Here is a 47,989-nt window from a genome sequence, read left to right as displayed (position 1 = left end):
CTAGTACTGCAATCACAGTTGTATGTGGTTGAGTTGGTGTGTGGCTGAGCTCGGGGTGGGGTTGGTTGAGGGGTGGGCCGGGGTGCTGGCGGGGTTGCATGCCCGGTTCGCGTCGCGTTTCGTGAGGTCGGAGCCGCGTGGGCGGGCTCTTGCGTATATGCGGGGGTTGATCGCTCCGTTGGAGCGGAAGAACGGCTGGACGCTGGCGGAGCGGGCCGGTGACCGGCTGCCGATCGGGATGCAGCGCCTGCTGGGCGAGGCGGACTGGGACGCCGATGGTGTTCGTGACGACGTGCGGGACTTCGTCGTCGAGACGATCGGCGACAAGAACGCGGTCTTGATCGGTGACGACACCGGCTTCCTGAAGAAGGGCGTGCGCTCGGCGGGTGTCCAGCGGCAATATTCCGGAACGGCCGGACGGACGGAAAATTGCCAGGTCGGCACGTTCCTCGCGTACGCGTCGGCGAAGGGCCGGGCTCTGATCGACCGGGAGCTGTACCTGCCCGTCTCCTGGACGGATGACCGCGAGCGGTGCCGGGAGGCCGGCGTCCCGGACGAGGTGTTGTTCGCGACGAAGACGGAGCATTTCAAGGCCATGCTCGTGCGTGCGGTCCAGGCGGGCGTGCCGTTCGCGTGGGTCACCGCGGACGAGGCCTACGGGCAGTCGAAATCCCTCAGGTGGTGGATGGAACAGCGGGCCATCAGCCATGTGATGTGTGTGAAGACCAGCGACACCGTCATCACCCGCGGTGCGGGGGAACGCCGTGTCGACGAGCTGGTGGCCGCTCTCGCGCCACAGTCTTGGAAGCGTCTGTCCGCTGGGAAAGGATCCCATGGTGAGCGTATGTACCAGTGGGCCCGGATCCCCATCCGGATCTGGTGGGAGAACGGCCACGGCCACTGGGTCCTGGCCCGCCGCAGCCTGAAGGACCCCACTGACCTCGCCTACTACGTCTGTTACGGGCCCGTCAGCACCCGCCTGAAAGACCTGGTCAGGGTGGCCGGCGCCCGCTGGGCCGTCGAAGAGTGCTTCCAGACTGCGAAGGGCGACTGCGGCCTGGACCACTACCAGGTCCGCCTCTACCACGCCTGGTACCGGCACATCACCCTCGCCATGGCCGCCCTCGCGGCCCTGACCGCCGTCCGCGCCCACGAACTCTCAAAAGGGGCAACCACGGTGGCCTGATACCACTGTCCGTGGCAGAGATACGCCGCCTCATAGGCCACCTCCTCCACCCCGCCCACCTCACCATCCACCACCATCTGCACTGGTCACACTGGCGAAGACTCAGCCAGACACGCGCCCGCGACAGCCACTACAAACAACGCGGACACACCCCTTAACTGTGATTGCAGTACTAGGCCCACCCCGTCGCCGGGGTGGGCCTTCGCGTTCGTCGTACCCGCAACCGTCGCGCCCCGACCCGTGCCCCGCGCTGCCGCCCGGCGCGTCGTGGCCGGTCGCGGCCGTGTTGCACGGCTTGCCCCGCCCGCCGCCACAGTGCGGTCCGCCGGCCCGGGGGAGCGGTGCCCACCCATTCCCCGCTCCCTCGGCCCGCATCAGCCCTCACCGGCCGCGCCGTGCCCGGCGCCGCCGGTGAGCCCCGCCACCATCCCGGAGTCCCGACCATGACCCTTCCTGCCGCCCTGCTCGTCACCCCGCTCCCGTTCGCGCCGACCAAGTCCACGCTCTCCGAGGGAAGTACGCCCCTTCACCTGCCCGCCGACAGGCAACAGGACTGGCTGGAGGGGCAGATCGGCGGTGGGGTCAGGGCAGTCGCCTACCACCTCCACGCGTCCGTGCACGTGAACAGCAACGCCATCGTGCTCGGCCAGCAGCCCAACCCGGTCCTGTGGACCCTGGCCTGCGCCTGGCGCGACCGCATCCTGCCCTACGCACTGCACGGGCCCGCCCTGATCACCGGACGCGCCGACCTCAGCGGCACCTACCTGCCGCTGACCGGGCAGATGGCCACCCAGACGCAGGCGGCACTGAAGGCGGCGACCGGCTGGTGGCTGGAGCACGACTACGACATCCCGCTGTGGCCGGTCAACCCCGCCTCCCGCCGCTTCGCGGAGGCAGTCGCCGTGACCCGAGCCACCCTGTAGCCCGTGGAACAGAGCAGCCCCCGGCACGCGCCTTCGCGAGCCGGGGGCTGCTTCCGTACCCGTCGCTGCCCGGCGGCCCCATGCCGCACCGCGACTCTGCCGCGCGGCCCGCGCCGCCGCACGGCCTCTGCCCGTGCCGCCGCGCCGTCCGTCGCTGCCTGCCGCGGTGCGCGGAACGCCGCCTCGCGCTCCGACCTTCCCGACCAGAAGTTGCCCCTGACCCGGCAGAAAGCGTTGCGCGGCTAACTGCCCACCCTGCCAAGGTCATTCACACCCAGCCCGGACCACAACCCCCACGGGGCAAGGCCCGGCCGCGCGGCAACAGACCCAGCACCCGAGTCCGAGGGGACACACACCATGAACAAGGCACAGCTCGTCGAGGCGATCGCCGACACGATCGGCGGCCGACAGCAGGCCGCCGACGCCGTCGACGCCGTACTCGACGCCATCGTCCGCGCGGTGGTCGCGGGAGACCGGGTCTCCGTCACCGGCTTCGGCTCCTTCGAGAAGGTCGACCGCCCGGCCCGCTACGCCCGAAACCCGCAGACCGGCGAACGGGTCCGCGTCAAGAAGACCTCCGCCCCCCGCTTCCGCGCGGGCCAGGGCTTCAAGGACCTCGTCGCCGGTACCAAGAAGCTCCCCAAAGCGGGCCAGATCTCCGTCCAGAAGGCCCCCAAGGGCAGCCTGCCCGGCGGTGCCGCCACGAAGGACAAGAAGGCCACCACCCGGAAGACCGGGAAGGCGCAGAAAGCCACGGCGGCCACCACCCCGGCCCGATCGGCCGCCGCCTAGAAACCCGGCCCGCCGTCCCCTGCCGCCCCCGTGCCGCGCCCGAATGGAGACCCCTGCTGTGTCCGCCCCGTCAGCCCACCACGTGCACCGGCGATGCCACGCCACACCGTCAGACGGCCGACCCGGGATCTGCGCCAAATCCCCCGGCCACACCACCAGAACCCCCGACCCCGACCCCGACCACTTCGACCCGGACACCGAAGAGACCTGGCGCGACCACGACCCCGGCCAGTGACCCCGACCCGTTCATTGCACCCCTAACTCCCCACCCCGGCATGGTCTCGGTGTCGGGCCGGAACCCCTGCGGACTCCGCTTTCCGCTCAAGTCCGGCCCGACACCACCATCCGACCGCCGCGCCCCGACCCGTGCCCCCGCCGCGCCGCGCCGCGCCGTGCGAGGCCAACGCCCCCGCACCCGGCGCCGGGGTCGCCCCATGCCCCCCACGTACCGGCTCCGCTCGCCTCGTCGCCTGCCCGCCGAGCGGGGGAGCCGGGGTCGTGTCGCTTACCCCGCCGTCCACCACAGTCAGAGCAGCCGGGAACGCCCCGCACGAACCCCCTTCCGTGTGCTGCGAGCGACCGGCAACTGCCGGGCCGCGTGCGACCGCGCATCCCCCCTCTGCCGCACCGCGCGGTCCGGCATCACCTGCCCCAGGCGACGCCCCAAGGCCGCCGCGCCCAGCCCACCGCCCGTGCAACCGCCCCCTGAAAGGACCGACCGTCATGGTTTCCACACCCGCCCAGCTCCGCCACACCCAGGAAGCAATCGAGCGCCTGACCGGGCACCTTGCCGACCTCGGCATACCAGCAGCAGCGATCCAGGCCCTCCTCGACAACACCGACCCCGGCCCGTGCAACGACCTCAGAGGCGGCGCCATCTGCCAACTCGATCTCGGCCACCCGCAGAAGCGCCATCTGGCCGTCTGGCCCCCCGCCCCGGGCACGAAGACCCAGACCGAATGGGCCAGCAGCTGGTCCGAACACGACATCAAGAAGCACGGGGCCTACGACAATCCCTTCACCCTGCCCGACGCCGCGACACCCGCTATGCGCGCGCACACCGAACTCGTCGACGAGCCCCGGGTGCTCATCTGCCAGCCCGTCACCGACACCCTGCTGTACGTACACATCAGGCTCGGCAGGAACGACACCGGCCTGACCTCGTGGCTGCGCCGCATCGGCCTGAAGCACGGGCAGGCCACCCGTACCGAACACGGCGACTACCTCGCCCGCGGTCACCTGAACGGGGCCCGCGTCGCACTGATCGCGCACGCCCACTCCTACCGCTGACCCCCGTACTACCCCGAGCCCGCCCGCCCCGCCCTACTCCGGCCAGGAGGGCCCGGCGTGTTGCGGACCCCCTGACTGGTCTGGCCCCCGGACGCAGCGACCACGCAGCGCCCGGGGGCCGACCCATGTGCCCCGCCGCCCGCGCGAAACCAGCACCGCCGCATCCCCGCCGGCCGGGTTGCTGCCCTAACCCGCCGGACCCCGACAGTGTCACCACCGGCCGCCGCACCGCACGCCCCAACGGGCGCCCCGCGCGGCCCCCAACTTCCCGGAAGGCAGCCCCGGCATGTTCCTGCACCTGACGACCCTCCTCGACCTCGACCAGGAGCCGATAGGCACCGTCAGCGCCCAGTTCGTCGGCGGCGCCCGCACCAACACCTGGCTCGTCGTCGCCAACACCCCCAACGAAACCGGCGACCATGTCGCCCTCCACACCTACGGCCCGTTCGCCACCGACGACGACGCCCGCGCCTGGGCCGCCGCCCACCTCACCCCGTACAGCACGTGGACCATCGCCCCCCTCGCCATCCCCTACACCAACGCCGAGGTCAACGCCGAACGCCGCAAGCCGCTGCGCCACTCCACCACCGCGCGCCGGGCCCGCGCGGACACCATCGCCGCCTACCTCACCCCGTACGACGGCCTGACCCGCCTGCCGCGCAACACCCGCCCGGACACGTCCCGCCACGGGTTCACCGCCCGCGAGAGCGAGCACCCCGGCCTCGGCCCGGTCGTCGAGCTCACCGCCCTGGGCCCCGACGACTACCGGCGCGAGGACGACCACCACCGCATGAAGGCCATCCTGCGCCGGGACTACCCCCACTTCGAGATCACCGACCAGGACACCCGCCTCCTGGTGCGCCGCCTGTCCGATGCCGAACTCCACGACCGCGCCGACCAGGCCGCCGCCCGCGTTGCCCCGCACCTCGCCGCCCTCACCACCAACACCCCGCCCGCCACCGACATCGAGAAGTGAGGAACTGCCGTGGGTCATCAGATCATCGAGCAACCGGACGGGCTCCTCGCCGTCTTCTCCAGCGTCGTCGGCTCCTTCGTCGTCACAGATGCCACCCCGGAGGAACTCATCGACTGGTACGCCGAGGAAGCCGCCCGCGAAGCACGGGAGCGTACGAAGCGGCTGCTGGATAGAGTCGCCGTAGGAGGGCAAGTCGCTTACGGGCAGCATGCGTTGACGTGGGAGGAAGCCTCCCAGCTCCACCAGGAGTGCAGCAGCGACCCAGACGAGAGCTGACACACAACGGTGCCCCGCCGGGGGTGCAGGGCGGCACCCCGGCCCACCGCGTGGCTCTGGCGCGGCCGGCCGGGTTGCGGCGGTTGGCGTCCGCCCGGCCAGCCTCACCCCCAGCGGCCCGAGCGGAGCAGTGACCAACCTGCCTGCACCGCTCGGGGCTCCGCACCCCAAGGGCGTCTCCACGCCCCCACCGAGCCTTGACGACGGGACGTTCCGTGAATTCCGCTGCCCTCCGACCGCACGCCCTACCCCCGCGCACCCTGACCCGCCTGACGCCCGCCGACTGCACGGCCACCCATTGGTCGACAGCCAAGGCGAAGGCCGACGCCGGGAACCGAGTCCTGGCCTTCATCGAGAGCGGCCTCCACCCCGACTCCTTCACCGACGACCTGTACCGCACCTGCTCACAGCACCTGTTCGCCCACATCGCGCACTTCAACCGGCACGGCTTCGCGGACGTCTGGTTCACCACCCCTGACGACAAGGCCGCCTTCATCCGGCACGCCATCAACGCCCGCAGCGGCGGCGATCCCGCCTGGACGTGGTCCGACGTCGAGCAGCACCTTCAGGACACGCTCGCCGACCACCCCCGCCTGCAGGAGCCGTCAGCCTGGACCGGCGCCACCCGCCCGCACGACTGCCCCTCATGCCACTGCACCCCCAGCCCCCGCCTGACCCCCCTCCGCCCACTGCACCTTCACCGGCCCCGGCCCCGCCCCTCGCGGTCCCGGGGCCGCGCCATGCCCGCACAGCTACGCCCCTCACACGGGCTGACCCCGCCCGCACCCCACCGGCCCCCGGCCCATTCAGATTGCGGCTGTTGCCCCGCTGCTGGCCAGGGTCGGCGTACAGCCCACGCCCGAGGCGGGCCCCGCCCGCCCCTCCGAGATGCGGAACATCATCATGGCCACCACCCCGTCCACCACCGATACCGGCGCCCTGTGGCAGAACCTCGCAGATGCCCTGAACGCCCTCATCGACGCCCGGCAATTCCCCGACTTCCACGACCTCTACGGGGCGCGCAACAACTGGCAGCACCAGCCCATCGCCTCCACCGCTGCTCGCAGTGACGCCCCGTGGGTGGTCTTCGACCTGTCCACCCGGCAGTTCACCGTCTCCAGCCGCGAGCGAGTCCTCAACGGCGAACACGGCCGCCGCAACCGCCGCTCCAGGAAACAGCGCCGCTGACCCGCTGCCCCCTCCCTCGGCCCCCGCCCGGCGCCCCGCGCCCCTGCCGCATCTGCCGATCTGCCGGCGGGTGCGGCAGGCGGCAGCTTGCGGGTCTTGGCCGCCGCCGGGCCACGGTACGAAGCACCGGCCCGGCCGGGGCGGCGCCCACCCCTCCCGCCGCCTCGGGCCGAGCGACGACGTACCGCACCGGCCCACCCTTTCCACGAACGAGGAGACGCATCATGCTCGACACCTTCTGGGCAGTGATCGCCGAACAGCTCCAGGAGCTGCGCACCGCTAAGACCGCGGACGACGTCCTGCGCACCCTGGCCACCGACCACGGCCCGGACCGCGGGTTCTTCGCAGGCTCCGGCGGAGACGAGACCGTCAGTGACGCCCTGCACACCGCAGGCTGGCAACTGGTCTGGGCGGAGTCCTCGCTCTACTACACGATGCGCGCCCCCGACGGATCGATGATCACCTACATCGAGGGCGACATCCTCCGAGGCGACCGCCACGGCAACAACCCCGCCCCGACCGCCGACTGACCTCCCGCCCACCACGCTTACGCGCACAAGGCCCACCCTGTCGACGGGGTGGGCCTTCGCGCTGCCCTGCCCCCGCCCCCTTCGGACGGGCCGCCGCCCCCGCACACCTCACCCGGCAGCGCAGGGCAGGAGCCGCGAGATCTTGCCCGGCTTGCTCCCTCCCGCTCCAACCTCCACGGCACCCGAACAGCACCAGCCAAGGAGACCCGCTGTGGGATACGAGCTGTACTACGAGGGCTGCCTCACCTTCGACCGGCCTGTGAGCCTGGCCCGGCCCGACGAAGACCGCCTCTCCGATCTCGCCCGCTTCTTCACCCCGGTGTTCGAGCAAGCCGAGGGCACGCCGACCGGCCGTCACGTCACCGGTTTCCAGGTGGACGAGGAGACCGCCGACTGGGCCAAGTCGTGGCCCTGGCACGAGGACTTCGCGGCCATCGAAGAGTTCGCTCGATGCCACCAGGTCACTCTCACCGCGCAGTTGCGATGGCAGGGCGACGGCTGCCCCGCCAACCCCGCCGACGACCGCGGCCATGTCGTGTTCGACCTCCACGGTGACCACCATCAGGTCCCCGACAGCAGCAACGACCAGGCCGTCGAAGCCCACCGCCGACGCTCCTGCACCTGCTACCGCGACACCGCCCCGCGTCCCGCGCCTGCCCCGTCACCCGCACCCGCACCCGCACCCGTGCCCGTGCCCGAGCATCCGGCGGTCGGCCCGCTCACGCCCATCCGCAGCGGCCAGCTGACCGACTACGCCGCCCACTGCACCGAGCACGGCCAGATTGTCTTCATCCCGGACGAGAACCTGGCCCGCTCACTGCGCGACGAGCACGTCGCCCGCCACCACAGCTGACCACCCCGCCCCGGCTTCCGGCCCCGTCCTGCACCCCCGCAGGCGGGGCTGCTTGCCGTTCGCTCCGCGTCCCGGCCCGTGCCCCGGTGCCGTCACGCTTGCCGGCCTTACCCCCGCTCCTGCGCATGGTCCCGCCGCACCCCTCCACACGACGGAAGGACCCCACGACCATGCCCACCTCCTCAGTGAGCACGGCCAGATCAGCGGTCACTGTGAGGCCGCGCGGGCAGAGACCCGCGTTTTTGGCAGCGGTGACCTGGACAAGGACGTGACCGCGTTCGCCGCCTGGGTCGTTGACCTCGCTGACCGGCACGGCAAGGCTCCCCAGTAACGTCCGCTCGCCTCTACGGCCCCGTCTGCCCCGCCTGGGCAGACGGGGCCGCCTGCCGTTCCAGGGCTGCGCACCGCACTGCACCGCCGTGTCCTGCGTGCGACACCTTCCGCCGCGTGGCCGACCAAGCGGGCGGGCCGTCTCCAGGACACGTCACCGCCTCCGGCCCGCGCGCCTGTGGTGTGTTGCTGGGCTAACGCTGTCCGGCCGCAGGGTGCTCCCCGTCAGCCAGCCACGGGCCGTCGCATCCCGACGCCCCTGCCGCACGAGGAGCCCTTTGCCATGCTGCACACCGAACCCCTTGAACCCGCCGACAAGCCCGCCCCCGCCCTGTCGGCAGCCGAGGTGACCGCGACCCTGTTCGTCGACAACTTCGAGTCCCGGTGCGGGAACTGCCAGAAGCCGACCCTCCTGCACGGCATGCACCGCCACACCGACATCTCCGGATTTCAGCCGGAGCCCGGCGGCGGCTGCGGAGCCCGCTTTGTGAACATCGCCAGCCGCTCCCGCGCCGTGTCCGACGCCCGCCTGCGCGAGCTGCGCCCCGACCTCCCGATGCTCGGCCACAACGAGGACGACGCCTGACGCCTTCCACTCCCGGGCCCGGCGGCCCGGGAGCAGCCGCATTCGCGTCGCCGTGCTCCCGCCGCCCCGGCCGTAACTCCCTTCGCGCCGACCGGCGCTATCCCTGCCACCGAAGGAACCTGCCCCCGTGGCCGATCACGACGACGACATCGAGCTGGACGCTTCCGACCGCGCCGCAGAACGACGCCTCGCTGAACGGGCTGGACTCATCCCAACCCGTCGGCACAAGACGCGACCGACCGTCCGCGAAGCTGCCGAGGCCCACCCCTGTCCCGGCGAGCAGAATCCCAAGACCCTGTAGCCCCCGCCCCCTGGCACGCGCCCACCGCGCGCCAGGGGGGTTCGCGCCCGCCCGCCCGCTGACGGGCGCCGGGAAGCCGCCTCCTGCGGGGGTTGCGCTGCTTGCCCGCCGCCCGGTCATGGTCGGCACACCGGCCCGGGGGAGCCCTCTCGGGCCGTCCCTCGCCCCGCTCACCCCGTGGAGAATCATGCACTTTCCTGACGCACGTGCCCCCTACACGCCCTTCCTCGGACTACCGGTCGAGGGCATTGCCGAGTACGGCACCCGGCAACGCTCCGTCGAGGAGCTGCGCCCACTGTTCGAGGGGGTGCTGAACGATCCAACCGTCGTCGAGTTCGGGTGGCAGCAGTACACGCCGTACGACCCGGGTTCCTTCGGCGTCCGCTACATCTGGGTGCGCCCCGTCGAGGAGCCACCCGCCGCGACGGAGCGCGATCTGTGGCTGATGGATGGCTGTCCGAGTCTGGGCGACACCTACGGCCCGAATCGTGAGCACTATCGGGGCCCGGACCGCGACCGCTTCGAGCGCGTCATGGCGCTCCATCATGCCTTGGAGGAAGGCGGTTTCGACGACGTGCTGCGGCAGGCTTTCGGTGACCCGACCGCCGTGACGGTGCGCCGCGACGGTATCCGTGTGGCCCCCTGCAACCACGATTGACCCCGTTCTTAGGCCCCGGCTCCCGGTGCCCCTCCGTGTGGGCGCCGGGCCCTGCCCCGCCCCCCGCCCTGCCGGCCCCGCGCCGCCCCGTGCGCCCCCCGGCCGGTCGTGGTTGTGGTGGTTGGTTCGCTCCCGGTCATGGTCAGCGCACCGGCCCCGGGGGGTGCGCTGACCCCGCCCCGCCCCCTCGGGCCTCCCGCCCCCTCGGGCTTCGCGCCCCTCGGGCTTCGCGCCTGGCATACCCCGGCATGCCGTGACCGACAGGAGAGTGAACTGACCATGAATACAACCGAGTTCCGCATGGTGGCTGAAGAAGGCAGCATCGAAACGTACGCCACGTACGAAAGCGCCTACGCCACCATGACCCAGGCCGCAGTACGGGACATCGCCGAGCACGGCGAGGAGAACGCCCGCGACTCCGGGGCCCTGCACCCCTACGGCTACTCCATCGAGATCCTCCGCGACGGCGAAGACATCACCCACGCATGGGAAAGCAACTCCCCGGACAAGCCCCTCGCTCTCGCCTGACGGACACGCCCCCGACGGCCCGCCCCTCCCCGGAACCCCCGGAGAGGGGCGGGCCGTCCCGCGTCCCCGCTCCCACTGCCTGCCGCGTCACCGGGAAGCCACCGGCACGCCACCCCCGCCCCACCCTCATCGGAGCGGTCACGCTCTCCGGTCGCCCCTTGCCGGCCTAACCCCCCCGAGCCCCCGAGCCCCCGACCATGTGGCCCGCCGCGCCCCGCGCCCGGCACCACTCGACACCCGACGGCGAACCCACCACCCACGTATGGGCTGTTCGTCGCCTACAGGAAGGACCCGCAGTCTCATGCCCTTGCCGTCCTGGCTCCAGTCCCACTTGCCAGCCGCCATGCCCTCGCCGTACACCTTCGAGTCGTTCGCTGACGAGGTCGCCCGACTGATGGGCCTGCCCCCGGCACTGCGCACAGGGAGTTCGAGCTCAGCTCCGAGACTGATCATGTCTGGATGCTGTGGAAGTCCGACATGGGCGGGGCGATCCTCGTGCTGGACCGGCCGCAGAAGGAGCGGCGCGAGGCCCTGGTCATCAAGATGACGTGGTGCCTCTCGCCGGACCCGGCAGACATCGCCGCGATGGTGCGGGTGTACCAGCGGCGCGGCCGTGTCCGCTCGCTCCGGTCCCTACTGGGCCGCGTACTGCGCCGCGACTGACCTCGCCGAGGCACCCCCCAGCCGCCGGCCGCCGGGCATCCCAGCCGCCCCGCCCGCGTACGCCCCCGCGCCTCGCCGCCTCACGCGGCCGTGCGCCGCACCGCCCCCGAAGCGTGACGCCGCGCCCTGCGCCGGCGGGAGCACCAACGGCCCGCCTCCCTCCCCGGAACCCCCGGGAGGGGCGGGCCGTCCCACGTCCCCCCGCTCCCACAGCACTGCCGCGTCACCGGGAAGCCACCGGCCCCACCCCCGCGCCGCCCACGCCGAAACCCCCGCCGACAACTGACTGACAGACCCCAACCCCCAACCCTGGCCCCGGCGCCCGCGCCCCACCGCGCGGGCGCCGGGGCCGCCCCGTTCACCGGCCGCGCCCCGCCGGGCAGGGAGAGCCCCGGGCACCGTTGCCGTCCTTGCCCCGCACCCGGCCATGGTCACCACATCGGCCCCGGGGCGGTGACCACCCCCGCCCCTTCGGGCCGACCCACCGCATCCGTCCACCTGTGGAGCCTCCCCGTGACCGTGACCAAGCTCGATGCCCTGCGCGCGACCGCCCTTAAGAGCCTCACCACCGCCGGGTTCACCGACGCCACCGCCACCCGGCACAACACCACCACCGTCATCGCGACCGTCCCCGTCGCCCGCGCCGCGTGGGCCGACTTCGCACTCGCCTCCCACACGGTGCTGCGCCTGGCCGACTGGGCAGGCCGCGCCCGCTACGCGCTCTTCCCCGCCCGCGACAGCAGCGCCCCGTACACCCACACCGTGTACTTCCGTGCCACCGGCCCCGGCCTCGCCCAGCAGGACGTCGGAAAGGTGCTCTGCCACACCGTCCAGATCGTCCCCGGCTTCAACACCGAGGCGGACATCCCCAAGGCGCTCGCCACCGCCCTGTTCACCGACCCCACCCGCACGGGCGACATCACCATCAGCCGCCTCGCCTGACCCCCAGCAACCCCCGCCGCGCCCGGCCCCGTGCTCCGGAACACCACCGTTCCCGGACGCGGGCCGGTGGCGCGCCGCCATCCTCCGCCCCCGGCTGCGCCACCTCCCAGGGACTGGCCGGCACGGGGCCGAAGGGTTGCGCGGGTTGGCCCTTCCGTAAAGAGCCTCACATCCCACCACCGGCACGCCGCGCCACCCGCGATGCCGCCCCGAGCCAAGGACCATGTGATGACCGAGACCACCAGCACCCCCACCTACACCGCCGACGCAGTCGCCGCCGGAACGAGCCTCTACCCGCACCCGAAGCCACTCCTGGACACGGGCGCTCTTGCCGAGGCGATCCGGGTGCAGCTTCGCACCTGGGTCCCCGGCGCGTACGGGATCACCATCCCCACCCCCGAGACATTCGCCGCAGCGCCCACCGAGCGCACCGCGGGACTTCTCGGCGAGATCACCGGGCACATCCGATTTCGGGGTGCGGAGCAGGATGACGCATCGCCGTGGGCGCTCGCTCACCTGTTCAAGGCCCACCGCGACAGCCTGCACGCCGACCATGGCCGTGGTGACGCCCACCTCTTGGGTGCGCTGTACTCCCTCATCGTCGCCCGCGCCCACGTGCGGGACGGGTCCGACGGCCGGTTCGACCTAGACCCGTTCGGCGCTGACCGCTCCGCCATCGACGAGAGATCGCTGATCGAGACGATCCGTGTCCAGCTCGCCACATGGGTGTCCGACACCTTCGGGACGATCGTCCCGATCCCGAACCGGTGGGAGATGCGCACTGCTGCCGACCTGTCCGACCTCATCGGCGCCGTGATGGGCGCGGCGGAAACGAAGTACGGCGACATGGACGACGACGACAGCATTCAGGGCATGGCGCACCTGGCCAATGTCCGCGTCCACGGCCTCAAGGCCGGATACGGGCACGGTGACGCGCACCTCTTCGCCGCCCTCAACTCGCTGATCCTGGCCGCCGCCGCCCTCACCTGACAGACACCCCGCCGACACGGCGTCCGACGAGGATCGTCCAACCCGAAAGGAATCCCGTCCCGCCTCGGGCCCCGGAGTCGCGTCCCGCGATGCCGGGGCCGTCGCACGCCCGCCGCCGCGCCCGAGGTGCGCCGCACGCCCACCGCGCCGACTGCCGACGAAGCTGGCGGGGCTAACTGCTCGGCTCCACAAGGTCTTCGCACCGGGTCACCGACCTGGCTACGACCGAACGGAGCCACACCATGCCCACCCCCCTCGCATCCGTGTGCCGCAACCCACACTGCGGTGGCCGACTCATGCCGCGCTCTGAAGACACTCCTGACACCTACTGCATCGCCTGTGCGGACCTCGCCGACGATCACGATCAGGGCGAGCACGACCACGACAGCCATGAGTTCTGCCCTGCCTGCCTGCCAGCTCTGACCGGCGCCACCCGCGCCCTGCTCACCGACCCCGCCCGTACGGGCGACATCACCGTCACCCGCCTCGCCTGACAGCACCCCCCGCCCCGGCCCCGGCCCGCGTACCACCGCGCGCGGGCCGGGGCCGCCGCGTGGCCGCGGCCGGCCGGGGCGGCCGCCCCTTGACCGGCTTGCCGACCGCCACCGCACAGTGCGCTCACCCGGCACGAGCCACACCGGCTCGCACCCGCCGACCACACCGCCTCACCAAGGGAGTTACTCGTCATGCCGTGGAACAACGTGGTTGATGTCCTGCTGTTCGCGGCCCTCGCTCTGGGCGCGCTGTGCTGGGCGCTCGACCTGGGGACCCACAGGAGCCGTCTGGTGTTCCTGACGTGCGTGGTCGGCGCGATCACCCTCTCCGCCGTCTTGCAGAGCAAGGACTGGTGCGTCGTCGCCATCTACGGCGTCCTGCTCGGCATCAACCTCTCGGCACTGCGCCGCGAGAGCGTCCGCCGGAAGTCCGCCACGACTACCACGTCCCGGACCTGACCCCCGCACCCCCTTCTTCAGCCCCCGGCCCCCGCTACCCGTTGCAGGGGCCGGGGGCTGCCGCCAATCCCGGGACTCCTCCTGCCACGCCGAGCCAGGAGAGGCGACATCCGTCACCCGCCTCGCCTGACCTCCACCCCAACCACACCCCGCCCCGGCCCGGCCCCGGCTCCCGCGCCCACCGCGCGGGCGCCGGGCCGCCCCGCTCACCGGCCCCCGGCCTGCCGGGTACGGAGGACCCCGCCCGGCCCACGACGACCAAGGAAGGCACCGCCCGTGACCGCCGTTCAACACCACCCGGACCGCCTGCTCCCCAGCAGCGCGGACAACCTCATCCACAGGCAGACGGGCCTCGACCTGCCCGCACTCCTGGACAGCACACATCCTCTGGCCCGGCCGCTGCGCCTGATCCGCATAAACCTGGTCCTCGTCGAGCGAGACCTGAGGGAAATCAGCGACACGACGGCCCGAAGCATCGCGGTACGCCGCGAAGCCCTCGACGCGGGGAACCTGAGCATCAACCCTGTCTGGGCACCCCCGGCAACCGCCCTCGACCAGTGCCTCGGACAACGCGCCGGGATCATCAACGCTCTGAACACCCTCCTCGACTGCTGGCACGCGGACTGACCATGGTCGGCTCGCGCCCGCCCCGCGGGGGGACTGAACACCGGGCACCGTTGCCGCCCTTGCCCCTCACCCGGTCATGGTCAGCGCACCGGCCCTGGGAAGCGGTCGCCACCCCTCCAGCCCCCTCGGGCCACCTCACCCATCGCCTTACGCATCCGATCACCCTTCGCAGCTCGACCACGAAGCAGCCGACAAGGAGGACCACCGTGTCCGCTCCAGCCATCCAGCTGTTCCTCTACGGGAAGTGGCTGTTCAACATCGACCAGGCCCAGGCCCTCCTGAAGGAACACCCCCGCGACGCCAAGCCGACCCCGGTAGCAGACTGGGCCGCCCACTACCAGCTGGACCGACTCACCCCGAGCTACGACGGCGCGCCCTGGTGCCCCGTCTTCGGCCCGGACCAGTCCGCCTTCAACGCCGAACACGCCCTGCACACCGACCTGAACAACCCGGTCATCATCGCCACCATGGAGTTCGACAGCGGTCCCGCCATCCTGCTGATCGACGGCGTCCACCGTATGTACCGGGCGATGACAGAGGGCCGGGCGACCTTGCCCGCATACACCCTGACCACCGCCGAAACCACCAGGATCCGCGAGCGCTGAGCCCTCGCCCATGACGCAACGGGGCCCACCCCACCCGGGGTGGGCCCCGTTGCGTTCACCCGCCCCCTGGCGGAGCGCCGGCCCCGCCATGCGGGGGAGCGCGCATCGGGCATGGTTGCCGTCCTTGCCCGGCACCCGGTCATGGTCAGGACACCGGCCCGGGGGAGCGGTGACCACCCCTGCCCCCTCGGGCCGCCTCACCACACCCGCCCGCAAGGAGCCCGTGGCCATGTACGACCCCTACACGTCCGGCCCCCCTCAGACCTACGCCCAGAAGCGGCAGAGCCTGCTGGCCCGCCTCGCCGAGACGCCGTACTCCGGAATACGCCAGCGCATCGAGCGCACCCTCGCCGAGCTGAAGCCGCCCGCCCCCCGCCGGGTCGTCACCGAATGGTCCGAATCCTGCGCGTGCGGCGGCAACTTCCTCGGCCACGAAGAAGAACCCTGCCGCCCGGACTGCACCGGCTACTACCCCGTGCGCGAGTACATCGTCCTCGGCCACTCCGGAGGCGGCCCCCAGGCAGCCGGCCAGCCCGGCGACAGCTACGGCCCCACCCTCGCGGGCCCCTGCTACGACTGACCCTCACCCCGGCCCCGGCCCCCGCGCCCCACCACGCGGGCGCCGGGGCCGCCCTGCTCACCCAATCCGCCCCGCGGGGGAGTGAACACCGGTCACGGTTGCGGCCCTTGCCCCACACCCGGTCATGGTCAGCACACCGGCCCGGGGGAGCGGTGACCACCCACCCGCCCCCCGGGCCGCCTCACCCCGCCCCCGGCTACGCCCAACCGGCCCCGCGCCCAGCCACGCCCAATTGACACAGCACCCTGCCCGCCTGCACACGAGCCCGGAGACCCCTCGTGCCTCATGCACCCAAGCCCCTGCCGGACCAGTGGACGATCCACCTCCACACGGCCCACAACCTGACGATCCTCACCCTCATCGACGGTGACGGCGTCCACCGTCAGATCACGTTCTCCCCCCTCACCCCGCCCGGCACCAAGGACCGCACCGTAGAAGCGTTGGAGGAGATCACCGAGCCCGAACTACGAGCTCACGCACAGCAGCTCATCGACACCTTCTACAAGCGGACCGCGACGGCTCAGGCGAACGCCGACGCCTTCAGCGCCGCTGTGCCAGACCTGCGTCAGCTCCTCAACCGGCTGAGCAGCACCACCCCCAGCGGTCAGACCAGCCTCACCCGGGCCAGTCTGACCGTCGACGACGACACCCTGACCGTCGTCCTCATCCTGACCGCCACCGGCCCCGCCGCAGCAACCCTGCTCGCCCTCACCGACCGATGGCCCCGCCCCACCGACCCGCCCGCTGACGGCGCCGACGGCGTCACCCAGGACCTGGACACCCACGGCAACCTGACACTGCGCCTCGACCAGACACACGCCGAACAGTTCCTCACCTGGTACCGGACCCAGCCGTAACCCTCCCCGCGCTGCGCCCCCAGCAGCCCCCCACGGCCCCGCCCCCGGACACCCCCCGGGCGCGGGGCCGCCGCCATCCACCAGCCACAGGAGCCGACCATGGTGCAGCAGTCCCGCCGTGAAACCCGCACCCCCGAACCCGACTTCACCAACCCCAGTAGCCCGCCCGCCCACGAACGCGAACGGGCCCGCACCCGCACCCTGGCCCGCGCCCTGACCCAGGCCCACCTGACCGTCACCGACGTCGCCACCGTCATCGAGCACGCCCGCCCCGACGACAACAACCCCTACCCCGACCGGTGCGCGGCCTGGCGCATGGAATGCACCGCCGACGGCCACCCCCTCACCATCCGCTACGACTGGCTCACCCCCACCCCGCACCTGCCCTGGACCGGCACCGTCCACGGCACCACCCACCGCCTCCCCGACAGCAAGGGCCGCTACTTCACCGGCACGGCGCAGCGCCTGGCACCGGTCATCCGCGCCCTCGTCCGTACCACCACCAACTGACCCCACCCGGTTACGCCTTGCCGCTCTAGCCGGCCGCCACCCCACGGTGAACCCACCACCAGCCGCGCCCCGATGGGAGCCCCACCGTGACGACCACCCTGCACCGCCCCCGCACCGTCACCGCCCGCATCGACACCGCCCCGCCCCCGCCCCGCACCGTCACCGCCCATCCGGAGGGCCGCGTCGTGACGGTCGAGCGCCGCCGACTCGCCCGCATCCCCAGCAACCGACCCACGACATCGACGTGGTGGCTCGTCGTGACCGAGACCGGTGAACGCCTCCTCACCCACTGCCCCGACACCTCCTACGCCTCCGTCAGCGTCTACCTGCGCGGCCTCATGGTCTCCATCACCGCCCGCAGCATCGTCGACCCGGCCGACCACCCCGACGTCCGGCGCGAGGTCCTCCCCGAGTACAGCCCCGGAGCCCAGTACTGCCCCCTCCCCTTCACCCACCCCGCCGTACAGCTCCGCTGACCGTGCCGTCCGCGCACCCATCCCCGGCCACCTCGCACCAGGAGGCCGGGGCCGCGCCTTGCCCACCTAACCGCCCGCCGCCCCACCCTCCATCCCATCAACCACCACCGCCCGATGGGAGTTCCACCGTGACGACCGCCGCGCCCCGCCCCCACACCGTCACCGCCCGCATCGACACCGCCGATACCGCCACCGCCCCGGCCGCGTACACCGCCACCGTCTACATGAACACCGTGTCCCACGGCCGCTCCAGCTACCAGCACCACCACCCGCTCGCCGAAGCCACCCGCCCCGACAACAGCCCCCTGCACCTGGTCTTCCACGCCAGCGAGCGCATCCGCACCCACGAGGACGCCGCCGACGCCGCCTACACCGTCGGCAACGACCAGGGCCCCGACGACAACGGCCAGACCTGGCCCCGCGATGTCCGCTCCGTCTCCACCGGCGACGTCATCAAGGTCACCGGCCCCGACCACTGGATCCTCCACCTCAGCGTCGACCCCACCGGCTTCTCCGCCGTCCCCGAGCCCACCACCCTGGTCGACCTCGCCGGAACCCGCGCCGCCCACCGCGACTGACCAGCCTGCCCCCCCACGGCCCCGGGCCGGGATACCCCGTCCCGACCCGGGGCCGCCCGCGTACCCGCACCCCACGCGGCGCGCCTTGCCCGGCTAACCCCCCGGCATCCGACCGTCAGTCCCGCCGCGCCCGTCCCCGGCATACGCCGCAGGCGGCCCCGCGCACCCATCCATCCCCACACATGCCAGGGACCGACATGACCAAGCACGCCCCCACCGCCGACAACACCCCCGCTGTCTCCGCCATCCCCGACAGCGTCGAGGCCCCCATGGACCACCCCGAGCAGGTCCGGCAGCTGCTCGCCCTGCCCGCCGAGCAGCGCCCCGACTGGCTCAGCAAGTACCTCGGCGACATGACCATCCCGCCGATCTCCGACACCAGCACCAACCCGCTGCTGGACGTCGTCATCGCCAACACCGCCTATGGGCAGAAGAACTGCACCCTCGTCTTCCCCCTCGCCAAGGTCCTCGCCACCGCCGAGCACGCGGCCGCCGCCGACGAGCACAAGCGCGGTTACGAAGAAACCGAAGCCGCGCCCCGCCTGTGGTGGGTCAAGGACGACGGCACCTACCTCATGAGCAACGGCCAGGACCCCACCGACACCCGCGACGACGACGGCCGCCTGCCCACCGTCGTCCACGCCGAAGGCTGGGGACCGGGCACCGACGCCCGCTCCGTCCTCGGCGGTGACGACTTCCGCGAATCCATCGACCTGACCACCCCCCTCGCCGACGACAACAGCACCTTGCTCGACATGCTCCGCAAAGCCGCCGCCGACGGCGCCACCCGCTTCAAGCTGAAGGCCGCTTTCGACGACCACTACATGAACCTGACCTACATCACCGAGTAACAGCACCCCGCCCCCACGGCCCCGTGCCCGGACACCCGTCCCGGCACGGGGCCGCTCCGCGTTTCCCGCCTGAGGCACCCGCCACCCCAACCCGTATCCCGCCTCCCGGCACCCGCGCACCCCACCCGCCCCACGCCCCTGCCAGGCCGCCTAGCGTCCGAACGAACCAACAGGCCAGGCCACAACCAGAAGGGGGGAGCGCCGTGAAGCACGAGACCACCATCAACGAACTCGCCCAGTACGAAGGTCTCTTCAGCGTCGTCGACCACATCACGGTCCCCGAGACCAACCCGGACACCGACATCACCGAGGAGGTCACCCTCCCCCCGCCGTCGCTCATCCGCCGCTCCCAGCGCCGCGACGACACCATCGTGTGGATACTCACCCCGCCCGGCATCCACGAACGCATCTTCGTCGCCGACCAGGCCCCCGTCATCGTCTACCTCAAGGACGTCGACTCCGGCCGCTTCACCGGCCACGTCCCCCAGCAGCAGGCCCCCGCCCAGCAGACCGCCGCGCCCGCCACCTGGCAACAGCAGCCCGCCGCCTATCCCGCCCAGCAGCAGGCCCCCACTCAGCCGACCGTGCCCCAGCGCCCCGCCGCCCCCTGGTCGAACCAGCAGAGCTGAACCCCGACACCGGACCCGGCCCCGGCCACCGCCCCCGCGGAAGCCGGGGCCGCTCCATGCCCGCACCCCACCTCACCGTGACGACTCCGGCCGCGCCCCGCCCACACCTCCCGGCGCCCCCGAAGGCCCGGCCGGCGGAGCGACCGGGGGAACGACCCGGGGAGGAGTCGCCAGAACGGCCGGAGCATTCACCGGGGGAGCGGCGACCGGCGCCGCACCCCCGCCGCGCGACACCGCGCCCGCCTGCCCCGGCGCGCGCACACCATCCCGCTGCTGCTCCCCGCCCGGCCCGCCCGCCGTCGCCTTCTCCGGGGCGTCCGCCTTCACCCTCTCCCGCATCGTCTCCGAGCCCTCCCCGCCCAGATCCTCACGCCCCAGCCGACGCAGCTCCTTGATCCGCTCCGCCCCCACACCCAACCGGCGCCCGCACCCGGCCACCGTCTCCCCGGCCTCACCCATCGCCAGCACCACCCGCGCCGCCACCACCCGCGCCGCGTCGATCCGCACCTGGCCGCGCTCACGCACCCGACGCAACTCCTCCTCCACCTCGGCGGCCACCGACGTCTCGTCCTCCACCGCCAGCTCGAAGTCGGCCACCAGCTCGTCGAACGCCGCCTCCTTACGCAGCCGCTCCGCCTCCGCCTCCTCCGCCGCCCGCCGCTGCTCCGCCATCCGCTCCGCGGCACGCTCCAGCGCCGCCCGCCGCCGCGCCAGCATCTCGCTGTTCTTCCCCTTGCCCTTGGTCCGGATTCCCGCCACCGCAGCCACCTCCCGGCCGTCCGGGCCCACCCCGTGGCGGGCCACCTCGCGCCAGTCTCAGCCGCCCACACGCCCGCCAACCCGCTGGAGCCGTCCGCGTCCCAGGCCGTAGCACGCCCGTCGCTGCGCCCGGTCCCGCTCACGGGACGACGTCCGAATCCGGCGGGGGAGAGGGGCCCCGGGGCGGGGCCGGTCCTGGTGAGGGGTGATGCCTGGGCCGGGGTGCCGGTGGGTGCCGGTGGTGTGTGGGTGTGTGGTCGCGGTCGGTGGCAGGTCGGTCGCCGTACACCTCTGGCACTTTTGACGCGCCGCCGTGCTCGAGGGCCGATTTCCCTTGCTGCGGGACGTGTTCGGAGGTTGCTTTTCGGGCCCTGGGAGGTTCGGGGCCCCGCGCCGGTGATGGCCCGCACCGACCTGTTACGCGGTGGTCTTCTGGCGTCGTGGGGATGACAGCGAACGCGTTCACCGCGGGGCGGGAGCGCTACTACCGGCGCAACATCGCCCTCGGCGACGGCGCCCAGGGCACCGAGCTGACGGTGTCCTCCAGCGTGCCGGGGGTGCCGCCCGGCGTGTGGCACGGGCAGGCCGCCCGCGCTCTGGGGCTGTCCGGCATCGTGAGCGACGCGCAGATGCGGGCCCTGTTCGGGCTCGGTATGCACCCCGACGCCGAGGTGATCGCGGCCCGCGAACTGAGCGAAGGGGCCTCGCGCAAGCGGGCCATGAAGGCGGCCAAGCTCGGGCCGGCCGTACCGCGCCTCGCTGAGTCATCCCCCCTCGACAAGGAGATCGAGGAGGTCCTCGCACATGTCAGTGAGCAGCTGTGCCGCCCGCTGACGAAGGCCGAGACGAAGAACCTGCGGATGCGGTGTGCGGCGCGCGCCTTCGAGGCCGAGTACCACCGGGCCCCGTCCGACGGCGCCGAGCTCGGCCGGTTCCTGGCCGCGCGGACCGGCCCGCAACGCCGCGCCCTGACCGGCTACGACCTCACCTTCTCCTCCGAGGAGCTGTCGCTGCTGTTCGCGCTCGGCGGCCCCGAGGTGCGGCGGATCGTCCTCGAGGTCCTGGCCCAGGCCCGCTCGGAGGCCCTGACCTGGCTGGAGAACCATGCGCTCGCGGTCCGCACCGGCCCGGGCGGCGTGGCCCAACAGCGGGCCGAGCCCGGCCTGCTCGCCACCGTCTACCTCCACTACGAATCCCGTGCGGGCGATCCGATGGTGCACGAGCACGCGGTCATATCCCCGCGCGTGAAAGGGCCGGACGGCCGCTGGCGCAACCTGGACTCCCGCCTCCTGCTGCGCGATGTCGTGGTCGCCAGCGAGCTGTTCAACCAGCGCTCCCTCGAGCTCGTCTGCTCCCGCCTGGGCCTTGCCACCGAAGAGGTCGAGGTCACCCCAGGCCAGCGGCCGGTGATGCAAATCGTCGGCATCGACCGGCGTCTGCGCGCCGCGTTCGCGCAACGCTCCCACGCGGTACGCACCATGGCGGACACCCTGTTCGACGACTACCGGCGCCGCCACGGCCGCCAGCCGGGCCGGCCGGCCCGCACCCGGCTGCAGTGGCAGGCGACCGTCAAGACCCGCCCGCCCAAGCGCCAGGCCCGCTCCCTGAACGACCTGCTCGCCGACTGGCGGCGCCGGGCGATCGCGGCCACCGACCGCGAAGTCGTCGACAACCTGCTCGCCACCGCGCAGGCCGCCGCCCACGCCAGGCCCGCCCCGGCCGCGCTCGACCTCGCCGCCGCGGCCGAAGACGTCCTGGCGGCGGTCTGCGAGCGCCGTACGACCTTTCGCCGCCGACACGTCCTGGCCGAGGCGCGCCGCTACCTGATGCGGACCCTGGCCGGGGCCACCGCCGAGCCCCAGGCGGCCGAGCAGATCACCGACCTGGTGCTCGCCCACGTCGACTGCCTGGACATCACCCCGCCCGAGATCAACCCCCCGCACCCCGAGCTGCAGCGCGCGGACGGCACATCCCTCTACCGGCCGATCGGGTCGCAGACCTACACCACCCACTCCCTGCTGGCGGCCGAGAACCGGCTCCTGGCCGCCGCGCGCCGAAGCGTGATCCCGCCGGTGGGGCGGGGCACCTTCGCCCGCATCGCCGCCCTGAACCGCGGCCCGATGGACGCCGGACAGCGCGCACTGGCCTCCTCCTTCGTCCTGTCCGAGAAGCTGCTGCTGGCAGGCCTTGGACCGGCGGGCGCCGGAAAGACCACGGCGATGCGTCTGGTGGCGAGGGCCGTGGACGCGGCCGGCGGCCGGCTGATCCCGCTCGCCCCGTCCTCCCGCGCGGCAAAAGTCCTCGGCGGCGACCTCAAAGCGCGCGCCCACACCCTGCACTCCTGGCTGCACCAGCGCGGCCGGGCGACCGAAGGAAAAACGGTCGGCAAGGACTTCCACCTACGGCCTGGCGACGTCGTCCTCATCGACGAGGCGGGCATGGCCGGCACCCTCATGCTCGATCGGATCCTCGCCGATGCGGCCGCCGCCGGCGCGGTAGTGCGCCTGCTCGGCGACCCCCACCAGCTCGCCGCCGTCGAGGCCGGGGGAGCCCTGCGGCTCATCTCCCGGGCGGGCGCCGCCGTCGAACTCGACCAGCTGCACCGCTTCCGGGCGGACGGGGAGGCCAACGCCTCCCTCGTCCTGCGCGACGGCGAGGACCACCGGGCCGCCTTCGACTGGTACCGGGACAAGGGCCGGATCGTCGCCGGAAACTACGACGCGATGTGCGACATGGTCTTCGCCGCCTGGGCCAAGGACCTGGCCAAGGGGCTCACCTCGCTGATGACGGCCGCCGACACGGCGACCGTGACCGCGCTCAACCTGCGCGCCCAGGCCTGGCACATCGAGGCCGGGACCGTTGACACCAGCCGGGCCGCCGCCCTGCGCGCCGGGCAGCACGCGCACGTCGGCGACGTCATCGTCACCCGCCTCAACCGCCGCCGCATGACCGTGCGCGGCGGCAGGGACTTCGTGAAGAACGGCGACACCTGGCGCATCCAGCAGATCCTGCCCGGCGGCGACGTGGTGGTCCGCCACACCCAGCACCGCGGCCGCATCCGCCTGCCCGCCGACTACATGGCCGCCCAGTGCGAGCTCGGCTACGCCTCCACCATCCACCGCTCCCAGGGCATGACAGTCGACACCTCGCACGCGCTGGCCTCAGCCCGCTCCAACCGCGAAGGCGTCTACGTCCAGCTGACCCGCGGGGCGCGCACCAACCGCCTCTACGTTGCGATCGAGGACGGCGACCGCATGGACGACGTGCTCGCCTCGATCGCCGCGAGGCGCCGCGCCCAGCTGTCGGCGACCGAGTCGATCACCGCCCTGCAACAGGAAATCGCCGCGCCCGGGCAGCTGTCCGCCGAGTTCGCCGACGTCGCCGAACGCGCCACCACCGCCCGGCTGACCGGCCTGCTCGAGCACGCCCTCGGCCCCGACCGGGCCGCGATGTTCATGGCCGCCGACGCCTACCCGGCCCTGATCCGCGCGCTCCACGACGCCGAGCGAGCCGGGTTCGACCTGCCCCGCCTGCTGGGAAGCACCGTGCCCAAGCGCGGCTTCGCCGACGCGGACGACCCCTCCGCGGTGCTCACCTGGCGGCTGCGCGAGCGCCTGCAGGACGCCGCCGAAGCCCAGCAGGACGACCGGCCCCGTCCCCTGGCCGCGCTCACGCTGACCCAACTGCACACCCTCACCCGGCTCGCCGCCTCCCACCGCGCCACCGCCCGCGAGGCACTCAAGGCCGCCGACGCCGCCTTCACCCACCTGCCCACCGAAGTCACCACCCGCGCCGGCCACACCCATCCCGCCTGGGACCAGCGGCCCCTCGGCGAGTTGACCCGCCGCGAGCTCGCCGCCCAACTGGCCCTCGTACGCACCCAGATCCGCCGCGCCCAGACGAACAAAACCCCGCTCTCCACCACGGCCCGGCACGTCATCGCCGACCTCACCCGCGAGTCCCAGCTGCGCCGCGCCCTCAACTGGCGCGACACCGCCCGCGAGGACTTCCAGCGCGAGCGGGCCACCAGCAGCGCCACCTCACTGGCCGCGATCCGCCGAACCCTGTCGACCCGGCGCGCCACCACGGCCCAGCGCCAGCACTCCGCGCGCGCCGCGCTGGCCCGCGCCGACGCCGTCTCCGACAAGATCTACGCCGAGCTGCGGTGGCGCGAGCGCCTGCCCGACCACGCCCCTCACCGCCCCAACCACCGCGGTGAAATACCCGACTGGGTCGCCGACTCCCGCGCCCTGGTCCACCGCGACACCCCCGAGCACTGGGTCACACACCTCGCCGAGCGCCACCGCATCCTGGCCCGCTCACTCGCCGACCGCGGCCACACCCTGGCCGCCGCCCCGCCCCCCTGGGCCCACCCGCTCGGCCCGCCGCCACCCACCAGCGCCCCCAGGCGCCGCCACGCGTGGGCCACCACCGCCGCACTGGTGGAACTGTGGCGCACCCGCCACGCCATCACCGGCGCCCCCGGACTGGGCCCGCGCCCCGCCGACCCCACCGATGCCGCGGCCTGGGACGACCTGGACGCCCGGGTACGCGCCCTGACCGGACGCCGCCGCCCGGTGCACCTCCCCCCATCCGACGCCCCCGCCTCGGTCATGATCGAAGCGGCCCTCAGCCACCTCGACACGCCGCCGCCCACCGGCCCCCTGCCCGACCACCCGGCCCTGCGCGACCCCTTCGGCGTCGCCCCCCTCTCCTACGGCGCACTGGACGCGCGCCTCGCGCGGCGTGCCCTGGCCGCCGTGCTCGCCGGCGAACCCCTGCCCGAATCCTGGATGGAGGAGATCACCGCACCCGGAGAGGACGACGAGGACGAACAGCGCACCTACACCAAGCTCCTGACCGCCATCGGCGACTACCGGCGCCGCCACCACCGCGCAGGCCCCGACGTCATGGGCCCGCGCCCCGCGGGCCTCGACGGCGAGGAATGGGACCACCTCACCGACGCCATCGACCTGTACACCCACGCCCGCGTCGAGCGCCGCCTGGAGCAGATACGCGAACGCACCGCCGCCGAACGCGCCGCCCTTCTGCCGCCGACCTCGCCGCTGCGCCAGCAGCCCCCGCCCGAGGCGCACCGGCCCGGCCACCGACCTCCGACCCGCTGAGAATGGACCGAGATGACCGCCACCCGCCTGGACATACCCGCCCCCCTGCGCCCCCGCTGGCGCCAACTGCCCCGCCTGGCCGCCCTCGCCCAGCGCCGCCTCGGCCCGCCGCCCATCCACCCCTGCACCCGGCCCGCCGCCTGCTGGCTGTGGCTGCTCGCCCTCGCCGTCATGCACGCCGGCGGCCGCGTCCTCGCCCACGGCACCGCCACCGTCTCGGTCACCGGCCCCCGCATGCCCTGGCCCCGCCGGGCCGCATACGCAGGTGTCCTCCTGCTGGGCATCGCAGTGCTCGTCGCCTGGCTCTGGCTGCCACTGCAGGCCGCCGCCTGGGCCGTCGCCCTCGGAGCGTGGCCGCTCGCGGCCTACGGGATCGCCATCGCCGTGATGTTCTCCGTGCCGGCCGAGACCGGCAACATGCTGCTACGCGCCCGCACGATCGTCCCGGTCACCACCACCGTCCACTATCTGCGCAACAGCACCGGCGGCACCTGGTGGGAAGCGGGCAGCCTCGTCGCCCGCGAAGACGACCCCGTCTCGGCAGGCCGACTGGTCCACCACGCGCTGCATCTGGCCGACACCCACGAGGCCGGACTCGTCGTCGTGCCCAACAGCCCCGCCGCCCACCGCGCCTACCTGCGCCGCGGGTTCACCCCCGGTCCGCTCAACCCGCGCATCCTCATCCGCCCGCCGCACGCACGCACCAGGGGCGACCGCAACAGCGCCCTGCCGCTCGCCTGAAGCCGCGCCCGGCACGGCGCAGACGGCCATGCCACGGGGCCGACATCGTGCGCTGATCAGGACGGCCCGGCTGAGGGCGGGGTCAGGAACCTGCATGGCCTGCGCTCTGCGGCGGTGTGCTGCCGACCGGGGGCTGCGGTGCCCCCGGGTGCGGCCAGGCTGATCCGTTCTTCCAGCGGCCGTTGCCGTTCGGGCCGCCGCTGTCGGTCCGTAAGCGCATCCCCAACCCCTTTGAGCTCACCGGTCCGTTGAGCGGTGCGACCTGTCGGGCCCGCATCCGGGACCGATTGCCACCACGGTAGGGCCGTGCCGGCCTCGCACGCGAAAAGACCCGAAAAGGTCAAGAGGTTGCTGCGTGGCTTCGCTCCACCGCGAAACGGGGACTCTGCCGTCTGGTGGGACACGGCCGCATCCTGCGGACTCACCGCTCGGGAAGACACCGCCCAGGCAGAAAACCTGCTGCCCAAGCGGCACGCGGGTAGCACATAGTGGATCGACAGCACCCCCCACACGAACGGACGGCCCGCGTGACGACCGCGTACAGCGAATCCTCCACCGAGCGCATCCCCGGGCGGGTCTGGACTGTCCGGCTCACCGGTTTCGCCGACCGCTCGGCCACCGTCACCTGCAGTACCTCGGCGTGCCGGATGCCGGCCCGCTCCAAGGATCTTCCGGCGCTGCGCGCCTTCGCCGCCCGGCATGCGGCCGCCCACGCCAAGGCGGCCACCCTGCGGCCCAACGCCGCCTGCCACTGCCGCGCCGACCGCTGCGCCGCCCACGAGGACACCAGGGTGCACTGCACCGGCGCCGCGGTGCTGATCCTGCGCCACGACCCGACCATCGGCCGGGTGTGGAGCGTCGAAGAGGTCTGCGAGACCTGCGCCCCCCTGATCCCTCACGCCAGGACCATCGCCCGCGCCCCGCGCCCACGGCCCGCAGCCACCGCCCTCAAGGCGCCCGCGCCGAAGGTCCCGGCACCCGCACGCGCCGGCGTGCCGGGCGGCTTCTCCTCCCCGTCCGCCCCCGCCGACGGCGACGCCCCGCGCCGCCGGCCCCGCCCGGGGCCGCGCCGCGGCGGGCAGACACGCTGACCACGGCACCGCAGCGCGCCACGATCACAGGTCCGCAGTCTTGGTCAGCCGGATGCTCGGGTGCGGCGCCGCAGAGTCAGCACCGCGAGCAGGACAAGCCCCGGCTCGGCCATGCGGCAGGACAGCTCGGCGTAGGTGCCCGCCGCGGTGAGCGGAATCGGGGACGGCCGCAGCAGTGCCGCGTGCAGGACGACCCGCAGCGACTGTTCGAAGCGCCCGGGCGTCAGCCGGTGCGTCAGAGCCTGGTCCGGCGGGACGGGGCGGGCACTTTGCAGACTCGTGGGGCTGCCGCGCAGCTGCGGGTCGATCGGGCTCTTGGGCAGCCCCCACAGCATCAGGACCACCATGCTGGCCGCGATGCTCGCGGCCAGGCACATCAAGATGCGCCTGACCCGCAGGCCGTAGCCGGACACGAGCCAGTGGAAAAAGAGGAGCAGCCGCTCGGGCAGGGGGTTCGCGGGGTCGTGGCGGCGGAACTCTTTCTGGCCGTAGGCGAAGTCCAGTGCCTCGGGCCGGTGCTGGCTCTCGGCGGCGCTGCGCAGCGACTGGTACAGGTAGTGCAGCTGCTCGGCGGCCAGGATCTCGGTACCTGCTGGCGCGGGTATCCAGCCCTGCCGTCCTCGTGCCGCGTGCCAGTGATGCTCCTCGGCCAGAGCCGCGCGCCGCTTGAAGGTCACCGGAAGTCCGCGGCGCCAGCGGACGCCGAGGGGCGTGGAGGCGAAGCGGCAGCGCCCCGAGAGGTGGATGAGGTCAAGGTGGAAGGCGCCGTTGAAGTGGCAGCGGGACAGATCGAGGTCCCTCAGGGCCAGGTGGGCGGCGTCCGTTCCCCTCAGGGACAGCAGGCGCACGGCTGGGTCGTCGTTCGACGGGTCGGCCACGGCCGACCCGTCCTTCGCCACCAGCGGGGAACCGGATGAGACGATCTCCAGGGGCCAGTTCAGCGCAACGTCCTCCACGATGACCTCGGCGTGGCGCAGCGTGAGCATCGAGGCGGATTCGAACCGGGTACGCCGGCACACCACGCGCGCCGCGGACGCCGCGACCCCGACGGGCCCGGTGAACAGTGCCCCGGTCAGGTCGAGCGTGCCCTCGCAGGTAAGGGGGCCGAGCTCATGCACATTGCCGAAGGCCACGCCGTTGAAGTCCGCGTTGGTGCTGAATACGGTCTGGTCGAAGGCGGCCTCCGCCGAGAACGTGCTGGCCTGGAAGCGCGCGTGACTGGCGAACGCGGTCGCGGTGAAGTCGGCGCGGCCGCCGAAGGTGCAGCCGGGGAACTCGGCACCTTCCGCAAAGGTCGCGCGGTTGAAGTGGACCTCCCCGAAGGAGACGTAAGCGAACCGGCCGAGTCGGAGACTGGCGCTGTCGAAGCTGGTGGTCCCGCTGAAGGTGACCTCGTCGAACAGGCTCTTACCGTTCCAGAGGGCTGCATTGAACCAGGCGTTGTCGGTGAAGGTGCTGCCGGTGAAGTCCGCGTCCGCCTCGAAGGTGGCCCCGGCGAAGTCCGTGTCGCCGACGAAGGTGACGTCGCTGAAGCTGCAGGGGCCTTTGAAGATCACGCGGGCGAAGTCGGCCTCTCCGGCGAAGCGTGCACTGTCCCACTGAGTACGGCCCAGGTGGGGCCGACCGTTGATGCGTGTGCGATTCAAGAGGTCTGTCAGGGCGTCGTGGGTGACCACGGTGCCGCGCAGGTCGATGTCTGAGCCGGGGCCCAGACTGTTGAGGTAGGCCTCGCGTTCACCGGCAGCGAGGTGCGGCAGACAGCCTTGATAGGGCTCAACCCGGCGTCCCAGGCAGTGCGGTGCTCCGCTCTCACACACCGGCCACGGCGGCTGCACGCGGACCGCTGCGGCAGCGGTCGTGATCTGTGCCGGGATCTGCACGGGGTCAGCTGGCTGATCGTGCTGTGGACCTGCCGTCCCATCCGGCTCCGGGCCCGGGACAGCAGGGGTCATCACAGAGACTAAACCCGCAGGCGTCGCGGCGTGGTCGGCTGCCAGGACCTCGTGGGGAAGACGAGGGCGGCCTTGCTGGCGGCGCTCCTCACGCGCCGCCATCCGCAGCGTCTCCCACCACTGCCAGGGCGTGGTGGGACGGCCCGACTTGCGGCGGGCCTGCTCCTGCAGAAAGTCGATCAGCGCCCTGAAACTGACTGGGTCGGAGGGCACCGACTGGCCGGTGAACCAGTCACTGAGGGTCGAGGACTTGAAGTCGACCCGCGGCGAATGGCGCTCTCCGTAGCGGATGATGTGCCCGTTGTCGCCCAGGCGAGCCTTGCCCTTGAGGTCTCGCAAGGCCGTGATCAACGCGGCCTGTGCGCTCGGTTCCTCCCCCGCCACCGCGGTCCTTTCTCCGGCACGCATCGTCCGGTCCGGATCCGGACCGGACGCGTTCTTGTGTCCGCAGCTCCCCTGTGTGAGCAGCGTAAACGGCTGCCGGACCGGATTTCCGGCGAACCGGAACATCGCCGGACGCCCTCCCGGCAGGGCCTCCTGAGAGCGCGGCCGCCCAAGGGGGGTGGGCGCTGACTCGGGAGGAGCGACACATGGAAACACGCAAGCCCAACCCTCTGCGAAAGCTCGCCCGTACGGCCGGCTGGGCCCTGCTGCGGGGCACGGTCACCGGCGCGGGAGCGCTGGCCGTACAGCTGGTATGGCAGTGGCTGTCCGCGTAACCGGGCGCCCGCCTGCCGCGACACCGGCAGGCGGGCGCCGCACCGCCGAAAACGGCGCCAGCGCCAGCATCAACGCGCTGGCGCGTCTTGCTCTGCTCAGGGCTGGAGCCCGGGCGTTGGGAGAGAGGTGAGCTGGTGCGGATGGCTGTGACGTGGGTCGGCCGCAGCCGGCCGGCGCAGCGGCGGGAGCGACACGGCAGGTGCAGCGGGCGTAGTGCGGGTCATAACGGCCCTCACGCGCTGGTGGATGTCCCGCTCGTCGAGGGCGGGACTTTCGCCGGGCAGTTGGTCGAGCCGGTCGCGCACCGTCTGCAGCCGTACGACTTCCAGGTCCCGGGGCAGGCGCCAGGGCGGTGATGCGGGCCGCTGCTTCTGGTAGGCGATCTGGCCGTCCAACGCCTGGCGGGCGCGGGCGGTAGTACCGAAGGCCTCCGTGACGCGCAGGACGCTCAGCCCGGCGGCGGCGTCGGCGAGTTCGGCGGGCAGCAGACCCGGCACCGGAGCGGGGCCGTCGTTGAGCCGACCCAGCGCGTCGTGCACCACCTGCAGCTGCGCCTGCCGCGTATCGAGGTAGCCGCGGGTGGCGTTGAGTAGCTCAGGGTCGGCGAGGTAGGAGGCGCTGGTCTCCTCGAACGCCAGCGCGCGCTGATCGGCCAGCCGGCCGGCGGCCTGCTGCGCCGTGGAGGAGACCTCGCGCCAGGCGGCGGCCGGGCCGGGAACCTCGAGCGCTCTGGCCGGGACGGGGAAGGCGTCCAGCAATTGCTGCGCGGCGCGCGGCTGCCCGCCATGAGCGGCGGCGGTGTAGGCGCGGACGGCCTGCCGGGCCTGCTGCAGCAGCGCGGTGCGCTGCGGATCGAGCGGCGGATAGCCGCGCTGATCGCCGAGCCGGGTGCTGGTCAGCCGGTCGGTCAGGTGGTCGGTTATGTCCGGCTCGAGGATGGCCCGTAGCTGCTGGGCGTGCACGTCACGCAGCGCCATCTCGTCCAGCAGCCACAAGGTGCTCTCCGCCAGCACCGGCACGTTGGCGGCCATGGCATCCAAGGTCCGCCAGTCGGCGACGAGTTCGTCCCTGCTGCGGTAGGGCAGCTGCGCGCGGGCGAGGAGATTGCACACCGACGCGGCACTCTCCTCGATGAGCGCCTCGGTGGCCAGGCCCTGCTCACCGGAGGAGGCAAGAGCCCGGGCAACGATGCCCGGCGGCGGAAAGGGCGTGAAGTCGCGCATGTGCAGGGCCCAGGCCGCCGCCGCTGTCACCCAGCCGAGCTCGAGGCCCTGTGGTGCGCGGGCGTTGCGCAGGTACAGCCACTCGCTCAGCAGCACTGTCAGCTGCGGCTGGCCGGGGGCGGGCTCCTTGTCCTCCAGCACCGCCCGGACCAGCATGCCCGCGCTGAGCTCGCGCACACCGCCCGGAGTCTGAGGGTCGGCTGCGATGACGGCGAGGTGCCGCTGCCCGTCCTCCAGCACCATCCAGCGGCGCAGCGCCTCCGCCGCACCGGCGTGCACGACCTCCTCCAGCACCAGACGCTGGGTGTCGAACTCCGCGCGCTCGACACCTGCCAAGCCCGCCACCGGCGGGCTCAGCGCACCGACCGGATCCGGCTCGGGGCCCACCCACGCCAGAGCGTATGCATCCGGTCCAACACCGCTCATCCAGTCCTCAGGGCCGGTGAGGGAAACGGGCTGCTCGCTCAACGAAGGGGCCTTTCTCCCGGCGGTCACTACCGCACAGCCCTTCAAGGAGGGCCGCCGCAAGCAGCCTTGCCGCGGACACCGGCCACAGGCACCTGGCGGCGGGCGGCGGCCCGCCCGGCGGGAGGGACAGGCCGACCCTCTGCATCGGCGTCCCGCGCGGCGGGACGCGTATCCGCCGTCCAGCGACTGCACCACGTCCTGCAGCCCTGCCCGCCGCATATACCCGGGCCGGGCTGCCGGGCGCAGCCCGCCGACGCTGAGGAGTTGGACGTCGACCGAACCGTGCCGAGGCCGGGTCCGTCAGCCGGCGAGCCCGGCCCGGCGGGCCCGGAAGAGAGCTGCGATGGTGAAGGCGTCGGTGATCGAACCGCGGTCGGCCAGGTCCTCGGCCTCAGTGAAGGCGACGGTGCGGGCCCGGCGGATACCTTCGCTGTGCTCGACCCCTTCGACCCCTTCGACTGCGTCGATCCGCGCCGCATACAGTCCGACCGCGCCAGCCAGGATCCCGGTGTCGGGATGGAGCATCCCGAGTTCGATGAGCTCCCGGGACGGGACGCCGAGCTTCTCCTGAAGTTCCTTGGCCGCGTTCTCCTTGTCGCCCAGACCGGGGGTGCCGCCGCGACGAGGGATCTCCCAGTGCCAGGAGCGCGTGGCATGCCGGAAGTGCTCGATGAGGACCACCTCGTCGCCCATCAGCGGCAGCACGGCCACGCCCGGTTCCTTCTGCGGGGACACCATGCGCAGGCACCGGCCGTGACGACCGTCCGGGAAGACGACCGGGTCCTGCAGCAGCATCCACCACTGGTCACGGTGGACGATCTGGCCTTCGGTCATCGGCCAGCGCATGATGCCGATCGCACCGTCCCCGGGCGGGGTGAGGAACAGGGCGGGGTGGGTGCCGCGCAGATACGCGTAGGCGGATTCCGGGGTGTGGTCCATCAGCTCACCGACGTCGGCAGGCAGAGCCCGCAGCGAACGACGCAGGGGCACGGCGGGGGTCACGCGGCGGCCCCCAGCCGGGTGCCGGCCAGATCTGCGGCGAGCTCGTCCACCGCCGCGTAGGTGACATGTCCGACCGCGACCAAGCGGGCCAACTGCCCGGCGCACGCCAGATGCCACTTGTCCGCCACCCAGGCGGGAGGCCGGGCGAAGGTGACGGTCAGCGTCCCGGGGACATGCCCTGGGCCGGCACCTGCCTTCTCGAGCCGGCCGACGGCATACGCAGCCACCTCCTGGCACCGGCTGATCAGCGCGGCCATCCCGGTGCGCCCCAGGGAGCGCAGGCGCGCCCACAGCAGCAGCGAGGCCAGTGCGCTGCGTGAACAGGCCAGCGTGTGGTCAGCGGCCGCGATGTATTTCCCGGCGGCCGTCTCAGGCAGCAGATCGCGCCGCACCAGCGAGATACCCGCCGGGACCGGGAGCCCCAGGATCTTGTGCCCGGAGATGTTCACCGAGTCGGCACCGTACGCGAACGACCAGTGCGGCTGCGGGCTGGTGTGCGCAGCAACCAGCCCGCCGCCCGCGGCATCCACGTGTATGTACACCGTGCCGGCCGTCTCGGCGGCCGCGCGCAGCGCGACGATGTCGTCTACGGCGCCGCGCATCGTGGTGCCGCAGGTCGCCACGACGATTGAGCCGCCTGCTGGGCGCCGCTGCCGCACCCGCAGGCGCAGGTCCTCGGCGTCCATTGCCCCCTCGGGCAGCGATGCCACGGTCACCAGCTCCATGCGCAGCAGCTCGCATGCCCGCCTGACGCTGTAGTGCGCCTGGTCGGAGGCGTACACGCAGGCAGCGGGTAGTACCCGGCGCGCTGTGGCCAGCCCGTGCAGGAGTGCCTCGCGGGAGGAGGAGGCCACGTACCCGTACACGTCGGACAGCAAGGCCCCGGTGATACCGGCGAAGTACTCCAGCACCGCGATCTCGTAGGGCTTGGCTCCGATGCTGGAAGCGTCGCAGGAGTACGGGGCGCCCACGTTGTCGAAAAACACCCCCAGCAGCGGGGCGAGCTCCTCCAGAGCGAAGTCCATGTTGCCGGGAAAGCCCAGCACCTGGCGCCTCTCGTGGCGCAGCGTGCGGGCCAGCTGGTGCAGCTGGTTGGTGTCGGCCGCCGGATCGGTCGGGAGGTCCCCGATGGCCAGGCCCGTATGGGGCGGGATCGGGACGGGACGGGCGCTCACGGCATCGGCTCCACACAGTCAGATCGGCGGCAGGTGTGCCACCCCATCTACGCGCGGCCGCAGCACTCGTGGACGGCACGGCCGGTGAGGGCGCCGCCGGACGGGAGGATGCGGCACACAACCCGGTGGCGGCTCCCGCCCGGCGGAACGGGCCCGGCCAGCCCGCCGCCTCGCCGCTGCCCGCCCTCTCCGCCGGCGACGGACAGCATCCGTCGTCACCGCCGTAGCCCTGCTGAGCGGCGCGCTCACCGCCCCGGCCCCGGCCGCCTCGGCGGCACCGGCGCCGGGGCAGAGCCCTTCCACGGTTCAGCGACCCGCAGTACAAGAGCGTGAAGGTCGTCTCCACCTGCGCCGGGCCCGGCACCACCTACACCTCCGCCGGACTGCTCACCAAGAACGACGGCTCTTCGAGAACTGCTACCGCGACACCTCCAATGGCCGCTGGTACTACGTCACCCTCCTGGCCAAGAGCAAGAACGAGCTGCCCAAGGCCAGCAATGGCGGGGTGTTGCGCAACCACGTCCGCGACACCTACTGACCCGCGCCCTGCGGCCGCCCCGCTGGACGGGACGCCCCGGCAAGTCACTGACCCGGCATACGGGACCAGGAGAGCGTGCCCCTCCCGGACCGCGCGTGCGGGCACAGCATCAACTAGGCACGCCGCCGGGCGTCTGCCACATCACGTCCTTCGAAAGGTCTTCGATGATCCGCCGTATCGCGACCCGCTCCGCCCTCCCCGCTGTCCTGGCGATGGCTGCTGCCGCCGCCCTCACCGTGACCACAGCCCCGGCCGCGCACGCCGTCGGCGAGAACAGCCGGTGCACCGTCAACTGGGCCAACTTCGGCGCCACGGTGGGCAAGAACGCCTGGAACTATCGCAGCGGCCCGGCCACCGGCTACAAGAGCAAGGGCTATCTGTACCGGGGCGACAAGCTGAAGGTCTTCTGCAGCAAGGGGAGCTGGAACTACAGCCAGCTCACCCAGCGCTCCAAGTCCGGGATACCCAAGGGCACGAAGGGCTGGGTGCGCAACGACGGTCTGATCAGCCTGGCCGGCTGACTTCCAGCACCACCCAGGGAAGGGCACAGCGGCGGCACCCGCACAGACGGGTGCCGCCGCTTCGTCATGGGCGCCAGTGCCAATCGCACGACGCCGCGGGCACCGCACCGAGGCACGCCATGCCCACGCCTTCATGGACCCGAAGAAGAAGCGTCGGCAGAGCCCTGCCCCCATACCCAGCCCGCGGTGCCGCTTCAAGTGACGGACCGCGAACACGGTTTGCTGCCTCGCACGACGGGAGGAGACGCCGTAGGTGTCCGCCGCCGGGGAAGCGGCGTTGAACGCCTGCACCTGGCCTGTTGGGCTTCTCGCCACAGCGGCCCGTCCCTCCGCGTCGCTGCCGCCGCCCGTACGGCGCGCGCCTCCCCCCGTGGGCCCAAGGCGTACGGGCGGCCATCCCCCGGAATCCTTGAAGGCAGGCAGGCGATGGCCCAAGCGCAGGTCGGCGATATCCCCCGCACACTCCCCGCCACCGCGCCCGGCCCCGCGCCGGACCTGCCCGCGCCACCGACAACCCGGCCGCCGTCCTTCCACGCGGTACTACGGCACCGGTATTGCTCCCGCCTTCTCCTCGCCTCGCTGGCCGGACGCCTTCCGCTGGGCATGGTTCCCATCGCCCTGATCCTGGCCGCCAAGGCGGAGGGCCACTCCCTCGCCACCGCGAGCCTGCTCGCCGCCGTCTACGGCGTCACCCCCGCGCTCGGCCTGCCCGTGCTCGGCCGGATGGCCGACCTGCGCGGCCTGCCGCTGCCCTGCCACCTGGGCGCCGTTCTCACCGCGGCCGCCCTTGCGATCCTCGCCCTCGCAGGCACCTCGAGTCTGCCGATCGCCTTCGCCTGTGCCGCACTGGCCGGCGCAGGATGCCCGCCGGTCGAAGGCGGTCTGCGCTCCCTGTGGCCCACCTTGCTGCCCGATGCCGCCCACGTGCGCACCGCCTACGCCCTGGACTCCTCCACCCAGGAAATCGTCTACGTCACCGGGCCCGCAATCGCCATCGCCGCCGCCACCCTGCTGTCCCCCACCGCCGCCCTCGCTCTGGCGGCCGCCGCCACACTCGCCGGCACGTGGGTGTTCGCCACCGCCCGCCCCGTCCGCATCTGGCGTGCTATTTGCCGCCGCCCGGACCGACTCGGCGCCCTGCGCCCGCCCGCGATGCGGCCCCTGCTGGCCGCCCTCATCTTCCTCGGCGCCACCATCGGCGCCCTCGACGTTGCCGGGATCGTCGCATCCGAGAAGCACGACGCGGCCTGGCTCGCCGGAGCCCTGCCCGCGACGTTCTCCGCAGCCGGGCTGGTCGGCGGGGCACTGTTCGTCCGCGTCCAGCCCACGACCGCCCCACGTCCGCGCCATCTCATCGCCCTGGCCGCCCTGTTCACCGCATGCTGGCTGCCGATGCTTGCCCCCGCCCCACCTGTGGTGATCCTGCTGTTCGCGATGCTGCCCGGCGCCATGTTCGTGCCCCTCCTGACGGTCGCCAGCCTCACCCTCACCTCGCTGGCACCTCCCGGAACGTCCACCGAAGCAGTTGGCTGGCTGTCCAGCGCGATGCGCCTGGGCCTGGCCGCAGGCACCGCACTCGCCGGGCCGCTCGGCGGCCACTTCAGCGTCCCGCTGCTGGCCGCCGCCCTCTGCGCCCTCCTGCTGACCGCCCGCACCGCGCCCGCACCATTCCCAAAGACCGCAACCCTCTGACCCTGCCGGGGCGAGGAGACGGAACTGAAGGTGCAGCACATCCGACGACCCGGACGGAAGAACCTGTCCATGTACACCTCGCGCCGCCCCCACCGCCGGAACCTGCGCGTTCCCTGCTTCTCGTGGCCACTGCGACTGCCGCGGCGCTGAGCGGTTTGCGCCTCCAGCGACAACCGGTCTGTGTCCCGGTCGTCCAGATACCGGCGTTCCACATCCCTGGTGGTGACACGGACGCCCGCGGAGAAGGATCCGGCCGCAGGCGGCGCCGGTCACACCACTCCCACCTCCCGGAACAGGAGCCCGGATTGCCGTGCCAGGCCCTGGCACGGTGACGCCGCACCCCCGTCCGAGTGCTCTGGCCGCCCGCAGGCTCCCGTACAAAGCCGCCGATTCATGGGAGACCGCTGTGCCCTTTCCGTCCACGCTCCGCCGCGCCGTACCCGCCCTGGCGCTCGCCGCGACCGCCGCGCTCACCGTGGGTGCGGCCCCGTCCGCGTTCGCCGCGGCCCCGGCGCAGGCCCGCGCCGCGGAGATGCCGTGCAAGCCGCGCGTCTACTACGCGGTCGACGCCAACGGAGTCAACTTCCGCACGGGTGCGGGCGCGCGATACGCGTCCAAGGGCCTTCTGTACAAGGGCGACTGGGGCAAGAGGGTCGCCACGAAGGGCAGCTGGATCAAGCTGCAGCTCGGCAAGAAGTCGCGGACCGGCCTGGCCAAGAACACCACCGGCTGGATCGCCAAGAAGTACGCCTACGACTGCGTCCCCATGCAGCTCGACTGATCCCGTCCACCACCACACCACCCGCCGTCGTGGTGCCCGGGGCCCGCGCACATGGCGCGGGTTCCGGCCGACTCGTACGCGAGGCCCGCTCCTGCCGGGGAGCGGGCCTCGCCGCTGTCGGGCACCCGCAGATGCAGGTCCGCCGGATGGACCGGCCCCGGCCGTGCAGGCCGTGTTTCTCCCGTACTCCAGACCGCCGGGGCAACCCGTTTCCCACCCTCTGGAATAAGCGAGTTATGCGCCTATTTGCCCCTGGCGGTGATGGGCGGTCCCTGCTGAGATCACTGCTGTCCGACCATCCCTTCTCGAGGAGTCCCTGATGAACCAGCGCCCCTCCCGCCCGTTCATGGCCGCCCGCCCGGGCGAGAACCTCGCCGCGCGCCCGTTCACGGTGGCCGCGCGCCCGTAACGACAACGGCGCACCCTCCCTCCAGCGCCCGCCCGGGCCCCCTTTTTTGTCCATCCGTCCGGGCGGGCGCTGCCGTGTCCGGGCTCTCCTCCCGAAACCCCGCCTTAAGCCAAGAAGTTCGTCCTCCCCAAACCAGTGACCTCGACCGCACCGCTGAACCGACCGGAAGGAAGCAGCCATGAACCGTCTTGAGCCAGGTCTCCTGCACAATCCCAGCGAGGTGCAGGGCGGCGACCTCACCCACCTCCCCAACGGGATGATTACGCTCGACCTCGGCCTGTGCACCAACCGGCTCGGGCCGCCGCCCGGCGCAGTAGCCGCCCTGCGCGACTTCCTCGACCACCACGCCCACCGGCTGATGCCCCCGCCCTACGAGGCTCCCCGCCGGCCGTACCGAGCCGAACGCCGCTACCTGCAGGCCTTCGCCGACCAGCTGGGCGTGGACGAGCAGGACATGCTCGCCGGACGCGGGGTCACCGAGTTTCTTGTGATCCTCGCCCGCCTGCTGCGCCGGGCCCGTGTCGCGGTCATCACGCCGGAGTACACCGAGACGATGCGGCGCTTCTTCTACGCCGACTTCATCGGCCCCACCATCGGTGCGCGGGACACCGTGGAACTCCGCGCGCAGCGCATGCGCGAGGCGATGCGGACCCACGACTACGTCATCCTCTCCAATCCCAGTAACCCCCTGGGGCACTACATTCCTCGCGCCGAGTTGCTCGAGGCATGCAAGGCCCACCCGAACAGCGTGCTGGTCGTCGACGAGGAGTACATCCAGTTCCAGCCGGGCGCCCTCGGCATGGCCGGGGCCAATGTCGCCAACTTGGTCGTCCTGCAGTCCACCGGCAAGAGCTACGGGATTACCGGCACCAGGGCCGGGATGCTCTGGACCCGGCGTGCCTCCCGCATGTACCAGGCCGTGTTGGACCAACTGCCCACCTGGCCCCTGTCGCTGCTGGACATCACCCTGGCCACCGCCGCACTCCAGGACAACGCATGGCTGCCCAAGACACTCGCGCAGATCACCGCCGACGGGCGCCGCCTCGAGGAGCTCTTGACCGACCGCTTCGGCGCCGCCGTGGCCCCCGCGGACATCCACTACCGGTTCGTCCACCTGGCCGACCCCCACCCGGTCCTCGAACACTTCCACGCCCACGGCATCACCGCCCGCCTGTTCACCGGCACCCCTCGCGGCACCGTGCCCGGTCTGCGCATGGCCGCCCCCAGCACGGACACCGAGTTCGAACAGCTGCGCACCGCACTGGAAACCCTGTGACCGCCCCGGGGACACCGCCGATGAGGATCACCTTCGACACCGACCGCGACACCTACGCGCAGGCCGCGCACCGGCTCCGCTCGGCCTACAGAGCAGCCGGCCGGCTGCCGTCGGGCGGCGACCAGCCGAAGCCCTCGTACGCCGGCAAATTCGTGCTCGAGCCACTGCCGCCGATTTGTCGCGAGCCGGGCACCGAAGCATGACAGTGCAGCGGGCTGCCCCGTACCTCCTGCCGCAGGGGCCGCAGCCCCGTTACGCCCACATGTCCCACCACAGCGGCCGCCCGCGACCTGCCTGGAGCCCCTCCGTTGCCCCGCTGCCCCTCAACGCCCGCCCTGCCACAGCAGATCCCTCGCTGACTCCCAGCGCCGTACTGGCCAGCCCGCATGTCACCCGCCTCCTTGCGGGCACCCTGCTCGGCCGGCTGCCCAACGGCATGGCGGCCGGTCGCACTCGCCGCGTACGCATGGCTGATCCTCGCCTGCGGAGTGGGAACAGCGGCCGGTACAGCCCTTGGAGGCACCTTCGCCACCCATCCCGCCGCCGGGCCCGCGCTGCCGGCGGCAGGAGCAACGGCGATGGACTCCGCCGCTTGTCGCCCCGGCAGGCTGAGCTCACAACCGCTCGGCGGCGGTACCCGCCGCTGATGACGAGGGGGCCCGCCGTGACCGACACCGACCGCCTGCACGTCCTGTCCAGTACCTACTGCAGCAGGCGCCAGCTCGGGCCGCATGGCTGACCCGCCCCCCGCACACACCGCCCGCACGGTACGAGAAGCACTCGGGTTCTCCGACGAACTGTGGCGCCGTTACACCGCGATCCATGAAGCCGGTCATGCCGTGGCCGCCATGACAGATGAGGACGCTGCCCTTGTCCGCAGCACTCTCGTCGACACCACCACTGCCGACGGCCGTTCTATCGGGGGATTCACCGATCTGAGCTCTACCTCAGCCCGCGGGATTGCCGTTGTCCTCCACGGAGGCTTTCTCGCCCAGGAGCGATGGCTGCACGAGCTGAACCTGGACACGCCTGCCCGCCTCGCCGCGACAAGAGCCGCAGCAACGCACGACTTCGAGCAGCTCACGGCCTACGGCCTTCCCCGCAGCCTACTGCTGATGGCGCGCAACGACGCCGAGCGGCTGCGAGACGACCACTGGCCGGTGATCCTTGCCGTGGCGGACATCCTCGATACGCAAGGCACCATCACAGCCGCTGAAGCATTCGTAGCCCATGGCCGAGCTATGGCACACGACAGCCCCGCGCCCGCTCTGTTAGCCCCCCAGCAGCTGTCCCGGCTGGACGCCCTCATCCACGCCAGCCATACACGGGCAGACCAGAACGAGAGCACCCTCAGCACCGCGGCGCAGCACCAGCCCACGTCCCGTACGACACCGCCACCGCAGACGCCGGCGGTGCACACGACGGCCGGCCCCGGGAGCACACCCCGCACCCACGGGCGGTAGGGCTGAGAGACCTGGCCCCGTCCCAGTCCGACGGCGTAGCGGCCCGCGCGGCAATGATCTCGCCACCGACCAGCACCGGCATGCACCCATGTCCAGGCACCGCGCACCGGACCCGGCGTCAGGTCGACCTGATCAGTGGGGGCACGGGCACGCTGCAGTCATGGTGCCGCGCTCGGGCCGCCGGGCCCATGGGATCGTGATTGCGCGCCGCACCGGCACGTGCTTGGCGCGACGCGCCCGTGACCGCCCCTGGAGGCACCGTGACCCAACCCGCCGCCGCGTCCCTTTCGTGGAAAGCGCTGATGGCAGGTGCGGCTGCCTGTGTCTTTGCCGCCGCCGCCGTGCCGCATGCACGTGGGTGGCTGGCTGTCACTGGTGCGGCACTGGGCCTGGGGGCCGTCGCCGTCTACGGCAGGGCGCAGGTGGCCGCCGGCCGCCCGTGCGCGGCGGTCGCCTGGATGGCGGCAGGATGTGTTGCGGGCATCCTCGCCTGGGGCCTGGGGGAGCAGCACTATCCGCTCGGCTACGCGGTGGCTGCCTTCCAACTCCTGGTCGGCGCCGTGCTGCTACCCAGGCATCTTCGTCTCTCGGGACGCCCGGCAGCGCGTCCTCGCGGCAGCGACTAGGCGTCCGCCGGAACCTTCTCGCTCACCTCGTCGGCGGCCGGGTCGGGCGTCGACGAGGTGACGACGGCGTCCGCGGGGGCCGTGTACATCGCCGAATTCTGCTTGTTCTCCTTCTCGATGGTCCCCTTCTTGACGAGGCGCTCCAGGTTGTTGCGCACCACCTGGATGGAGGTTGGCCGGCCGTGCTTCTCCACCAGTTCGGTGTGGACCTCGCGGGCCAGGTGGGGGTGTCCGGGATGAGTACGGAGGACGCGCAGAACGAGCTCGTGCAGCGGAGGCTCAGCGGTCTTGGTGGCCTCGACCACCTTCTCGGTCGCCTTCTCGACGGGAGCCTTCGCCGTTGCCTTGGTGGCGGCAGCCTTCTTCTTCGGCGCGGACGCCACCTTGCCGGAGGCCTTGGAGCGCGCCGGCTTCTTGGCACCGGAAGGAGCGGCAGTTGCCTTCGTAGCTTCCTGCCGCGGCTGCGGGACAGCCTGGGACGCGGCCTCCTCGGCCGGTGCACCGGCCTCCTCGGCGGCAGGTGCGTTCTGCTGCTGCTTCAACAGCCAGGCCTCTTCCGCGTGGAGTTGCTCCAGACGCCCCTGCAGCTTCGCCTGCTCCTCGCGGTTCGCCTTGAGGTCGGCGGCATACTGTTCCGCGTACCTGCTCTGGATGGGGGTGTTGTCCGACGACTCTGCCACAGCAACTCACTCTCCTCGTACCTGGTGTTGCTGCCGGATGCTACGCACCCTGAGAGGCACTGGTTGCCTTCCTGTGCGATCTGCACTCCTGCGGGTGCACAGTCTTCGTGATGTTTGCCGGGCGTCGGCGCGGTAGCAGGAGGCCGATCTCCTCGGATAGTTGCCCAACGGCCCCGTCCCAGCGAGCCCGCGTTGCTGGCAGGTCAAGGCACACTTGGCCTCCGGGAGGACCGAGGGGAGTTCTGCAGCGACTGCTCCGGGCGATCGGCACCAACCACGACGACACCACGGCACAACCACCCTGTCCCTGCGGTGCCAGGGAGTTTGACCCCCAGCCAGCGGCATAGGCTCGTGACGGAGACGAGCCCCGACGGGGGAGGGGACAAGATGACGAGTACGAGGGACCACTGGAGCGAGGACGCGGCCTGTCGGAGCGCCGACCCGGACGTACTGTTCGCGGACAGCACACAGCAGAACCGGGCCAAGGCTGTCTGCACCAGGTGCCTGGTGCGTACCGAGTGCCTGATCGAAGCCCTCGACAACGGGGTCGAGTTCGGGGTGTGGGGCGGGATGACCGAGCGCGAGCGCCGGGCTCTGCTGCGCCGCAGACCCAACGTCGCCTCCTGGCGGCAGGTCCTGGAAAGCGCCCGTCGCGAGCAGGAACAGCCGCGCGCGAGCTGACCGGTCGCGCGGTGGCGCAGATGGTCGATCCCCCTGCGGCCCGTCAGCGGCGGAGAGCGCCGCTCAACCAGCGGCGGACGGGGCGAATGCCCAGGTCACACGCGCAGGGGTGCGGTACGTAAAAAGTAGCTTTCTGTGATGTATGGTCAGCCACGCTATACGAGAGGTATAGCGACAGAACGTTTTGAGGCTACCGCCGGGAGGGGTCATGCCCGAGGACACGCATCCGGTCGAGGATGCGCCCCACGAGCCACCCACAGTCGAGGAACTCGAGGACTGGGTCCGCGACAACATCAAGGCAGTTCTTGCAGTGACGGATGAGACCTTCACCGACATCGGCACGGTCCTGGACCTGTCGGTCGCCGTGGTCGGCCGCCGCCAGCGCGGGGTCACTCCGTGGTCGGTGGCCGAACTCGGGCGACTGGCCAGGCACTGGCGCATCGAGGCATCCCTGATGTTCTCCCGGCGGACTGCTGACGTTCTCGCCGCCCTGCCCCCCACGCGGATCGTGCAGCTGCGCGCTCCCAAGGGCCTGACCGCGACCACCAGGTCCAAGACCCCGGTCGCGGCGTGACATGGAAGCGGCCCGGGACCGTAGTCCCGGGCCACAAGAAGGTCTCGCGCTCTCCCTCGCTAAAGGTGCCGCGGGCCCTTCCCGAACAAGCTGTGATGCCGCGCTCCGCCTGCATCACCCCGGCCCGGGTCGCCCCGGGCGCGTCCTCCACTGTACTGGGGAGGCGTCGCCCATGGGATGTCGGCGTACGGGGCGAGAGGGTGGAGCCGCACGCAACACGGCGGAAAAAGGACTCTGTGCTGGCCAGAACCGAATCCCCCCACCCCGGGAGCCCCGGCCGCGCCTCTCCCCGCCACATCGCCCGCTGGTGCGCCGAGCAGGGCTGGTACGTCCACCCGCTCGCCCCGGGCTTGAAGATCCCGCCGGCGAACTGCGCGCGCTGCCGCGAGACCATCGACAAGCAGCCCAACCCCCTCTACATCCAGCACAAGGCCGAGGAGTGCCGGTGTATCGAAGCGGGCCGCCACTGCCACGGCGTGCGGGCCGCCACCACCGACCTGGCCCTGATCGACCAGTGGTGGAGTGAGAACCCGGAGTACGGGATCGGCGTCGCCGCCGGCCCCTCCAACCTGCTGATCCTCGATCTCGACCTGCACCAGTCGACGCCGCCTGAGCCGGAGAAGATCCTGCCGGGCCTTGCCCTGCCCGACGACCTCGACCCCTCCACGATCAGCTCCGGGCTCGCCGTGCTCGACCTGTTGTGCTCGCTGCGCCGCGCGCCGCGGCTCACCGAGTCGCCCGAGACGTTCAGCGTCCGCACCCCCTCCGGCGGCCTTCACCTGTGGTACGCCGTCGAGGACGGCAGCCAGTGGTCCATGGACAGCCGCGGGCGCCTGGGCTGGCAGGTCGACATCCGCGCCGACCGCTCCTACGCGGTCGCCCCCGGCACCTGCACCCGCGGCGGCCTCTATGTGCCCGAGGGGCCCTGCCGCAAGCCCGCGCCACTGCCGCGCTGGCTCGCCAACGACCTCGCGCGGGCCGGGCTCAAGCGCCGCACCCCCCTGCGCCGGCCGCTCGCCCGCCTGAACCTCCCGGACTTTGCGGCCGGACGCGGCTACGTCGCCACCGCCGTACGAGAGGAACTCGAAGCCGTCGCCGCATGCCGCAGTGGCCGCAACGACCAGCTCAACCAGAGCGCGTTCAGCCTCGGGCAGCTGGTCGGGGCCGGACTGGTGGACCGCGACGACGTGCACCAGGCCCTCACCGAGGCGGCCCAGTCCGCCGGTGTCGACCCGCACGAGGCCAAAGCCCAGTCCACGATTCGCCGGGCTCTCGAAGCCGGCTCCCGGGTGCCGCGACGGATCGGGGCCCCGACGTGAGCGAGATCACCACCCAGCGCACCGTGCCCGCCCCCAGCCCTCAACGCGAGGAACGTCCCCAGCCCGCCGCCTACCCCAGCGCCGCCCAGACCGCGGCCGCGCTGACCGCGCACCTGCCGCAGAGAGAGGAACGCGAAAGCGACAGCGGCCGCCCGCGACAGGCCGACATCCTGCGGGCAATCGGCGACACCGGCTACCGCTTCGTGCGCAGCGACCAGACCATCTACGCGGTACAGATCGGCGGCGGCCCCATCGCCCGGCCCATCCGTTCCAAAGGCGGCGGCGGGGGCACCGGGTCCCTGCGCCAGTGCCTGATCCGCGAGTACGTCGTCAGCACCGGACGCACCCCGTCCCAGGCGGCGCTCGCCGACGCGATCGCCGCGCTGGAAGCGATGGCGATGGACAGCGAGAGCCAGGACGTGCACCTGCGGGTCGCCGGTGACCAGGTGGACCGGTGGACGACCTGGCTCGACCTGGGGCGCAGCGACGGGCTCTCGGTGTGCATCGAACGCGGCAGCTGGGCGGTGCTCGTTCCCCAGCACGGCGAGGGCCCGCTGTGGCGGCGCAGCCGTCTGGTGCACGAGCTGCCCGTGCCCGAACGGTCCTCCGCCGGCTGGCAGCACGGGGTCGAACTGCTGCGCCAGATCCTGCCAGTGAGCGCCGGCTCTTACCCGATGGTCGTCGCCTGGTGCCTGGCCGCGCTGCGCCCGGACATGCCGCGCCCGCTCGCCGGGATCCTGGGTGAGCAGGGCACCGGCAAGTCGACCCTGTGCCGGATGATGGTGCGCCTGGTCGACGGCACCAAGGCCCACCTGCGGTCCGTGCCCAAGAGCGAGGACGACCTCGCGGTGACCACAGCGGCCGGGTGGTGTCTGGCGCTGGACAATCTCTCGGGCATGCCTGGCTGGCTCAGCGACTTCCTCTCGCGCACGGTCACCGGAGACGCCCTGACCAAGCGAGAGCTGTACTCCGACGACGACGTGGTGATCCTGATCTACCAGCGTCCGGTGTTGCTGACCAGCATCGAAATCGGCGTCCTGCAGGGCGACTTGGCCGAGAGGATGCTGCCCATCCAACTCGAACCCATCACCGGAAAGAACCGGCGCACCGAACGCCGCCTGTGGGAGGCGTACAACCACTCCCACCCCGAGATCCTCGGAGGGCTGCTCGATCTGGCCGCCTTGGTGTGGGCCAAGCTCCCGGAGGCATCCGACAAGCTCACCGAGCGCCCGCGCATGGCCGACTGGGCCGAGATGCTCTGGGCACTGGACGAGGTCACCGGCTGGAACACCCTGGACACCTACACCGGCGCGCAGGAAGACCTCGTCGACGACGTCATCGAGGGCGACCCGGTGGCCACCTCCGTCCTGCGCTGGGCCACCAGCCGACTCTCACCCTGGACATGGGAAGGCCAGGCGGCCCAACTCCTCGCCGAGCTTCAGGTACCGCCCAACACCGACAAGGAGAAGGACTGGCCTCGGACCCCGGCCGTCCTGTCCGCCCGCCTGCAGCGCGCAGCCCCCGCGCTGCGCCGCCGCGGGGTCGACGTCCGCAAGCTGCCGCGCACCAAGAGCGGCCGCCCCCTGCGGATCTCCACCGTGCCGGGCACGACGAACGGCTGACTCGCTGCTGGGGTCCCGCGCACCACGGCGCGGGACCCCAGCATGGCTGCGACAGGACACGGAAGGACGGACAGGACCAGCAGTTGGGGCGCTCACCGAGAACGAAGGACCGCAGGAAGCATGAACAACCCCGACCTCGGGACGTCTAGTCTCCGGCCCACCATGTCCCGCGGCTCGGCACCGGCGCGCGCCCGCCGAGGGACGGCTACCCGTGTCCTGCGCCGCGGCGGCGAGGTCCGCCAGGAAGGGTGAGGGCTGGCGCCCGGTATGTTCTGCTGCGGGTGGGCATGCTGCCGACGTGACGAAGCGACAGCAGCCTGACCGCGTGTTTGCTGCCCGGTGATCCCTCGTGGATCGAGGACGCCGGCTATCTCGAAGATGCGGTCGGCCTGCTCGGCAGAGCCGCCGAGGTTGCCGAGACGAGAGGCGAGGCGGATCGGTACGTCCTGCCCCACCTCACCTACCGCATCACGGAGCGCGCGCTCGGCCGTATCAAGCACGAGGTTCTGGAGGGCGGGCGTCCACGACGGCCGATCCCACGGAGCCGACCGGCGAACCGACGGGCGAACCGGGGGGGCACACAGGTCCTCAGCCGGATCAGTCTTCGTCGTGGTGGTACCGGCCCGCCCGGTAGTCCGCCATCAGCATGTACTCCACATCGGTCCCCTGCGGCTGCGTCCCGGGACTGGCGGGCCGCTCGGGCTCCACCGCCTCGAAGTTCACGAGCGCGTACTCGCTGTACCCGTTGAAGTCTCCGGGGCCGTCCGCGACGCCGATGCTGATCGGCGCGTCGTCTGGCACGCTGCTGAGCGCGTCCCGCAGTCGTCCTGCGGTCCACACTCGGGGAGCGTGCTCGAAGGTGTCCGTCATACCGCGCAGGCTAGGAGGCCGCTTTGCCGCCCCCGGCACGCCGCGCCGGGATCCGGGGCTGGTGTCGCCGGAGTGGGCGAAGCCGCTCGCCCGCGTCGAGAAAGTCCAGCTGGAAGGCCGATAACGCGGCATCGCCATACGCCTGTGCCGGTTCCCCCAGACCGGCAGCAGCCCCACCAGTCAAACTTCGCTGGCAGGAACCGACCGCTGGTCAAACTTCGGTGGCGATGGATCAATCATCGGTGTCACAGGTCAGCGGGGGAGAACCCGGCCCGGGGCGCTCCCTCGCCGCTGCGGGCGGTGGTGTGACCGTTCGCGGTATTTGGCGGATGAGGTGGAGCTACCTCGCAGGTCACAGCGTTTCTGTTCATCGCAGTTGGCGGGAGCTGTTCGCGGTAGTTGGCGATTCTGCGGCCCGATCGGCCGGGTGCACGGGCAAGGGCGCAGCTCCCGTGATCGTCGCAAGCGGATCCGCCAACAACGTGAACATCCGCCAGCTACCCCGAACCACAGTGGTGACGCACTCCGGGGAAGGTGACGCAACGGGTGACGCAACGGGTGACGCACTTCCGACCCTGCGAACCTGCCCTGACCTGCGCTTTCCTTCACTCATCCGCGAGAGGTGACACGGGTGACGCACTTTTCTCCTATCTCTCTGTGAGAGAAAATAGGGACGAAAAAGGGTGTAGAGAGATACCCGGAAAGTGCGTCACCCGCGTCACCTGCCCTCACGGGTGGATCAAAGCCGCAGGTCAGATGGTGTGCGGTGGTTGCAGAGTGCGTCACCGAGTGCGTCACCCGCCCGTCACCCCCGTCACCGAGTGCGTCACCCCGCGCCCGCCCGGCTGACCTGTCTCAACGAAGCTGACGTGGATCTCATCTAAGTTGCACCAAATCAACTTCGTCTCAGCGAATCTGCACGTCGCGGTGATACGTCTCAGTGAATCTGCATCTAGCGTCCGCTTTGGGTGACGCAGCCCGTGAGTACGTCACCTACCTTGA

51 protein-coding genes and 1 pseudogene are annotated in these 47,989 nt (G+C 72.0%); 44 read left to right on the top strand and 8 right to left on the bottom strand.

What is annotated here, in order from left to right:
* Positions 1-22 precede the first annotated feature (22 nt).
* From OG883_RS45925 to OG883_RS45890, 8 genes and pseudogenes are all read left to right on the top strand, one after another.
* Entirely contained in the window at positions 23-1,186 is a 1,164-nt protein-coding gene (locus OG883_RS45925; protein ID WP_266553438.1) for an IS701 family transposase, read from the top strand.
* Positions 1,187-1,197: 11 nt separating this feature from the next.
* The gene (locus OG883_RS45920) at positions 1,198-1,344 is read left to right on the top strand and encodes a hypothetical protein (RefSeq protein ID WP_266553435.1); all 147 of its coding nucleotides are present in this window, start codon (positions 1,198-1,200) and stop codon (positions 1,342-1,344) included.
* Between the two features lie 285 nt (positions 1,345-1,629).
* Positions 1,630-2,109 (top strand): hypothetical protein, encoded by a 480-nt coding sequence (locus OG883_RS45915; RefSeq protein WP_266553432.1) that lies wholly within the window; start codon positions 1,630-1,632, stop codon positions 2,107-2,109.
* A 357-nt stretch (positions 2,110-2,466) separates the two neighbouring features.
* A pseudogene (locus tag OG883_RS45910) lies at positions 2,467-2,871 on the top strand (HU family DNA-binding protein); the annotation flags it as partial.
* A gap of 88 nt (positions 2,872-2,959) precedes the next feature.
* Positions 2,960-3,136 (top strand): hypothetical protein, encoded by a 177-nt coding sequence (locus tag OG883_RS45905; RefSeq protein WP_266553429.1) that lies wholly within the window; start codon positions 2,960-2,962, stop codon positions 3,134-3,136.
* Positions 3,137-3,624: 488 nt separating this feature from the next.
* Positions 3,625-4,191, top strand: a complete 567-nt coding sequence (locus tag OG883_RS45900; protein WP_266553426.1) for a hypothetical protein — start codon at positions 3,625-3,627, stop codon at positions 4,189-4,191.
* Between the two features lie 286 nt (positions 4,192-4,477).
* Positions 4,478-5,167, top strand: coding sequence for a hypothetical protein (locus OG883_RS45895; RefSeq protein ID WP_266553423.1), 690 nt, complete (start codon positions 4,478-4,480; stop codon positions 5,165-5,167).
* A 9-nt stretch (positions 5,168-5,176) separates the two neighbouring features.
* The gene (locus OG883_RS45890) at positions 5,177-5,443 is read left to right on the top strand and encodes a hypothetical protein (protein WP_266553420.1); all 267 of its coding nucleotides are present in this window, start codon (positions 5,177-5,179) and stop codon (positions 5,441-5,443) included.
* Between the two features lie 404 nt (positions 5,444-5,847).
* On the opposite strand, the gene OG883_RS45885 is transcribed toward OG883_RS45890, so the two are convergent.
* On the bottom strand, positions 5,848-6,030 hold the full coding sequence (locus OG883_RS45885) for a hypothetical protein (protein ID WP_266554735.1): 183 nt from the start codon (positions 6,028-6,030) through the stop codon (positions 5,848-5,850).
* Between the two features lie 316 nt (positions 6,031-6,346).
* Here OG883_RS45885 and OG883_RS45880 point away from each other — a divergent pair, with 316 nt between their 5' ends.
* From OG883_RS45880 to OG883_RS45780, 21 genes are all read left to right on the top strand, one after another.
* On the top strand, positions 6,347-6,631 hold the full coding sequence (locus tag OG883_RS45880; RefSeq protein WP_266553415.1) for a hypothetical protein: 285 nt from the start codon (positions 6,347-6,349) through the stop codon (positions 6,629-6,631).
* 224 nt (positions 6,632-6,855) lie between these two features.
* Positions 6,856-7,161: a hypothetical protein gene (locus OG883_RS45875; protein WP_266553413.1), complete on the top strand. Its 306-nt coding sequence runs from the start codon at positions 6,856-6,858 to the stop codon at positions 7,159-7,161.
* Between the two features lie 211 nt (positions 7,162-7,372).
* Positions 7,373-8,014, top strand: a complete 642-nt coding sequence (locus OG883_RS45870; RefSeq protein WP_266553411.1) for a hypothetical protein — start codon at positions 7,373-7,375, stop codon at positions 8,012-8,014.
* Between the two features lie 613 nt (positions 8,015-8,627).
* Positions 8,628-8,930: a hypothetical protein gene (locus tag OG883_RS45865; protein WP_266553410.1), complete on the top strand. Its 303-nt coding sequence runs from the start codon at positions 8,628-8,630 to the stop codon at positions 8,928-8,930.
* Positions 8,931-9,057: 127 nt separating this feature from the next.
* Positions 9,058-9,231, top strand: coding sequence for a hypothetical protein (locus OG883_RS45860; RefSeq protein ID WP_266553407.1), 174 nt, complete (start codon positions 9,058-9,060; stop codon positions 9,229-9,231).
* Between the two features lie 187 nt (positions 9,232-9,418).
* Positions 9,419-9,889, top strand: coding sequence for a hypothetical protein (locus tag OG883_RS45855; protein WP_266553405.1), 471 nt, complete (start codon positions 9,419-9,421; stop codon positions 9,887-9,889).
* Positions 9,890-10,168: 279 nt separating this feature from the next.
* A complete protein-coding gene (locus tag OG883_RS45850) occupies positions 10,169-10,417 on the top strand; it encodes a hypothetical protein (protein ID WP_266553402.1) in 249 nt (82 codons plus the stop codon).
* 459 nt (positions 10,418-10,876) lie between these two features.
* Positions 10,877-11,080: a hypothetical protein gene (locus tag OG883_RS45845; RefSeq protein ID WP_266553399.1), complete on the top strand. Its 204-nt coding sequence runs from the start codon at positions 10,877-10,879 to the stop codon at positions 11,078-11,080.
* Positions 11,081-11,593: 513 nt separating this feature from the next.
* Positions 11,594-12,022 carry a hypothetical protein gene (locus tag OG883_RS45840; RefSeq protein ID WP_266553396.1) on the top strand — a complete coding sequence of 143 codons (429 nt, stop codon included), beginning with the start codon at positions 11,594-11,596 and terminating at the stop codon, positions 12,020-12,022.
* Between the two features lie 228 nt (positions 12,023-12,250).
* The gene (locus OG883_RS45835) at positions 12,251-13,012 is read left to right on the top strand and encodes a hypothetical protein (protein WP_266553394.1); all 762 of its coding nucleotides are present in this window, start codon (positions 12,251-12,253) and stop codon (positions 13,010-13,012) included.
* A gap of 296 nt (positions 13,013-13,308) precedes the next feature.
* Positions 13,309-13,506 (top strand): hypothetical protein, encoded by a 198-nt coding sequence (locus OG883_RS45830; protein WP_266553392.1) that lies wholly within the window; start codon positions 13,309-13,311, stop codon positions 13,504-13,506.
* 192 nt (positions 13,507-13,698) lie between these two features.
* On the top strand, positions 13,699-13,965 hold the full coding sequence (locus OG883_RS45825; RefSeq protein WP_266554804.1) for a hypothetical protein: 267 nt from the start codon (positions 13,699-13,701) through the stop codon (positions 13,963-13,965).
* 276 nt (positions 13,966-14,241) lie between these two features.
* The gene (locus tag OG883_RS45820; RefSeq protein ID WP_266554803.1) at positions 14,242-14,592 is read left to right on the top strand and encodes a hypothetical protein; all 351 of its coding nucleotides are present in this window, start codon (positions 14,242-14,244) and stop codon (positions 14,590-14,592) included.
* 206 nt (positions 14,593-14,798) lie between these two features.
* The gene (locus OG883_RS45815; RefSeq protein WP_266554801.1) at positions 14,799-15,197 is read left to right on the top strand and encodes a hypothetical protein; all 399 of its coding nucleotides are present in this window, start codon (positions 14,799-14,801) and stop codon (positions 15,195-15,197) included.
* 169 nt (positions 15,198-15,366) lie between these two features.
* Positions 15,367-15,777, top strand: a complete 411-nt coding sequence (locus tag OG883_RS45810) for a hypothetical protein (RefSeq protein ID WP_266554799.1) — start codon at positions 15,367-15,369, stop codon at positions 15,775-15,777.
* Between the two features lie 278 nt (positions 15,778-16,055).
* On the top strand, positions 16,056-16,634 hold the full coding sequence (locus tag OG883_RS45805; RefSeq protein ID WP_266554797.1) for a hypothetical protein: 579 nt from the start codon (positions 16,056-16,058) through the stop codon (positions 16,632-16,634).
* A 99-nt stretch (positions 16,635-16,733) separates the two neighbouring features.
* Positions 16,734-17,144 carry a hypothetical protein gene (locus tag OG883_RS45800; protein ID WP_266554795.1) on the top strand — a complete coding sequence of 137 codons (411 nt, stop codon included), beginning with the start codon at positions 16,734-16,736 and terminating at the stop codon, positions 17,142-17,144.
* A gap of 86 nt (positions 17,145-17,230) precedes the next feature.
* Positions 17,231-17,620, top strand: coding sequence for a hypothetical protein (locus OG883_RS45795; RefSeq protein ID WP_266554793.1), 390 nt, complete (start codon positions 17,231-17,233; stop codon positions 17,618-17,620).
* Positions 17,621-17,748: 128 nt separating this feature from the next.
* Entirely contained in the window at positions 17,749-18,198 is a 450-nt protein-coding gene (locus OG883_RS45790; RefSeq protein ID WP_266554791.1) for a hypothetical protein, read from the top strand.
* 197 nt (positions 18,199-18,395) lie between these two features.
* A complete protein-coding gene (locus tag OG883_RS45785; RefSeq protein ID WP_266554789.1) occupies positions 18,396-19,049 on the top strand; it encodes a DUF3085 domain-containing protein in 654 nt (217 codons plus the stop codon).
* Between the two features lie 203 nt (positions 19,050-19,252).
* Positions 19,253-19,678 (top strand): hypothetical protein, encoded by a 426-nt coding sequence (locus OG883_RS45780; protein WP_266554787.1) that lies wholly within the window; start codon positions 19,253-19,255, stop codon positions 19,676-19,678.
* Positions 19,679-19,750: 72 nt separating this feature from the next.
* Here OG883_RS45780 and OG883_RS45775 read toward each other — a convergent pair whose 3' ends face one another.
* Positions 19,751-20,437: a hypothetical protein gene (locus OG883_RS45775; RefSeq protein ID WP_266554785.1), complete on the bottom strand. Its 687-nt coding sequence runs from the start codon at positions 20,435-20,437 to the stop codon at positions 19,751-19,753.
* A gap of 446 nt (positions 20,438-20,883) precedes the next feature.
* On the opposite strand from OG883_RS45775, the gene mobF reads away from it, so the two are divergent.
* From mobF to OG883_RS45760, 3 genes are all read left to right on the top strand, one after another.
* Positions 20,884-25,563, top strand: a complete 4,680-nt coding sequence (gene mobF / locus OG883_RS45770; protein WP_266554783.1) for a MobF family relaxase — start codon at positions 20,884-20,886, stop codon at positions 25,561-25,563.
* A 12-nt stretch (positions 25,564-25,575) separates the two neighbouring features.
* Entirely contained in the window at positions 25,576-26,304 is a 729-nt protein-coding gene (locus OG883_RS45765; protein ID WP_266554781.1) for a hypothetical protein, read from the top strand.
* Between the two features lie 527 nt (positions 26,305-26,831).
* The gene (locus tag OG883_RS45760; RefSeq protein WP_266554779.1) at positions 26,832-27,395 is read left to right on the top strand and encodes a hypothetical protein; all 564 of its coding nucleotides are present in this window, start codon (positions 26,832-26,834) and stop codon (positions 27,393-27,395) included.
* Between the two features lie 44 nt (positions 27,396-27,439).
* Here OG883_RS45760 and OG883_RS45755 read toward each other — a convergent pair whose 3' ends face one another.
* Positions 27,440-29,755 (bottom strand): pentapeptide repeat-containing protein, encoded by a 2,316-nt coding sequence (locus OG883_RS45755; protein ID WP_266554777.1) that lies wholly within the window; start codon positions 29,753-29,755, stop codon positions 27,440-27,442.
* A gap of 182 nt (positions 29,756-29,937) precedes the next feature.
* Between OG883_RS45755 and OG883_RS45750 the strand changes: the two genes are divergently transcribed.
* The gene (locus OG883_RS45750) at positions 29,938-30,066 is read left to right on the top strand and encodes a hypothetical protein (RefSeq protein WP_266554775.1); all 129 of its coding nucleotides are present in this window, start codon (positions 29,938-29,940) and stop codon (positions 30,064-30,066) included.
* Positions 30,067-30,162: 96 nt separating this feature from the next.
* Here the strand turns inward: OG883_RS45750 and OG883_RS45745 are convergent, their stop codons facing one another.
* The 3 genes from OG883_RS45745 to OG883_RS45735 form a co-directional block, all read right to left on the bottom strand.
* The gene (locus tag OG883_RS45745; protein WP_266554773.1) at positions 30,163-31,677 is read right to left on the bottom strand and encodes a hypothetical protein; all 1,515 of its coding nucleotides are present in this window, start codon (positions 31,675-31,677) and stop codon (positions 30,163-30,165) included.
* A gap of 381 nt (positions 31,678-32,058) precedes the next feature.
* The gene (locus tag OG883_RS45740; protein WP_266554771.1) at positions 32,059-32,760 is read right to left on the bottom strand and encodes an NUDIX hydrolase; all 702 of its coding nucleotides are present in this window, start codon (positions 32,758-32,760) and stop codon (positions 32,059-32,061) included.
* A complete protein-coding gene (locus tag OG883_RS45735) occupies positions 32,757-33,935 on the bottom strand; it encodes a pyridoxal-dependent decarboxylase (RefSeq protein ID WP_266554769.1) in 1,179 nt (392 codons plus the stop codon). Before OG883_RS45735 ends, OG883_RS45740 begins: the two co-directional genes overlap by 4 nt.
* A 702-nt stretch (positions 33,936-34,637) precedes the next feature.
* Between OG883_RS45735 and OG883_RS45730 the strand changes: the two genes are divergently transcribed.
* From OG883_RS45730 to OG883_RS45700, 7 genes are all read left to right on the top strand, one after another.
* Positions 34,638-34,994 (top strand): SH3 domain-containing protein, encoded by a 357-nt coding sequence (locus OG883_RS45730; protein WP_266554767.1) that lies wholly within the window; start codon positions 34,638-34,640, stop codon positions 34,992-34,994.
* Between the two features lie 426 nt (positions 34,995-35,420).
* Complete coding sequence (locus OG883_RS45725; RefSeq protein WP_266554765.1) at positions 35,421-36,686, top strand: MFS transporter; 1,266 nt, start codon at positions 35,421-35,423, stop codon at positions 36,684-36,686.
* Positions 36,687-37,092: 406 nt separating this feature from the next.
* On the top strand, positions 37,093-37,467 hold the full coding sequence (locus OG883_RS45720) for a cell wall hydrolase (protein WP_266554763.1): 375 nt from the start codon (positions 37,093-37,095) through the stop codon (positions 37,465-37,467).
* Between the two features lie 587 nt (positions 37,468-38,054).
* On the top strand, positions 38,055-39,152 hold the full coding sequence (locus OG883_RS45715; RefSeq protein WP_266554761.1) for an aminotransferase class I/II-fold pyridoxal phosphate-dependent enzyme: 1,098 nt from the start codon (positions 38,055-38,057) through the stop codon (positions 39,150-39,152).
* A 20-nt stretch (positions 39,153-39,172) separates the two neighbouring features.
* Positions 39,173-39,355 carry a hypothetical protein gene (locus OG883_RS45710; RefSeq protein WP_266554759.1) on the top strand — a complete coding sequence of 61 codons (183 nt, stop codon included), beginning with the start codon at positions 39,173-39,175 and terminating at the stop codon, positions 39,353-39,355.
* A gap of 528 nt (positions 39,356-39,883) precedes the next feature.
* Positions 39,884-40,615 (top strand): hypothetical protein, encoded by a 732-nt coding sequence (locus OG883_RS45705; RefSeq protein WP_266554757.1) that lies wholly within the window; start codon positions 39,884-39,886, stop codon positions 40,613-40,615.
* A 260-nt stretch (positions 40,616-40,875) separates the two neighbouring features.
* Positions 40,876-41,241 (top strand): hypothetical protein, encoded by a 366-nt coding sequence (locus tag OG883_RS45700; protein ID WP_266554755.1) that lies wholly within the window; start codon positions 40,876-40,878, stop codon positions 41,239-41,241.
* Here the strand turns inward: OG883_RS45700 and OG883_RS45695 are convergent.
* On the bottom strand, positions 41,238-41,921 hold the full coding sequence (locus tag OG883_RS45695; protein WP_266554753.1) for a hypothetical protein: 684 nt from the start codon (positions 41,919-41,921) through the stop codon (positions 41,238-41,240). The genes OG883_RS45700 and OG883_RS45695 overlap by 4 nt on opposite strands.
* 387 nt (positions 41,922-42,308) lie before the next feature.
* Here OG883_RS45695 and OG883_RS45690 point away from each other — a divergent pair, with 387 nt between their 5' ends.
* The 4 genes from OG883_RS45690 to OG883_RS45675 all read left to right on the top strand — a co-directional run bounded on the left by OG883_RS45690 (position 42,309) and on the right by OG883_RS45675 (position 46,117).
* A complete protein-coding gene (locus OG883_RS45690) occupies positions 42,309-42,602 on the top strand; it encodes a WhiB family transcriptional regulator (protein WP_266554751.1) in 294 nt (97 codons plus the stop codon).
* A gap of 208 nt (positions 42,603-42,810) precedes the next feature.
* Complete coding sequence (locus OG883_RS45685; protein ID WP_266554749.1) at positions 42,811-43,176, top strand: helix-turn-helix domain-containing protein; 366 nt, start codon at positions 42,811-42,813, stop codon at positions 43,174-43,176.
* 236 nt (positions 43,177-43,412) lie between these two features.
* Positions 43,413-44,495, top strand: coding sequence for a bifunctional DNA primase/polymerase (locus OG883_RS45680; RefSeq protein ID WP_266554747.1), 1,083 nt, complete (start codon positions 43,413-43,415; stop codon positions 44,493-44,495).
* Positions 44,492-46,117, top strand: a complete 1,626-nt coding sequence (locus OG883_RS45675) for a hypothetical protein (protein WP_266554745.1) — start codon at positions 44,492-44,494, stop codon at positions 46,115-46,117. The genes OG883_RS45680 and OG883_RS45675 overlap by 4 nt, the downstream gene beginning before the upstream one ends.
* A gap of 597 nt (positions 46,118-46,714) precedes the next feature.
* Here the strand turns inward: OG883_RS45675 and OG883_RS45670 are convergent.
* Positions 46,715-46,987: a DUF6225 family protein gene (locus OG883_RS45670; RefSeq protein WP_266554743.1), complete on the bottom strand. Its 273-nt coding sequence runs from the start codon at positions 46,985-46,987 to the stop codon at positions 46,715-46,717.
* Between the last annotated feature and the right edge of the window lie 1,002 nt (positions 46,988-47,989).

Origin of the sequence: Streptomyces sp. NBC_01142, assembly GCF_026341125.1 — a bacterium.
Classification (GTDB): domain Bacteria; phylum Actinomycetota; class Actinomycetes; order Streptomycetales; family Streptomycetaceae; genus Streptomyces.
The sequence above is the reverse complement of the archived record's forward strand: the minus strand, read 5'-3'. Positions and strand labels throughout refer to the sequence as shown.

What these genes read in the sequence shown, in the direction of transcription:
- OG883_RS45845 (WP_266553399.1), top strand. Translation starts at nt 10,877, where the DNA reads ATGCTGTGGAAGTCCGACATGGGCGGGGCGATCCTCGTGCTGGACCGG.
- OG883_RS45705 (WP_266554757.1), top strand. Translation starts at nt 39,884, where the DNA reads ATGGCTGACCCGCCCCCCGCACACACCGCCCGCACGGTACGAGAAGCA.
- OG883_RS45875 (WP_266553413.1), top strand. Translation starts at nt 6,856, where the DNA reads ATGCTCGACACCTTCTGGGCAGTGATCGCCGAACAGCTCCAGGAGCTG.
- OG883_RS45725 (WP_266554765.1), top strand. Translation starts at nt 35,421, where the DNA reads ATGGCCCAAGCGCAGGTCGGCGATATCCCCCGCACACTCCCCGCCACC.
- OG883_RS45670 (WP_266554743.1), bottom strand. Translation starts at nt 46,987, where the DNA reads ATGACGGACACCTTCGAGCACGCTCCCCGAGTGTGGACCGCAGGACGA.
- OG883_RS45880 (WP_266553415.1), top strand. Translation starts at nt 6,347, where the DNA reads ATGGCCACCACCCCGTCCACCACCGATACCGGCGCCCTGTGGCAGAAC.
- OG883_RS45925 (WP_266553438.1), top strand. Translation starts at nt 23, where the DNA reads ATGTGGTTGAGTTGGTGTGTGGCTGAGCTCGGGGTGGGGTTGGTTGAG.
- OG883_RS45750 (WP_266554775.1), top strand. Translation starts at nt 29,938, where the DNA reads ATGGAAACACGCAAGCCCAACCCTCTGCGAAAGCTCGCCCGTACGGCC.
- OG883_RS45755 (WP_266554777.1), bottom strand. Translation starts at nt 29,755, where the DNA reads ATGCGTGCCGGAGAAAGGACCGCGGTGGCGGGGGAGGAACCGAGCGCA.
- OG883_RS45690 (WP_266554751.1), top strand. Translation starts at nt 42,309, where the DNA reads ATGACGAGTACGAGGGACCACTGGAGCGAGGACGCGGCCTGTCGGAGC.
- OG883_RS45855 (WP_266553405.1), top strand. Translation starts at nt 9,419, where the DNA reads ATGCACTTTCCTGACGCACGTGCCCCCTACACGCCCTTCCTCGGACTA.
- OG883_RS45730 (WP_266554767.1), top strand. Translation starts at nt 34,638, where the DNA reads ATGATCCGCCGTATCGCGACCCGCTCCGCCCTCCCCGCTGTCCTGGCG.
- OG883_RS45900 (WP_266553426.1), top strand. Translation starts at nt 3,625, where the DNA reads ATGGTTTCCACACCCGCCCAGCTCCGCCACACCCAGGAAGCAATCGAG.
- OG883_RS45915 (WP_266553432.1), top strand. Translation starts at nt 1,630, where the DNA reads ATGACCCTTCCTGCCGCCCTGCTCGTCACCCCGCTCCCGTTCGCGCCG.
- OG883_RS45800 (WP_266554795.1), top strand. Translation starts at nt 16,734, where the DNA reads ATGGTGCAGCAGTCCCGCCGTGAAACCCGCACCCCCGAACCCGACTTC.
- OG883_RS45765 (WP_266554781.1), top strand. Translation starts at nt 25,576, where the DNA reads ATGACCGCCACCCGCCTGGACATACCCGCCCCCCTGCGCCCCCGCTGG.
- OG883_RS45835 (WP_266553394.1), top strand. Translation starts at nt 12,251, where the DNA reads ATGACCGAGACCACCAGCACCCCCACCTACACCGCCGACGCAGTCGCC.
- OG883_RS45685 (WP_266554749.1), top strand. Translation starts at nt 42,811, where the DNA reads ATGCCCGAGGACACGCATCCGGTCGAGGATGCGCCCCACGAGCCACCC.
- OG883_RS45710 (WP_266554759.1), top strand. Translation starts at nt 39,173, where the DNA reads ATGAGGATCACCTTCGACACCGACCGCGACACCTACGCGCAGGCCGCG.
- OG883_RS45865 (WP_266553410.1), top strand. Translation starts at nt 8,628, where the DNA reads ATGCTGCACACCGAACCCCTTGAACCCGCCGACAAGCCCGCCCCCGCC.
- mobF (WP_266554783.1), top strand. Translation starts at nt 20,884, where the DNA reads ATGACAGCGAACGCGTTCACCGCGGGGCGGGAGCGCTACTACCGGCGC.
- OG883_RS45850 (WP_266553402.1), top strand. Translation starts at nt 10,169, where the DNA reads ATGAATACAACCGAGTTCCGCATGGTGGCTGAAGAAGGCAGCATCGAA.
- OG883_RS45895 (WP_266553423.1), top strand. Translation starts at nt 4,478, where the DNA reads ATGTTCCTGCACCTGACGACCCTCCTCGACCTCGACCAGGAGCCGATA.
- OG883_RS45830 (WP_266553392.1), top strand. Translation starts at nt 13,309, where the DNA reads ATGCCGCGCTCTGAAGACACTCCTGACACCTACTGCATCGCCTGTGCG.
- OG883_RS45785 (WP_266554789.1), top strand. Translation starts at nt 18,396, where the DNA reads ATGACCAAGCACGCCCCCACCGCCGACAACACCCCCGCTGTCTCCGCC.
- OG883_RS45825 (WP_266554804.1), top strand. Translation starts at nt 13,699, where the DNA reads ATGCCGTGGAACAACGTGGTTGATGTCCTGCTGTTCGCGGCCCTCGCT.
- OG883_RS45715 (WP_266554761.1), top strand. Translation starts at nt 38,055, where the DNA reads ATGAACCGTCTTGAGCCAGGTCTCCTGCACAATCCCAGCGAGGTGCAG.